Origin of the sequence: Bradyrhizobium sp. CCGUVB23, from assembly GCF_024199885.1 — a bacterium.
Taxonomy (GTDB): domain Bacteria; phylum Pseudomonadota; class Alphaproteobacteria; order Rhizobiales; family Xanthobacteraceae; genus Bradyrhizobium.
Window position 1 is genome coordinate 9635533 of the sequence record NZ_JANADQ010000001.1, and the last position, 55135, is coordinate 9690667.

The 55135-nt window shown below is 63.7% G+C and carries 57 protein-coding genes and 2 pseudogenes (2 of these 59 running past the window's edge); 23 read left to right on the forward strand and 36 right to left on the reverse strand.

The window, feature by feature from the left end:
- The 3 genes in view from NLN62_RS45310 to NLN62_RS45320 are tightly spaced (at most 38 nt apart) and all read left to right on the forward strand, a layout consistent with a single transcriptional unit that may run on beyond the window.
- On the forward strand, positions 1-295 hold the 3' end of the coding sequence (locus tag NLN62_RS45310) for a mandelate racemase/muconate lactonizing enzyme family protein (protein ID WP_254113046.1). Its footprint begins 905 nt before the window's first position; the window shows 295 of its 1200 coding nt (coding positions 906-1200); its start codon lies beyond the left edge, outside the window; its stop codon occupies positions 293-295.
- A gap of 10 nt (positions 296-305) precedes the next feature.
- A complete protein-coding gene (locus tag NLN62_RS45315; RefSeq protein ID WP_027527227.1) occupies positions 306-1073 on the forward strand; it encodes an SDR family oxidoreductase in 768 nt (255 codons plus the stop codon).
- A gap of 38 nt (positions 1074-1111) precedes the next feature.
- Positions 1112-2143 (forward strand): L-idonate 5-dehydrogenase, encoded by a 1032-nt coding sequence (locus tag NLN62_RS45320; RefSeq protein WP_254113047.1) that lies wholly within the window; start codon positions 1112-1114, stop codon positions 2141-2143.
- A 10-nt stretch (positions 2144-2153) separates the two neighbouring features.
- Here NLN62_RS45320 and NLN62_RS45325 read toward each other — a convergent pair whose 3' ends face one another.
- On the reverse strand, positions 2154-3041 hold the full coding sequence (locus NLN62_RS45325) for a DUF3280 domain-containing protein (RefSeq protein ID WP_254113048.1): 888 nt from the start codon (positions 3039-3041) through the stop codon (positions 2154-2156).
- 192 nt (positions 3042-3233) lie between these two features.
- Here NLN62_RS45325 and NLN62_RS45330 point away from each other — a divergent pair, with 192 nt between their 5' ends.
- Positions 3234-4628 (forward strand): sensor histidine kinase, encoded by a 1395-nt coding sequence (locus tag NLN62_RS45330; RefSeq protein ID WP_254113049.1) that lies wholly within the window; start codon positions 3234-3236, stop codon positions 4626-4628.
- On the forward strand, positions 4625-5287 hold the full coding sequence (locus tag NLN62_RS45335; RefSeq protein ID WP_027527223.1) for a response regulator transcription factor: 663 nt from the start codon (positions 4625-4627) through the stop codon (positions 5285-5287). Before NLN62_RS45330 ends, NLN62_RS45335 begins: the two co-directional genes overlap by 4 nt.
- A gap of 11 nt (positions 5288-5298) precedes the next feature.
- Here NLN62_RS45335 and NLN62_RS45340 read toward each other — a convergent pair whose 3' ends face one another.
- The 3 genes from NLN62_RS45340 to NLN62_RS45350 form a co-directional block, all read right to left on the reverse strand.
- Entirely contained in the window at positions 5299-6144 is an 846-nt protein-coding gene (locus tag NLN62_RS45340; protein ID WP_027527222.1) for a hypothetical protein, read from the reverse strand.
- A gap of 147 nt (positions 6145-6291) precedes the next feature.
- A complete protein-coding gene (locus tag NLN62_RS45345) occupies positions 6292-6780 on the reverse strand; it encodes an SRPBCC family protein (protein ID WP_027527221.1) in 489 nt (162 codons plus the stop codon).
- Positions 6780-7169, reverse strand: coding sequence for a helix-turn-helix transcriptional regulator (locus tag NLN62_RS45350; RefSeq protein ID WP_027527220.1), 390 nt, complete (start codon positions 7167-7169; stop codon positions 6780-6782). Before NLN62_RS45350 ends, NLN62_RS45345 begins: the two co-directional genes overlap by 1 nt.
- A gap of 281 nt (positions 7170-7450) precedes the next feature.
- Here NLN62_RS45350 and NLN62_RS45355 point away from each other — a divergent pair, with 281 nt between their 5' ends.
- A complete protein-coding gene (locus NLN62_RS45355; protein WP_254113865.1) occupies positions 7451-8506 on the forward strand; it encodes a serine hydrolase in 1056 nt (351 codons plus the stop codon).
- Positions 8507-8578: 72 nt separating this feature from the next.
- Here the strand turns inward: NLN62_RS45355 and NLN62_RS45360 are convergent, their stop codons facing one another.
- From NLN62_RS45360 to NLN62_RS45370, 3 genes are all read right to left on the reverse strand, one after another.
- Positions 8579-9394 carry an outer membrane protein gene (locus NLN62_RS45360; protein WP_027527219.1) on the reverse strand — a complete coding sequence of 272 codons (816 nt, stop codon included), beginning with the start codon at positions 9392-9394 and terminating at the stop codon, positions 8579-8581.
- A gap of 343 nt (positions 9395-9737) precedes the next feature.
- Complete coding sequence (locus NLN62_RS45365; RefSeq protein ID WP_254107950.1) at positions 9738-10697, reverse strand: IS5 family transposase; 960 nt, start codon at positions 10695-10697, stop codon at positions 9738-9740.
- Positions 10698-10807: 110 nt separating this feature from the next.
- Positions 10808-11512 (reverse strand): SDR family oxidoreductase, encoded by a 705-nt coding sequence (locus NLN62_RS45370; RefSeq protein WP_027527218.1) that lies wholly within the window; start codon positions 11510-11512, stop codon positions 10808-10810.
- A gap of 98 nt (positions 11513-11610) precedes the next feature.
- Here NLN62_RS45370 and NLN62_RS45375 point away from each other — a divergent pair, with 98 nt between their 5' ends.
- On the forward strand, positions 11611-12450 hold the full coding sequence (locus tag NLN62_RS45375; protein WP_254113050.1) for a GNAT family N-acetyltransferase: 840 nt from the start codon (positions 11611-11613) through the stop codon (positions 12448-12450).
- A 37-nt stretch (positions 12451-12487) separates the two neighbouring features.
- Here NLN62_RS45375 and NLN62_RS45380 read toward each other — a convergent pair whose 3' ends face one another.
- Complete coding sequence (locus tag NLN62_RS45380) at positions 12488-12928, reverse strand: hypothetical protein (protein WP_027527216.1); 441 nt, start codon at positions 12926-12928, stop codon at positions 12488-12490.
- Positions 12929-13565: 637 nt separating this feature from the next.
- On the opposite strand from NLN62_RS45380, the gene NLN62_RS45385 reads away from it, so the two are divergent.
- Positions 13566-14318 carry a Crp/Fnr family transcriptional regulator gene (locus tag NLN62_RS45385; RefSeq protein WP_245288245.1) on the forward strand — a complete coding sequence of 251 codons (753 nt, stop codon included), beginning with the start codon at positions 13566-13568 and terminating at the stop codon, positions 14316-14318.
- 112 nt (positions 14319-14430) lie between these two features.
- Here NLN62_RS45385 and NLN62_RS45390 read toward each other — a convergent pair whose 3' ends face one another.
- The 3 genes from NLN62_RS45390 to NLN62_RS45400 all read right to left on the reverse strand — a co-directional run bounded on the left by NLN62_RS45390 (position 14431) and on the right by NLN62_RS45400 (position 15517).
- Positions 14431-14622, reverse strand: coding sequence for a hypothetical protein (locus NLN62_RS45390; protein ID WP_027527215.1), 192 nt, complete (start codon positions 14620-14622; stop codon positions 14431-14433).
- 42 nt (positions 14623-14664) lie between these two features.
- Positions 14665-14871 (reverse strand): hypothetical protein, encoded by a 207-nt coding sequence (locus tag NLN62_RS45395; protein WP_027527214.1) that lies wholly within the window; start codon positions 14869-14871, stop codon positions 14665-14667.
- Positions 14872-15070: 199 nt separating this feature from the next.
- On the reverse strand, positions 15071-15517 hold the full coding sequence (locus tag NLN62_RS45400; protein ID WP_254113051.1) for a phasin family protein: 447 nt from the start codon (positions 15515-15517) through the stop codon (positions 15071-15073).
- A gap of 782 nt (positions 15518-16299) precedes the next feature.
- Between NLN62_RS45400 and NLN62_RS45405 the strand changes: the two genes are divergently transcribed.
- Positions 16300-18153: an alkaline phosphatase family protein gene (locus tag NLN62_RS45405; protein ID WP_254113052.1), complete on the forward strand. Its 1854-nt coding sequence runs from the start codon at positions 16300-16302 to the stop codon at positions 18151-18153.
- Positions 18154-18192: 39 nt separating this feature from the next.
- On the opposite strand, the gene NLN62_RS45410 is transcribed toward NLN62_RS45405, so the two are convergent.
- Positions 18193-18777 carry a hypothetical protein gene (locus NLN62_RS45410; protein WP_254113053.1) on the reverse strand — a complete coding sequence of 195 codons (585 nt, stop codon included), beginning with the start codon at positions 18775-18777 and terminating at the stop codon, positions 18193-18195.
- Positions 18778-19159: 382 nt separating this feature from the next.
- Here NLN62_RS45410 and NLN62_RS45415 point away from each other — a divergent pair, with 382 nt between their 5' ends.
- Entirely contained in the window at positions 19160-19819 is a 660-nt protein-coding gene (locus NLN62_RS45415; RefSeq protein ID WP_254113054.1) for a peroxiredoxin, read from the forward strand.
- 5 nt (positions 19820-19824) lie between these two features.
- Here NLN62_RS45415 and NLN62_RS45420 read toward each other — a convergent pair whose 3' ends face one another.
- A complete protein-coding gene (locus NLN62_RS45420; RefSeq protein ID WP_254113055.1) occupies positions 19825-20220 on the reverse strand; it encodes a DUF2177 family protein in 396 nt (131 codons plus the stop codon).
- 80 nt (positions 20221-20300) lie between these two features.
- Positions 20301-22037 carry a methyl-accepting chemotaxis protein gene (locus NLN62_RS45425; protein ID WP_254113056.1) on the reverse strand — a complete coding sequence of 579 codons (1737 nt, stop codon included), beginning with the start codon at positions 22035-22037 and terminating at the stop codon, positions 20301-20303.
- A 119-nt stretch (positions 22038-22156) separates the two neighbouring features.
- Here NLN62_RS45425 and NLN62_RS45430 point away from each other — a divergent pair, with 119 nt between their 5' ends.
- Positions 22157-23596: a deoxyribodipyrimidine photo-lyase gene (locus tag NLN62_RS45430; RefSeq protein ID WP_254113057.1), complete on the forward strand. Its 1440-nt coding sequence runs from the start codon at positions 22157-22159 to the stop codon at positions 23594-23596.
- A gap of 66 nt (positions 23597-23662) precedes the next feature.
- Positions 23663-23938, forward strand: a complete 276-nt coding sequence (locus tag NLN62_RS45435) for a hypothetical protein (RefSeq protein WP_027527209.1) — start codon at positions 23663-23665, stop codon at positions 23936-23938.
- Between the two features lie 90 nt (positions 23939-24028).
- Here the strand turns inward: NLN62_RS45435 and NLN62_RS45440 are convergent, their stop codons facing one another.
- Both NLN62_RS45440 and NLN62_RS45445 read right to left on the reverse strand, forming a co-directional pair.
- Positions 24029-24901, reverse strand: coding sequence for a DMT family transporter (locus NLN62_RS45440; RefSeq protein WP_254113058.1), 873 nt, complete (start codon positions 24899-24901; stop codon positions 24029-24031).
- 119 nt (positions 24902-25020) lie between these two features.
- Entirely contained in the window at positions 25021-25467 is a 447-nt protein-coding gene (locus NLN62_RS45445; RefSeq protein ID WP_027527207.1) for a hypothetical protein, read from the reverse strand.
- Positions 25468-25755: 288 nt separating this feature from the next.
- Here NLN62_RS45445 and NLN62_RS45450 point away from each other — a divergent pair, with 288 nt between their 5' ends.
- A complete protein-coding gene (locus NLN62_RS45450) occupies positions 25756-26019 on the forward strand; it encodes a hypothetical protein (RefSeq protein WP_027527206.1) in 264 nt (87 codons plus the stop codon).
- A gap of 32 nt (positions 26020-26051) precedes the next feature.
- Here NLN62_RS45450 and NLN62_RS45455 read toward each other — a convergent pair whose 3' ends face one another.
- Positions 26052-26513 (reverse strand): host attachment protein, encoded by a 462-nt coding sequence (locus tag NLN62_RS45455; protein WP_254113059.1) that lies wholly within the window; start codon positions 26511-26513, stop codon positions 26052-26054.
- Between the two features lie 70 nt (positions 26514-26583).
- Positions 26584-26994 carry a DUF3775 domain-containing protein gene (locus NLN62_RS45460; RefSeq protein ID WP_027527204.1) on the reverse strand — a complete coding sequence of 137 codons (411 nt, stop codon included), beginning with the start codon at positions 26992-26994 and terminating at the stop codon, positions 26584-26586.
- A 242-nt stretch (positions 26995-27236) separates the two neighbouring features.
- Between NLN62_RS45460 and NLN62_RS45465 the strand changes: the two genes are divergently transcribed.
- A complete protein-coding gene (locus NLN62_RS45465) occupies positions 27237-27497 on the forward strand; it encodes a hypothetical protein (protein WP_084801768.1) in 261 nt (86 codons plus the stop codon).
- Between the two features lie 349 nt (positions 27498-27846).
- On the opposite strand, the pseudogene NLN62_RS45470 reads toward NLN62_RS45465, so the two are convergent.
- From NLN62_RS45470 to NLN62_RS45480, 3 genes and pseudogenes are all read right to left on the reverse strand, one after another.
- Positions 27847-28609: pseudogene (locus tag NLN62_RS45470) on the reverse strand (IS5 family transposase).
- Between the two features lie 265 nt (positions 28610-28874).
- The gene (locus NLN62_RS45475) at positions 28875-29078 is read right to left on the reverse strand and encodes a GDCCVxC domain-containing (seleno)protein (protein WP_254113060.1); all 204 of its coding nucleotides are present in this window, start codon (positions 29076-29078) and stop codon (positions 28875-28877) included.
- A 27-nt stretch (positions 29079-29105) separates the two neighbouring features.
- Positions 29106-29352: pseudogene (locus NLN62_RS45480) on the reverse strand (cation transporter dimerization domain-containing protein); the annotation flags it as partial.
- Positions 29353-29494: 142 nt separating this feature from the next.
- Here NLN62_RS45480 and NLN62_RS45485 point away from each other — a divergent pair.
- Both NLN62_RS45485 and NLN62_RS45490 read left to right on the forward strand, forming a co-directional pair.
- Entirely contained in the window at positions 29495-30391 is an 897-nt protein-coding gene (locus NLN62_RS45485) for a hypothetical protein (protein ID WP_254113061.1), read from the forward strand.
- Positions 30392-30418: 27 nt separating this feature from the next.
- The gene (locus tag NLN62_RS45490) at positions 30419-30766 is read left to right on the forward strand and encodes a cupredoxin domain-containing protein (protein WP_256576101.1); all 348 of its coding nucleotides are present in this window, start codon (positions 30419-30421) and stop codon (positions 30764-30766) included.
- Positions 30767-30900: 134 nt separating this feature from the next.
- Here NLN62_RS45490 and NLN62_RS45495 read toward each other — a convergent pair whose 3' ends face one another.
- From NLN62_RS45495 to hutI, 4 genes are all read right to left on the reverse strand, one after another.
- Entirely contained in the window at positions 30901-32250 is a 1350-nt protein-coding gene (locus NLN62_RS45495; protein ID WP_254113062.1) for an IS701 family transposase, read from the reverse strand.
- Positions 32251-32311: 61 nt separating this feature from the next.
- Entirely contained in the window at positions 32312-33982 is a 1671-nt protein-coding gene (hutU, locus tag NLN62_RS45500) for a urocanate hydratase (RefSeq protein ID WP_254113063.1), read from the reverse strand.
- Positions 33979-35553, reverse strand: coding sequence for a histidine ammonia-lyase (gene hutH, locus NLN62_RS45505; protein WP_254113064.1), 1575 nt, complete (start codon positions 35551-35553; stop codon positions 33979-33981). The genes hutU and hutH overlap by 4 nt, the downstream gene beginning before the upstream one ends.
- The gene (gene hutI / locus NLN62_RS45510) at positions 35550-36764 is read right to left on the reverse strand and encodes an imidazolonepropionase (RefSeq protein ID WP_254113065.1); all 1215 of its coding nucleotides are present in this window, start codon (positions 36762-36764) and stop codon (positions 35550-35552) included. The genes hutH and hutI overlap by 4 nt, the downstream gene beginning before the upstream one ends.
- 84 nt (positions 36765-36848) lie before the next feature.
- Here hutI and NLN62_RS45515 point away from each other — a divergent pair, with 84 nt between their 5' ends.
- The 6 genes from NLN62_RS45515 (at position 36849) to NLN62_RS45540 (ending at position 42839) form a co-directional block, all read left to right on the forward strand.
- A complete protein-coding gene (locus NLN62_RS45515) occupies positions 36849-38207 on the forward strand; it encodes a formimidoylglutamate deiminase (RefSeq protein WP_254113066.1) in 1359 nt (452 codons plus the stop codon).
- Entirely contained in the window at positions 38204-38935 is a 732-nt protein-coding gene (hutC, locus tag NLN62_RS45520) for a histidine utilization repressor (protein ID WP_027525942.1), read from the forward strand. The genes NLN62_RS45515 and hutC overlap by 4 nt, the downstream gene beginning before the upstream one ends.
- A gap of 96 nt (positions 38936-39031) precedes the next feature.
- Positions 39032-39976, forward strand: a complete 945-nt coding sequence (locus tag NLN62_RS45525; RefSeq protein WP_254113067.1) for an ABC transporter substrate-binding protein — start codon at positions 39032-39034, stop codon at positions 39974-39976.
- An 82-nt stretch (positions 39977-40058) separates the two neighbouring features.
- Positions 40059-40832: an ABC transporter permease gene (locus NLN62_RS45530; protein ID WP_027525944.1), complete on the forward strand. Its 774-nt coding sequence runs from the start codon at positions 40059-40061 to the stop codon at positions 40830-40832.
- The gene (locus NLN62_RS45535) at positions 40829-41614 is read left to right on the forward strand and encodes an ABC transporter ATP-binding protein (RefSeq protein WP_254113068.1); all 786 of its coding nucleotides are present in this window, start codon (positions 40829-40831) and stop codon (positions 41612-41614) included. The genes NLN62_RS45530 and NLN62_RS45535 overlap by 4 nt, the downstream gene beginning before the upstream one ends.
- On the forward strand, positions 41607-42839 hold the full coding sequence (locus NLN62_RS45540; protein WP_254113069.1) for a Zn-dependent hydrolase: 1233 nt from the start codon (positions 41607-41609) through the stop codon (positions 42837-42839). Before NLN62_RS45535 ends, NLN62_RS45540 begins: the two co-directional genes overlap by 8 nt.
- Before the next feature lie 54 nt (positions 42840-42893).
- Here the strand turns inward: NLN62_RS45540 and NLN62_RS45545 are convergent, their stop codons facing one another.
- Together NLN62_RS45545 and NLN62_RS45550 are read right to left on the reverse strand one after the other, a co-directional pair.
- On the reverse strand, positions 42894-43307 hold the full coding sequence (locus tag NLN62_RS45545; RefSeq protein ID WP_254113070.1) for a TfoX/Sxy family protein: 414 nt from the start codon (positions 43305-43307) through the stop codon (positions 42894-42896).
- 34 nt (positions 43308-43341) lie between these two features.
- A complete protein-coding gene (locus NLN62_RS45550) occupies positions 43342-43896 on the reverse strand; it encodes a carboxymuconolactone decarboxylase family protein (RefSeq protein WP_254113071.1) in 555 nt (184 codons plus the stop codon).
- Between the two features lie 121 nt (positions 43897-44017).
- On the opposite strand from NLN62_RS45550, the gene NLN62_RS45555 reads away from it, so the two are divergent.
- Entirely contained in the window at positions 44018-44908 is an 891-nt protein-coding gene (locus NLN62_RS45555) for a transcriptional regulator GcvA (RefSeq protein WP_027525948.1), read from the forward strand.
- On the opposite strand, the gene NLN62_RS45560 is transcribed toward NLN62_RS45555, so the two are convergent.
- The 9 genes from NLN62_RS45560 to NLN62_RS45600 form a co-directional block, all read right to left on the reverse strand.
- The gene (locus tag NLN62_RS45560; RefSeq protein ID WP_051389993.1) at positions 44894-46564 is read right to left on the reverse strand and encodes a GMC family oxidoreductase; all 1671 of its coding nucleotides are present in this window, start codon (positions 46562-46564) and stop codon (positions 44894-44896) included. The two genes, NLN62_RS45555 and NLN62_RS45560, sit on opposite strands and share 15 nt — an antisense overlap.
- Entirely contained in the window at positions 46561-48078 is a 1518-nt protein-coding gene (locus NLN62_RS45565) for an FAD-dependent oxidoreductase (protein WP_254113072.1), read from the reverse strand. Before NLN62_RS45565 ends, NLN62_RS45560 begins: the two co-directional genes overlap by 4 nt.
- 20 nt (positions 48079-48098) lie before the next feature.
- Entirely contained in the window at positions 48099-49211 is a 1113-nt protein-coding gene (locus tag NLN62_RS45570) for an ABC transporter ATP-binding protein (protein WP_027525950.1), read from the reverse strand.
- A 4-nt stretch (positions 49212-49215) separates the two neighbouring features.
- Positions 49216-50163 carry a carbohydrate ABC transporter permease gene (locus NLN62_RS45575; protein WP_027525951.1) on the reverse strand — a complete coding sequence of 316 codons (948 nt, stop codon included), beginning with the start codon at positions 50161-50163 and terminating at the stop codon, positions 49216-49218.
- Positions 50160-51107: a carbohydrate ABC transporter permease gene (locus NLN62_RS45580; RefSeq protein WP_254113867.1), complete on the reverse strand. Its 948-nt coding sequence runs from the start codon at positions 51105-51107 to the stop codon at positions 50160-50162. Before NLN62_RS45580 ends, NLN62_RS45575 begins: the two co-directional genes overlap by 4 nt.
- Positions 51108-51249: 142 nt before the next feature.
- Positions 51250-52515 carry an ABC transporter substrate-binding protein gene (locus NLN62_RS45585; protein ID WP_027525953.1) on the reverse strand — a complete coding sequence of 422 codons (1266 nt, stop codon included), beginning with the start codon at positions 52513-52515 and terminating at the stop codon, positions 51250-51252.
- Between the two features lie 151 nt (positions 52516-52666).
- Positions 52667-53440, reverse strand: a complete 774-nt coding sequence (locus NLN62_RS45590; protein WP_027525954.1) for an enoyl-CoA hydratase/isomerase family protein — start codon at positions 53438-53440, stop codon at positions 52667-52669.
- On the reverse strand, positions 53437-55026 hold the full coding sequence (locus NLN62_RS45595; protein ID WP_027525955.1) for an acyl CoA:acetate/3-ketoacid CoA transferase: 1590 nt from the start codon (positions 55024-55026) through the stop codon (positions 53437-53439). The genes NLN62_RS45590 and NLN62_RS45595 overlap by 4 nt, the downstream gene beginning before the upstream one ends.
- A gap of 7 nt (positions 55027-55033) precedes the next feature.
- Positions 55034-55135, reverse strand: partial view of a Gfo/Idh/MocA family protein gene (locus NLN62_RS45600; protein WP_035663925.1) — the 3' portion only. The gene runs 894 nt beyond the window's last position; the window shows 102 of its 996 coding nt (coding positions 895-996); its start codon lies off the right edge, out of view; its stop codon occupies positions 55034-55036.

Here is a 55135-nt window from a genome sequence, read left to right on the forward strand (position 1 = left end):
GGGCCGCAAGATCGCCGCGATGGCGGAGACCTATCATCGCCCCTTTGCACCGCATGATTGCATCGGCCCGGTCGGCTTCATCGCCGCGATCCACATGTCGTTCAGCCAGCCGAACACACTGATCCAGGAATCGGTGCGCGCCTTTTACAAAGGCTGGTACAATGAACTCGTCACCACGATGCCCGTGATCAGGGACGGCTACGTCTTCCCGATGGAAGGTCCCGGCCTTGGCGTCGATCTGCTGCCTGCGGTATTCGACCGGTCCGATCTCACCGTGCGCCGCTCCAACGTTTGAGGATTCTTGGATGAGCTCCACCCTGTTCGATCTCTCCGGCCGGACCGCGCTCGTCACCGGCTCCTCCCGCGGGCTCGGCCGCGCGATTGCGGAAGGCCTGGCGAAGGCCGGCGCCAAGCTGATCATCAACGGCGTCGATCCCAAGCGGGTCGAACAGGCGGTCGGCGAGTTTCGCGCCGCCGGGCACAAGGCCGAAGGCGCCGCCTTCAACGTCACGGACGAACCTGCGATCGTCGCCAGCTTCGAGCGCTTCGATCGCGAGGGGCTCGCGGTCGACATCCTCGTCAACAATGCCGGCATCCAGCACCGCAAGCCGCTGGTCGAGTTCACCACTGACGAATGGCGCAAGGTGATCGAGACCGATCTGACCAGTGCCTTCGTGATCGGCCGCGAAGCCGCAAAGCGGATGATCCCGCGCAAGCGCGGCAAGATCATCAACATCGGATCGCTCGGCAGCGAGCTGGCGCGGCCGACGATCGCGCCCTACACCGCAGCCAAGGGCGGCATCAAGAATCTCACCCGCTCCATGGCGGTGGAATGGGCCCAGCATGGCATCCAGGCCAACGCGATCGGCCCGGGCTACATGCTGACCGACATGAACGAGGCGCTGGTCAACAATGCCGATTTCAACACTTGGCTGATGGGGCGTATCCCGTCAAAACGCTGGGGCAAGCCGGATGAGCTGGTGGGCGCCGCGATCTTCCTCGCCTCCGACGCCTCTACTTACGTCAACGGACAAATCATCTATGTCGATGGCGGCATGATCGCCGCGATGTGATCGCGCCCCGCCACAGAACGAGCTGAAGGAGTGAACCCATGCGCGCCGTCGTCATCCACGCGCCGAAGGATCTGCGGATCGACAGCTTTGCCGATCCCGCGCCCGGCCCCGGTGAAGTCCGTGTGAAGATCGCCAATGGCGGCATCTGCGGCTCCGACCTGCACTATTATCACCATGGCGGCTTCGGCACCGTGCGCATTCAGCAGCCGATGGCGCTTGGGCACGAGATCGCCGGCGTCGTTGCCGCAGTTGGTGAAGGCGTCTCGCGCGTGAAGCCGGGCACGCGTGTCGCGGTCAATCCCAGCAAGCCGTGCGGCCAGTGCCTGCACTGCCAGGAAGGCATGCGCAACCAGTGCCTCGACATGCGCTTCCTCGGCAGCGCCATGCGCTTTCCCCATGTGCAGGGCGGTTTTCGCGAGTTCATGACCGTCGATGCGACGCAGGCCGTGCCGATTGCCGAGAAACTGTCATTGGCCGAAGCCGCAGTCGCCGAGCCTCTCGCGGTGTGCCTGCACGCCGGCAAGCAGGCCGGCCCCCTCCTCGGCAAGCGCGTGCTGATCACCGGCTGCGGTCCGATCGGCGCGTTGATGATCCTGGTGTCGCGCTTCGGCGGCGCCGCCGAGATCGTGGTGACGGATGTTGCCGATGCGCCGCTTGCGATCGCAAAGCAACTCGGCGCCACGCACGCCATCAACGTCGCGTCGCACGCCGCGGCGCTTGATCCCTGGCGCGCCGGCAAGGGCGTGTTCGACACCCTCTTTGAAGCCTCGGGCAATCAGGCTGCGCTGCGCACCGCGCTAGACGTGCTGCGGCCAGGCGCGACCATCGTGCAGCTCGGTCTCGGCGGCGAGATGACGCTGCCCATCAATTCCATCGTCGCCAAGGAGCTGCAGCTCCGCGGCACCTTCCGCTTCGATCCAGAGTTCGAGCTGGCGGTGCGACTGATGGGCGAAGGCCTGATCGACGTGAAGCCGATGATCACGGCCACCATGCCGTTCGAGAACGCGGTCGCCGCCTTCGAGCTCGCCAGCGACCGGTCACAGTCGATGAAGGTGCAGCTCACGTTCTGAAACACCGCGCCTACTGGCCCTCGATCAGCTTGTCGCCGACCAGCCGCACCGCGCCGCGATCCCAGGAATAATCGGCGCCCATGCGTAGGCCGCTGTCGCCGCGCGCGAAGACCTGGCCGGTCTTGGTGTCGCGGACCTGGAATCCGATCGTATATTCGGTGCGGCTGACCCGCCGTACCACGCCGATCAGTGACTGGTCCGCCCCGAGCTTCCCGGCGATGTCCGCCTCGCAGCCGCCGCAGTCGCGCAGCGCATGGCGCGTTACCGCCTCCCCGCTCGCGCCGCTGACGTCGACCAGGCGGTAGCGGCCGGATTGCGCGAGGCGGTCGCGCACGCCGTTGGTGACCTCGGCCAGGTGCGCGGTATCGGACTCGCTCAGGCCCGCCATTGGGGCAGCCGTGGTGTCCTCGAGCTCGAAAGCGAACACCGCAAGCGCGATCGGCGCAGGTCGCGCAAGTGCTTCAATCACCTCGCGGGAGACGAAGGCCTCGGCGCGGTTCCAGGCTTCGTCGTTGTCGCCGCGGAAAGTGTAGAGCTTCTCGAACAGGACCTTGTTGGCGCCGACGTCGATCACCGCCACCCTCGCCCACTGCACCAGCGTGCTCGTCTTCTGGACGCCGCCGACGACCTTGAATTTTGCATCGGCTTGTCCAGCGGGGGTGAGCTGATAGCGCTTGTCCGCCTCGACATCCCGCCGCAGCGCGACCATGAACGCGTTGAGCCGCTTCTCGTGGGCGGCGGTCTGGTCGACCGGCTCGCCCGACGTATCGAGATAGCCGAAATCCTCGATTGTCACGCCGACCGGCGCTGCCGCGGCCGCCTCGGTGCCCGCACCTGCTGATCGGACATCCAGGAGCACAGCGACAAGAGCAGAGAGGATCAACCGGGAGAGGTGCATGAGCGGGCCTCGTGCGACGCAGCGGACACGCAATGCTAGGCCGGCGCCTCAGACCATGCAGCAGTGCCCGTCCCGGCCAATGCCGGGAAAATTTCACGACGTTGCATTGCGGTAACGCGTAGCGCTTTCCGCCGCTGGCGTTCTGCCGTTTAATGCGGACGCGACAATACCGTCCGCGCCAGGTGCCCGCCGATGTGGAACCGCCCGAGGTTCGATCTCAAGGTCCGTCTGACGTTGCGCGTGGCCGCCGTATCGGCCGCCTGCTTCGCCGCGATCTCCGCCTATTTCCTCGTCACGGCCGACCGCGCGGTGCATGCGCGCATCGACGGAATCGCCGCCATCGTGGCGAAGACGCTGGAGCTGCAACAGGGCAAGACCCAGTGGGTGAACAGCCCGCGCTCTGACTTTCCGAACCTTGACCCCGTCTCGGCCTTCGTGATGACGCCCGGCCTGTGCCTTGGATTCCGTGGAGCAAATGGCGAGATGCTTCAGCGGTTCTGTAGCGGCGCGCCGAATCCGGCGAGCGTGCCACCGCAAGCGTTCGCGGCTTTCTATCGCGGCCTGTTCGATCCCGGCCGCGAAGCGGTCCGGCCTGTGATCGCGCGCGGAACCAAGCTCGGCGACGCCGTGGTCTGGTTTGATCCGGCCGTGCAGACCGCGGAGGCCTGGCACGAGGCCGGCCGCCTGATGACCGTGCTTGCGATCACGCTGCCGCTGCTCTGCGCCCTGGTCTACGCAGCACTGGCGCGCGCACTGCGTCCGACCCAGGTCGTTCGCGCCGGCCTCGAACGCATTGCCGCCAATGACCTTACCGCACGGCTGCCGCCCTTCGACCTCGCGGAGCTGTCCGCCATCCGCGACGTCTTCAATCATCTCGCCGCGAGTCTTGACACAGCGCTGTCCGAGCGCAGCGAACTGACGCGCAGGCTGATCGCGCTCCAGGACGAGGAGCGCCGCCATCTCGCGCGCGAGCTCCACGACGAGTTCGGCCAGTCGCTCGCCGCAATCCGCGCGCTCGCCGCATCCGCCCACCAGACCGCAGCACAGGACTGCCCCGCGTTGCTGGGAGAATGCGACAGCATTGCGCGAACCGCGACCGGCATGATGGAGACGCTGCGCGGCGCGTTGTTCCGCCTTCGGCCGCCCGATGTCGACGAACTCGGCCTCGTCGCGAGCCTCGAAGGCCTGGTGGCGGGGTGGAACGGCCGCAGCCATGGCCAGACGCGCTTCGATATCCGCTTCGAGGGCACCTTCGAGAACCTGCCCGCTTCCATCAGCGCTAATCTCTACCGCATCGTGCAGGAGGCGCTCACCAACGCGGCCAAGCACGCCGGCGCTACGAAGGTCAGCCTGCATCTAGCGATGCGCGCGAACGAGATCGCGCTGGCGATCGACGACGACGGCCGGCCGAACGATGCCGCCGTCAAATCCGGCATGGGCCTGCTCGGCATGCGCGAGCGCGTCGCGGCGATGCGCGGCCGGCTCAGCTTCACGGCCGGACCGGACGGCGGCGGCTCCGCCTTGCGCGTCGTGATTCCGGTCAGCCCCGCCGACGGGCAGCTCGACGCTTTGGAGGATGCGGCATGAGCGAGGCGGGCTGGGCCATCATGCTGGTCGACGACCATGCCGTCGTCCGCGAGGGCTATCGCTCCGTCCTGCAGAAGCAGCCGGGACTGCGCGTCGTCGCCGAGGCCTCGGACGGCGCGGAAGCCTACCGGCTGTTCAAGGAGTGCGCGCCTGACCTGATCATCATGGATCTGAGCATGCCCGGCATCGGCGGTCTTGAAGCGATCCGGCGGATCAGGCAGTGGGACAAGGGCGCAAAAATCCTCGTCTTCACCATGCATCAGAACGCCGGCTTCGCCGTGCAGGCGATCCGCGCCGGCGCAAGGGGCTATGTCACCAAGACCAGCCCGCCGGAGACGCTGGTGCGCGCGGTGATGGACGTGCTTGCGGGGCGGGTCGCCATCAGCCCCGACATCGACCACGAGCTCGCGCTGAGCCGGCTCGCCGGCGAGAGCTCGGCGACCGACGTTCTCACGGCGCGCGAATTCGAGGTGCTAAGGCTCCTGCTTGCCGAACGCTCCACCGAGGAGATCGCCGAGACCCTCCACGTCAGTCCCAAGACGGTCGCGAACCTGCACTCCCTGATCAAGGGCAAGCTCGGCGTCGAGTCGGATATCGAGCTCGTCAGGCTCGCGCTGCGCCAGGGCATATTGACCCAGGTCGATCTCGGCGACGCCTGAAGGGCAGCAGCTCAAACGAGGTAGCGCGTCAGATAGCCTTCCATCGCATAGAGCGCGCACAGCGCGAGGCTCGACCACACCGCCGCGCTGAAATAGAGCGCCATCCAGGCAAGCTCCCCCTTCCAATGCGCGACGTCATGCGTCACGACCCAGCGCGTGGCGACGTCATGAAGACCTTCGAGCAGGCCGAGCAGCCTGCCGCCCTCGGGATGCCCTGCCCGCCATCGGCTCAGATACATCGGCACGTCGACGGTGACGAGGAAGGCGAGATAGCAGGCGATCCCGACGATGCCGGCAATGAGGGCCCAGCGCACCGGCCCCTGGAATTCGGGCAGCAACCGGCACAGCGCTATCCCGACCAGGAAGAAGACCACCGCCCACAGCGAATTCTCTATGGCGTTGTAGAGGTAGTTGGTGGTCAGGACCGCATACCAGGAAAAGCATTCGGCGATGATGATCACGGGCACGATCACGAGTGCGATGTTCGCGGTGGTCTGCGCCCCCGCCATGCCGCCGAGCTGGGCGAGGACGATCGCCCATTGCGCGGCGAAGCAGAGCTCAGCGGCGGTTGCGACCGAGCGGCCGACGAACACGCTCGACAGCCAGGTGTCGAACAGGCAGATCCGCTGCACGTCGGCGCGCGGCAGGAACGAGCGGAACGCACAGCCGAACACGTAGCCGGCGCAGAGTAGCAGCATGAGTCCGATTCCCGACACGCTGGCGAACCCACCCGTCGGGACCTGGTAGAATTCGCGGTACAGCATGAACCATACGAGGATGTTGACGTTGCTGACCAGCGTCAGCGAACCCCACCACCAGGCCAGGGGATTTGACCTCGCCTGCAACATCAACCGCATCGACCGCTCCGCGTGTAACCGAACCGACACCCAACCGTAGCAATTCTGTCACAAATAACCAGTCGGTCGCGACAAAAATGCGTGTGCCTGATTCGATTCGGGCCGGGCGCGAGCCCGGCCCGCGCGATCGGTGGATTGCGAGTGCGATCAACCCTTTAGGGCCGCTACATGGGCGGCAAGCTTGTCCAGCGTCTGGTAGCCGAGCTCGACGGCGCCGAAGCCGATCACGGTCTCGCGCTGCGCGGCCGTCGGGTGCAGTTGCCGCAGCGTCAGCACGGTCTTGTCGCCGTGGGCGTCGAAGGTGACCGTCATGCGGAACATGCCGGGATCCTCATCCTTGTCCGAGCCGTGATCGACCTCGATCAGCCGCGGCTTGTCGATGCGCAGGAAGCGCATGCGGTTCGGATAGACCGTGCCGTCAGGCCCGATCATGTCGAAGCGCCAGACCCCGCCGACGCGAACGTCGATCTCCTTGGTCTCGATCCGGAAGCCGGACGGCCCGAACCATTGCGGCAGATGCTTCGGGTCGGACCACGCCTCGAAGACCAGCTCGCGCGGCGCGTCGATCACGCGCGACAGCACGATCTCGCGATCGAGCGACCATTGCGACAAAGCGGGGTTGGCAGAACTCGTCATCACTCGGCACCTTTCCGTTTGGTTGTTCGGGACGGCCGCTTGGCAACCGCCCTCTCCTTCTCTTTCTTCAGCTTCATCACGTAAGCCTCGAACCGGTCGAGGCGCGCCTCCCAGATCGCCCGCTGCTGCTGGAGCCAATCCTCCGCGCCCGCCATCGCCTCCGGGCACAGCCGGCAGGTGCGCACGCGCCCGGATTTTTCGGACTCGACGAGGCCGCTCTCCTCGAGCACGCGGATGTGCTTCATGAAGCTCGGCAGCGCCATCGCGAAGGGATCGGCGAGCTCGCCGACCGACGCCTCGCCGGCGCACAGCCGCATCACGATCGCCCTGCGCGTCGGATCGGACAGCGCGCCGAAAACCTGGTCGAGTCGGGATTGTTGGTTAGCCATGTAGCTAACTATAGACGGGGCGCTGAGCGCCGTCAATGATTGTTAGCCGTCCAGCTTAGTTTCTTTCCTCCGCGGGCGGAACCGTCCCCGCGCAATCGTGAATTGGGACGCGCGACATTTGCCGATAAGTGTGAAACGGGGGCGATTCGAATTGATCATCAGACTGCGTGCACCCGCTTGTTCCCTCACCGCGCCCTGCCATCAGCCGGCGCTGCCTTGCCAAGGCCGCGCTGCTGCCGCTCGCACTTGGTTTCGCCCGTCCTGCTCACGCGGACTCCGACATGATCCCGATGTTGCGGGACATCGTGGCGACAGAGCTCGCGCCGACAGCAACGTCGGATTATCCCGGTGGCCTTGCCGCCGCGCTCTATGCGGGTCGTCACGTCGACTTCTTCAACTACGGCTTCGCCGACGACGCCACCAGGATTCCGGTCGCGTCGGACACGCTGTTCAACCTCGCCTCCTTGCGAAAGACCTTTGAGGCAACGCTAGTTGCGCTCGGGACACGCCGCGGCGAATTGCGGCTCGACGAGCGCGTGGCGGCGTACCTGCCCGAACTCGACGGCGACTACATCCGCCGCGTCACGATCGGCGAGCTCGTCACGCATACGTCCGGCCTGCTGCTGCCGACGGATCATCCGCCCTGGCCGAACGAGTCGTTCGACCTCACGCAGTTCCTCGACATGCTCAACGCCTTCGCGCCGCCACAGGGCGTCGAGCCCGGCAGGCAGCGCATCTACACCCATGCGGGCTATGTGCTGCTCCAGCTCGTGCTCGAGCGCCGCTATCGCACGCAGATCCGCGAGCTGATCACGAGCCGCATCCTGAAGCCGCTCGGCATGAGCTCGACATTCGTCCCGGAGCGCGCGCCTGACCACCGCGCAATGCTGAGTGATGCGCAGATGGCGCGCGCCGTGCAGGGCTATTCCGATGAGGGCACGCCGATCGGGCCGCCCGGCAATCAACAGAGCTATTTCGACTTTCGGGGCACCGGCCAGATGTTTTCGTCGGCGCGCGACCTGTCGATCTTCGTCGCGGCCTGCGCGGACGGCAGGTCGATCGAGCCCGAGCTGCGCGAGGCGATCCGGATGACGCAGCACGAGAGTTTTCGCGTCGACGAGAAGTTCGGCCAGGCCATGGCCTGGGAGACCGTGCATCTCGACGGCGTGACGGTGCTCGACAAGCCGGGCGGCCTCAACAACGCCTCGGGCTATATCGGCCTCGTGCCCGCGCGCCGGCTCGGCATCGTCCTGCTCGCCAATCGCGGCGAATATCCGCACGAGATCGCGCGCTACAGGATCCTGCCGGCGCTGGCGCGGTTGGTCGCGCAGCGATGACGCGACGCCGATCAAAATGAAAGCCCCGGCCGAGCCGGGGCTTTCGCGATCAGGCGCGGCAGCAGGATCAGATCAGCCGCCAAACTTGTAGTTCACACCGACGCGGACGATGTTCGATTTGAGATCGACCGAATGCGTGTACACACTGGAGGGGTACGAGCCAAAGGTTACACTTGTGAGATTCGTGCTGGTCGTCGCGGCGCGGCCGAGATCGACGTAAAGATATTCCGCTTTCAACGACCAGCCATTGCCGACCGCATACTCGCCGCCGACGCCGGCGGTCCAGCCGACACGGGTGTCGCGGATCGTCCCAGATTCGGCCGCACCACCGAAGTACGTATCGGTGAAAGTGAAATTGCCCTTCACGTCGGCGATCGCGGCGCCGCCAGTGGCATAGATCAGCCAACTCGGTGTAGCGAGGAAGCCGATGCGGCCGCGGATGGTGGCCAGCCAATCAGCCGAGACCGAGGAGTTGACTGTGAAGCTGCTAAAGGTGCAGCAGGGATACACCGCCGAGCCAGCCGCACTGCCCTTGAAACCAAAATAGTTGATGTCGCCTTCGAGGCCGAACACGGCGTTGCTGACCTGCCAGTTGTAGCCGGCGGTGAAACCGCCGGTCACGCTCGAGCTGTTGATGTGCTGGGCACCAACGGCCGCGATGGCAGTAACGCTGCTGGGGGCGAAGTAGCCGATCGGCGAGTAAATCGTCGAGGTGGTCGGATCCGCACTACCCCATTGGCCGCCCACATTGCCGCCAACGTAGAAGCCCGTCCAGTTGTAGGCGGGCGCCATCACGGGCGCCTTGGTGTAGCTCGGCCCGAGATCCGCCGCGAACGCGGACGCGGTGCCAAACAGAGCCAGCGAAACCGCCAGGGCAATTCTCTTCATTCCAATCTCCAACCCCTTCACGCGAGCGGCCTCGCGTCCCAAAGCATGCCGCCGACGTGTCCGGCGCAACATCGGGAATAATCTCCGCGCGCGTTGCCGTCTTGTTCTGCAGCGAACTTCGATTGGACTACAGCGAAGTCTGCGGACCATTGCGCAATGGTTGTTGCCGATTGAGCACACTCCAGTGCCGCCCACACCAATCGCACCAAGCCGGTAACGACAATCCGTCGCGCTCAGGGCCTGTTGCGTTACTGGCTTTTGAGGCCAAGACAGGTCAGGGAAGAAGCTAGTTGTCGGAGTAGCGGGCCGACGATGGAGCGGCTCATGCTCCTCGGCGGGCGGTTCACGCAGCGATTGCGGCCCACCGCCTCATGTTGAACGCGATGGAGGCGAGCAGAACCTGCCCGTTTGCCTTGATGAGGCCGACGTATCGGATGCAAGTCAATCGCATGCGGCGTTTGAGGGTGGCGAAGGTCGTCTCCACCTGCGCTCGCCGTCGTGCGATGAGAAGGTTGTAGCGTTTGAGCCGCGGCGGCAGCTGCGGGTGATGCCGGTTGGGGCGACGGGCGATACGAGGCTTCTTACCTTCCGCCTTCAGCCGAGCCCGTCTGGCATGGGTGTCATAGGCTGCATCGGCCCACACCACGGCTTCATCGCCGCGGATCAGATCGTCGGCCGGCGTGGTGTCGTTGACATTGGCGGGCGTGGTCAGCACCGACCGGATCAGGCCCGAGCCCTCATCGACACCCACGTGAGCCTTGTAACCAAAGGTCGAGCCACTTTTGCCTCGCCGCTTGGCAAACCGCGCATCGGGATCGTTCGACGGCTGTTCTTCCGTTGGAGGCGCTGACACCGCCTGGATCAATGTCGCATCCAGCATCGTGCCGCGCTTGAGGATAACACCAGCATTCTCAAGCTGACGATCGAGTTCACCAAACAGCTTCTCCAGCAGGCCTTGCTCAACAAGCTGGTTCCGGAACCGGTTCAGGACCGTGTGATCAGGCGTCGCATCCTCAAGACTGAGGCCCACGAAGCGCTTGAACGACAGGCGGTCCCCCAGTGCCTCCTCGAGCTCACGCTCCGAAAGACCGTAGAGCGACTGCAACAGCAGCGCGCGAAACAGCACCAGCACCGGATAGCCCGGTCGGCCAGGGCTTCCTTCATCCCGCAAATGCGCCATCAGCTTCTCGAACCGGTACCATTTGACCAAGCCCGACAACCGATTCAGCGCCGCATTGGCACCGGCTCCCTTCGGCAACCACGCCTCAATAAAACTCGGCTGCCCAGTCTGCTTCACTGCCATCGTTACCTCCAAGGCTTCTGCCCTAGAGAATCACAATCGCGGATTACGCAACAGGCCCGCTCAGCCAGACATCGCTTTCGGGTTCGAATTGGCTTGAGGCGCACTCAGCCTCACACCGACCGAGTCAGCCCGCCGTCGACGCGGATGTTCTGCCCGGTGATGTATGCGGCGCCATCGGAGGCCAGGAACGAGATCGTCGCGGCGATCTCCTCGACCTTGCCGTAGCGCTGCATCGGCACGCTGTCGCGGCGTGCGTCCGTCGCCGGCAGGCTGTCGATCCAGCCCGGCAGCACGTTGTTCATGCGGATGTTGTCGGGGGCATAGGTATCGGTGAAGATCTTCGTGAAGGCGGCAAGGCCGGCGCGGAATACCGCCGAGGTCGGAAACATCGCGCTCGGCTCGAACGCCCAGGCGGTCGAGATGTTGATGATCGCACCTTGCTTTTGCGCCTGCATGATCGGCGTGACCAGCCGCGTCGGGCGGATGACGTTCAAGAGGTAAGTGTCCATGCCGGTGTGCCACTGTTCGTCCGTGATCTCGACGATCGGCGCGCGCGGCCCGTGGCCGGCGCTGTTGACGAGCACGTCGATGCGACCCCACTTCGCCATGGCGCCATCGACCAGGCGCTTGAGATCGTCGTTGGACCTGTTCGAGCCGGTGATGCCGAGCCCGCCGAGTTCGTTGGCAAGCGCCTCGCCCTTGCCGGAGGAGGACAGGATCGCGACTCGAAACCCGTCGGCAGCAAGCCGCCGTGCGGCGCCCGCCCCCATGCCACTGCCGCCTGCGGTGACGAGTGCGACTTTCTCTGCTGCCATGTTGATCCCCGGCTGTTGTCACGATTTGGCGGCAGGTTTATGCGCCGCCCGACCGGACGTATAGTCCGATCACGAGGTCCTGCACACGATGATTGACCATGAGTGATCTGCAAATCCGCGCCATGCGCGGCGACGACATTGCGCTCGCCGTCGAGTGGGCGGCGGCCGAAGGCTGGAATCCGGGGCTTTCGGATGCCGCCTGCTTCGCCGTCGTCGACGCTGCCGGCTTTCTCATCGGCGAAATCGACCGCACACCGGTCGCCACCATCTCCTGCGTCAATTACGACGACCGCTTCGCCTTCCTCGGCTTCTACATCGTACGAAGCGATCTGCGCGGTCGCGGCTATGGCTTGCGCATCTGGAACGCGGCGATTGCGCATGCGGGCGCGCGCGTGATCGGGCTCGACGGCGTCGTCGCGCAGCAGGACAATTACAGAAAGTCCGGCTTTGCTCTCGCCTACGCCAATATCCGCTATGGCGGGATCGTCGCGGCGCCGGCGCAGCCCTCCGACATCGTCGCGCTCGATGGGATTCCGCTGGCACTGATCGAAGCGGATGACGCCACCGTCTTCCCGGCCTCGCGCAGCACCTTCCTGCGCGCCTGGATAGGCGCACCCGGCCATATCGGCCGCGCACTGATGCGTGAAGGAAAGCTCGCCGGGTGGGGCGTGATCCGCCCCTGCCGTCACGGCCACAAGATCGGGCCGCTGGTCGCCGACGACCGCGCCGGCGCGGAAATCATCATGCAGGCCCTGCTCGCCGCTGCCGGCGGCGGCGAGGTTTTTCTCGACGTCCCCAGCGTCAATCCGGAGGCGATTGCGCTGGCGGAAAGTTTTGGCCTTGCGCCGACCTTCGAGACGGCGCGCATGTACACCAGCCCGATCCCGCCGCTGCAGCTCGACCGGGTCTTCGGCGTGACCAGCTTTGAGCTCGGCTAGTGGTTGGCCCGCGCGTTCGGTGGCGAAGACGGCGCGCTCAGTAGCAGCGCATGATGTTGACAGTCTGCTCGCCGCCGCGGCCGGGCACTGTCACCGTCTCCGACGGGCAGCTCGGCACGTAGGGCCGATCCGACGGCGCGACGTTCGGCGGAAAACGATGTGCCCAGTCCCAAGGCACGTCATAGGTATATGTGTAGCGGACGTCATTGGAGAGTTGCGGCTGGGCCATCATCTCGGCGGCATAGGAGTCGCTCGTGGGAGGCTCGTAGTAGAAGCCGCCGCCGCCCGGCCAGGAAACAAACGAATTCCGGCGATGGAACCGCGCCAATGGTGCGATCCGCGGATGGACGGCGGCCGGTGCTCCGACCACGCCACGGGGCGCGGCGCCGCCCGATCTCGCAAAACTGTTGCTGGTGGCAAGAAGCAGCGCGGCTGCGCTCAGCGAGGCGAGTAACGCCCCATATGATCTATACGTCATGATACGCACCAACTCGTTTGGCCTGCGATGCTGCTCCCCGCCAGCACGCTAGGCCCTGCCGTCGCCCCCCCGCAAACGTATAATTAATTGTTGGTTAAGGCACGGGATTAACGGTTCCGCGCCCCCACCAGTGATCCTGACGGTGACGACTCGCACCCACGGGCCGATCATCGGTCGCACAAGTTTCGGAACGACTACACGACCGATATCAGGGTCGCCAGTTCCGTTGCACCTCTCAAGACGGGTTTCGCGGACGACGTTTCGTATTCCACGAATTTCAGATGGTGCCCATCATTTGCGGTCAACATGCGGGAACCCGGTCCGCGCACCACGCTCTCCCTACGGTGATACCCATTCCCGTTTTGCAATTTGTTTCTGACGACTTATCTGCTTCAACGTGTTTACACGTTAATTGCGAAAATGCTCCGAGCAGAAAAATCAGACTCGCGAGAGCAGTGTTGAGTCTTTGGTTTTATTGCGATGAAGGCGTTTGGATGAAGGCGTTTGGATGTGACTTGGAAGCCAACGTCCGTCGAGAGAGCAGATACGAACATGTGCTAGAGCCACCGTTCGAAACCGCTCGGAGGTGTGGCAGGCGCCTCACGGGGAGTCACTTGCAGTGACAATCCCTAGCGGAATGGACAACCGCCTTCTGAGAATATTGCCGCGAGCCGACTTTGATCTGCTCGCGCCCGAGCTCGAGAAGGTGGCGCTCAACCAGGACGCAGTCCTCTCGCAAGCGGGCGAGCGGATGGAGCATGTCTTCTTCCCTAATAGCGGCGCGATTTCCCTCATGATCGAGATGGCAAACGGACAGACCGTTGCCACCGCGTCAATCGGCCGCGAAGGTGCAATCGGCATACTCTCCGTGTTCGGAGCGTCGCTTTCGGTGATAACGGCCACCGTTCGTATGGCGGGAACCGCCTCGCGGATTCCGGCAGCGCGATTTCATGCGGCCTTTAGCCGGAGTCCCGCGATCCGGCAGGCGGTCCAGGTTCATATCACGTCGTTACTGACGCAGTTTCAACTTGGCGTAGCCTGCAATGCGCTGCATCCGGTCGGAGCCCGGATGGCCCGCTGGCTGCTGCAACTGCGCGACTGCACCGACAGCGACGTCCTCCCGCTCACTCAGGAGGCGCTGTCGCAGATGCTCGGTGTGCGACGAACCACAGTCACGCTCCTGATGCGCAATCTGCGCGAGTCCGGAGCGATTCGATCCGATCGACGGGGCAAAATCGAGGTTGATCGACCGCGGCTCGCCGCGGCCGCATGCGAATGCCACGCCAGCATGCGTCGCCAGATCGCAGAGATCTTCTCGGCGAGCGCGCCCCGGTCTCGCGCGTGGGCCATGCCGGCCAGCGTAAGGGATGACCGGGACAAGGCTGTTTGAGCGTTGTCCGGGCGACACGCTAAAGCGCGATGAGATCGGCATGAATTGTCATCGCGCCTTAGGTTGTTCCGGATCGTGCTTCAGCACCTCGATTCGGATTTCCCAGCGTCGACTATCTTGTGTCGGTCTGATGAGGCGCAAATTTGGATTGCGTCTCCAGCTTGCCGAGCTCGTGCAGGACCTTTGCCACCTCTCGCAATTCATTGCGCGCAGGGCCCGGCTTCAGCCGTCGCGCTTCGACGAGAAAATCCTTTGCTTGCAGCAGCAACGTGGACACTTCACCGGAAATCTTCTTCTTCGCCATCGTGGGCCCCTATCAAAATCATCGATGACAGCGTGATCAGGCCTAGAGACCCGTGCCGCGACGCCGCACACGGAGTGCCGGCTCGTCGACCCAAGCTTCCTGTGCGAACCAGGCGTGATCGACGGAGCAGATCGGACAGCGCGTGCGTCCGAAAAATACCGCGCTACACCGAAAGCGCTCGCGATCCGTTGCGATTCCGGTCGGAATCGCGCGTCCGGTTTGCGGGCATTTGACCATGAGCATACCCATCTCTTCCTCCTCCTCGGAATCGACCTCACTATTGTTGGAGCAGGAACCGGCCGGTTGGATTGCGCCTCTTATGTCGGTGCGTTGAGTTGGGGGGCATCGCGCACCTGGCCATCGTCTGATCGAGCATGGTGTGGGGCCATGCCAGTGGCGGGGCTTCTTCCAACCGGCCGTATTGCCCTCCTCTCCGAACGGCGGACGTTCAACCGGCCTTCTGGAAAACTTTGGCGACCTGCTGTCTGATCGGCTCGCCCGATTGCGTTGCAAGTCTCTGCGTAAGCTCCCACAATTGCCTGTTCTGGGCCGAGGCAGCATCAAAAGCCCTGCGCGCTTCCGCCGCCGACGTGGCGAAAACGTCGGTCATCGACTTGCTGCTCGCCATACGCGAAAAGTAATCGATCGCGGAGCTTGCGTTCGCATTCGAAATCTCGATGACCTTGAGCCCGTATTCGGTCGCAGTCTTGGCACTGTTCGAATAGGTCTCGCGAAGCGCTTCGGTCATCTCCTGCGAAACTGTCTTGATCTTCTCGCAACCCTCCTGCGTGCGGGCGGCTCGCTGCTCGGCAAGCTGCTCGAACAGGGGCCAACCGACGTTCGGAAGCCCGAACGCGGACAGTCCGAAACCATTTGAACCATTTGCTGCTTTCACTTCGGCTTTCGTTTCACTTTCACTCACAGCGCCTACCCTCTACTCAAGCGAAATCATTTCTCACGACGCATGAATTGCGCCGCAAGCGCCCACGGAAACGGGAGCGCCCGTTTTCCGTATCGATCAGCCATATTGATGAGCTTCACATCCAGCCCGCACGTCGAATATGCATGACGAAGGCGAGGCCGTCCGTTCGATTTGCGACTCTCGCTTGGATTTTTTTCACGAATGTCAATACAAACTCTAGTATGTCGGAGAGGTGACGCGGTGCAAAGTGGGGATATCGTGCGCGACGACTGGCGGAACTCGCGCGGTGCCCCCAACGAAGTCGAAACGGGTCGAGCCCGGAAAGACCGCAGCAACGTGGTATCGCGGTAGTTGGGTTTTGCGCCCGACCAGTTGGCCCAGCCCGACCCCTGGGCGCTGCCCAACGGACAAATCACGGCAGAGGCGGGCAATTCGCGCCACTCATATCGATTGACGAAATTCGGAATTATCGTATCTGCGCCCGCCTCCGTCATCGCGAGCGCAGCGAAACAATCCAGACTGTCAGCGCGGTGGGATTCTGGATTGCTTCATCGCAGGAGCTCCTCGCGACGACGGCGTTGAGACAGCCCGGGTGACTCGCCGGCTTGGCGATGGCGGGGGACGACACCGAGCGGCCCTTCCCCATCATCCTTGCACAAACACTCCCCTTGTAACAAAACCGTCACACAGCAAAACTAAACGAAGGCGGCGGCCGCGATCGGCCGCAAGCTGCCTCACCGCTGGGAGAGATTTCGATGCGCCGCTCAATCGTGTTGCTGTCCGCCGGACTGACCATGCTGTCCACCGGACTTGCGTCTGCGCAGAACAACACGCCCCGTAACCTGATCCTTTTCATCCCGGACGGCCTGCGCGCGCTGAAGGTCACCCCTGAGACCGCGCCGGCGATGGCCGCTGTCCGCGACAAGGGCGTCAATTTCAAGAACTCGCATTCGCTGTTCCCGACCTTCACCATGGCGAACGGCTCGGCGATGTCGACCGGACACTATCTCGGCGACACCGGCGTGTTCTCCAACACGATCTGGACCGGCTACACCTCCGCCCCCGCCGGCGACACCGTGGTCCCCTTCATCGAGAACGACGCCGTGCTCGGCGACATCGACGAGCACTTCAAGGGCGATTATCTGAACGAAGAGACCATTTTGAAGATGGCCCGCGACAAGGGGCTTTCCACCGCGGCGATCGGCAAGCTCGGCCCGACCTACCAGTTCGACCACACCGATCACCCGGAAAAGGCCGGCCAGCACTCGATCGTGATTGACGATGCGACCGGCGGCAAGGCTGGCGTGGCACTGTCAGACGAGATGAGGGAGGCGCTGACCAAGGCAGGCCTGCCCCTCACCGCCCCCTCGCGCGGCGACAATTCCAAGGCAGGCGACGCCAAGACGCCGGGCACAACGGTCGCCAACGTCGCGCAGCAGGCCTATTTCGCCGATGTCGCGGCCAAGATCGTGCTGCCGATGTTCAAGGCGCGCAACAAGCCGTTCGTCCTGGTGTTCTGGTCACGCGATCCCGACGGCAGCCAGCACAACACCGGCGACAGCCTGAACCAGATCATGCCGGGCATCAACGGGCCGACCTCGATGGCCGGCATCAAGAACGCCGACGACAATCTCGCCCAGTTGCGCAAGGCGCTGGACGAGCTCGGCCTTGCGGCAAACACCAACATCATCGTGTCCGCAGACCACGGCTTCTCCACGATCTCCAAGGAAAGCAAGACCAGCCCCTCGGCCAAGGTCAGCTATGACGACACGCCGAAGGACTTCCTGCCGATGGGCTTCCTGGCGCTCGACCTCGCCAAGGCGCTGGACCTGCCGTTGTTCGATCCGAACGACAAGAACGCCGCCATCACCGGCAACGCGCATCCAAAGGCCGGCAACGGCGTGCTCGGCAAGGATCCGGCCAAGCCCGATCTCGTCGTCGCGACCAATGGCGGATCGGACCTGATCTACCTGCCGAACAAGGACAAGAAGCTGGCGGCAAAGACGATCAAGGCGCTGCTCGATCAGGACTACGTCTCCGGCCTGTTCGTCGACGACTCCCTCGGCCGCTTCCCCGGCACGCTGCCGCTCTCGCTCATCAACCTGCGCGGCAAGGCGGCGACGCCGACGCCGGCGATCGTCGTCAACTTCCGCTCCTATGCCAGCAATTGCGGCGAGGCGCCGACCAACTGCTCGGTGCAGGTCGCCGACACCGTGCTGCGCCAGGGCCAGGGCATGCACGGCAGCTTCAGCCGAGGCGACACCATGAACTTCATGGCGGCGATCGGTCCTGACTTCAAGACGGGCTATGTGGACGAGCTGCCCGTCAGCAATGCCGACGTCGGAGTGACAGCGGCCAAGATCATGGGGCTGCGTACCTCACAGAACGGTGGCCTCATCGGCCGTGTGATGTCGGAAGCCTTGCCGAACGGCATCGTGCCGAAGGGATATGTCGGCGACGTCAAGTCGAAGCCGGCCGAGAACGGCCTGCGCACCGTCCTCAACTTCCAGCGCGTCGAGAGCCAGCGCTATTTCGACGCGGCCGGCTTCCCGGGCCGCACGCTCGGCCTCGAGCCCGAGAGTGGCAAACAAAAAACGGCGGGGAAATAATCCCGCCGTCCCGAAAGGCGCATCATGAGATGCGCGAAGTCACATGCCAATGTCGAACACGTTCGGCAATTGGCCCGCCAGCGGCAGCGCGGTGGCACCCAGGAAGGTTGCCACCATCGCCATCAGGCGACGGTTGCCCTGGCGCTTGCCGCGCATCTGGCCGGCAATCCATTCCAGCATGTCGCGGTTGACGCGCGAGGCGTAGCCAGGCGCCCAGCTCTCGATCTCCGTCTCGGGCGACAGCGCGACGCTGCGCGGCGGCACCGGCAGGCCGGAGGCGCTCGCGGCGTGATGCGCGACGGCTTTCGCCAGGAGGTCGTCGAACCGGCCAGCATCGGTACGCTCGGTCGCGGCCTCGTTGATCTCGAACAGCGCCTCGGCTTCGGCGCGGCTGACGGGCTGGTCGTTGACGGCGCCAGCCGTCAGGATGCGCGCGCACCAGGCGGCGTCATCGGCATCGAGCGAGCGGGAGAAATGTACCCGGCCCTTGGTGGTGGGGCCTTCGCCGGTGATCACGCCGTCGCGCACGATGCTGAGTGCATGGGCCGCGGTATCACGGCAGGACGGTTCGAGGGACGGCGACTCAAGGGATTTGGGCTCAACAGACTTGGCAGCGGCAGACATAGTTCACTTCCAGAATTCTTCCGATCGACCAGCATTTCCATGCTGGGCCTGAACGAGTGGTTAACGATTCGATATGGGGATCGCGACTTTTCTAAATGGTTGCCGATTGGTCGCCGTCAGGACCATTTCGGTTCTATCCGACGTCGGGCGGCGTGGTGCGGGTCATAAAAGGCAATATCGCGGCAATCCAGCCCTTTCCCGCCGGTGGGGATATTTCGCCGCAGCGGCGCGTGCGGCAAGAAGGTGCTAGAAGATCGACGTCTTGAGAGAATGATTTCACATTTTACTTGAACGGGTTCACTTCGGACCTTCCCCGACTTATACTCTATCGAACGCCTACAGAGCGAATTCATCATTAACTTCAATAAGATGAGGTAGAACCATGCCACTTCCGATCGGCGCCACCGCCCCCGACTTCGAAGCCGAGACCACCGAGGGGAAAATTAAATTCCACGACTGGATCGGCAACAGCTGGGCCCTCCTGTTCTCGCATCCCAAGGATTTTACCCCGGTCTGCACCACCGAGCTCGGCGCCCTCGCCAAGCTGAAGCCCGAATTCGACAAGCGCGGCGTCAAGCTGATCGGCCTGTCGGTCGATCCGATCGACCGCCATTCCAAATGGGCCGAGGACATCAAGGAAACGCAGGGTGCCGCCCCGAACTATCCGCTGATCGGCGACACCGACTTCAACGTCTCAAAACTCTACGAGATGCTGCCGGCCTCGACCTCGGGTGACCCCCTCACCCGGACCCCGGCCGACAACCAGACCGTCCGCAACGTCTTCGTCATCGGCCCGGACAAGAAGATCAAGCTGGTGCTGGTCTATCCGATGACCACGGGGCGGAACTTCCAGGAAATCCTGCGCGCGATCGACTCGCTGCAGCTCACTGCCAAGCATCGCGTTGCCACGCCGGCTGACTGGAAGCACGGCGAAGACGTCATCATCGCGGGCTCGGTCTCCAACGATGAGGCCAAGACGATCTATCCGCAGGGTTGGAAGGAACCGAAGCCCTACATCCGGATCGTGCCGCAGCCGAAATAACGGCCCTACCCGGTCGTACGGTCCGCCACCAAGAGACCCGCGGTCGATGAGACCGCGGTCACCGCTGCACCCCAGCCGATGTCGACCAGCGCGACCGGCCAGCTCCAGGCCTTAAGCAGCGCCAGCGCCGTCAAGTCGAAGGTCGCGTAGCAGAACAGCCCGAACAGGGCGCCATAGAGCAGCGTCGATCGCCAGGTCGCATCCTTCGATCCGCTGACGAACACCAGCACGCCGACGACATAGAGAAGGTAGAACAGCGCCGCCGGCACAGGCTTCAGCTCGCCCAGCATCTCGCCGACCTCTGCGACGAAGAAGCCCTTCGCGATCAGGCCCAGGAACAGGAAACCCAGGCCCATAAGGACAACCAACGTCGCAAGATACAGCACAATCGCGCGGTTCACGTCAGCCTCCCCGTCCGGACGCCACATGATGCCGCAAGCTACGACGTGGCAGGCCGGATGGTTTCAGCCCGCCGCGCCGATCAGGCCGCGCGCACGCGGTCAAGAAATCTCTCGACCTCTGCCTTCAGATTGAGGCTCTCGCCCGACAGCGCCTGAGCCGAGGCGAACATCCGGCTCGAGGTCTCGCCGGTCTCGTTCGCGCCCTTGGCCGCGTGACGGACATTGGCCGCAACGTCAGCCGTGCCGCTCGCCGCGGCCCGGACGCTGCCGGCGATGTTGTGGGTGGCGCTCCTCTGCTGCTCGACCGCCGCAGAGATTGACGTGGCGATGCCGCTGATGCGCTCGATGGTCTGGCCGATCGCCTTGATGGCGACGACCGACTCTTCGGTCGCGAGCTGCATGCTGGCGATCTGGCTGGAGATCTCGTCGGTTGCCTTGGCGGTCTGTCCGGCGAGCGTCTTGACCTCCTGGGCCACCACCGCAAAGCCGCGTCCCGCATCGCCTGCGCGCGCTGCCTCGATGGTGGCATTGAGCGCCAGCAGATTGGTCTGTTCGGCGATCGATGTGATCAGCTTGACCACGTCGCCGATGCGGGCGCCGGCTTCCGAAAGCTGCGCGATGCGCTGGTCGGTAGCCTCCGCCTGCCGCACCGCCTCGGCGGAGATCTCGTTCGACTCCTGCACCCTGCGGGTGATCTCGGTGATCGACTTGGAGAGCTCGTCGGAGGCCGCAGCCGCCGACTTCACGTGGTCGGAGGCGGTCTCGGAAGCGCCCGCGGACTGCGCCGACAGCTGGGCGGTCGAACGCGCGGCATCGGTCAGCTGCCGGGCCACGCGCTCGAATTCGCCCGAGGAGTCCAGCACGTTATTGAGGATGCCGCCGACACTGCCGCGGAACTCGTCGACGAAGTTACGCAGCTCGGACTTGCGCTGCTCGGCAGCAGCCGCCGTCGTCGCGGCCTGCTCGCTGCGCAGGCGCGCCCGCTCCAGCGAATTGCTCTTGAACACCGCGACCGTGCGCGCGATCTCACCGATCTCGTCCGCCCGGTCCTCGCAATCGATGGTGATGTCGTCCCGGCCATTTGCCAGCGCCGTCAGCGAGTTCGTCACCGAGCTCAGCGGCCTGGTCACGCGGCGCACGACCAGCATGGTCAGAGCGAGCACCAGCAGCGCGGCGATGCCGGCGGCAATCGCCATGTTGCGGATCGTCTCCGCCATCATGCTCTCGAACTGCGCCATGGGGATGCCGACATAGAGAATGCCGACGACCTTGCCGGCCGTATCCGAGACCGGGAAATAGGCGGTCATGAAGGACTTGCCGAACAGCGTGGCCGGGCCCTTGTAGGCTTCGCCCTTGCGCAAGGGGCCTTGGCCGGGGTGATCGGCGGCAAGCTGGGTGCCGACGGCGCGGTCGCCATTCTCCTTCTTCACGTTGGTCGAGCGGCGGACGAACTGCCCGCTGGCCTCGTCGAACACGAACAACGTGGCATTGCCGCCGACATAGGACACGGCGCGATCGACGATCGCGTGGTCCTTGAAGTCGGGCATCTTGGGGATCTCGGCGCGGACGACCATGCCGTCCCTCATCGTGATCCTGGCGTCGGGAACGATCTCGGCGAAAGCGAGCGCCAGCGTGCGCAGATTGACCTCGATGTCGCGCAGCGCGCGATCGTTGAACTCGGACGTGAGAGACCAATAGCCCGCACCGACCACGAGTGCCGTATTCACCGCAATCAGGAGCACCGCGCACAGCATTGACTTGGTGCCGAGCTTGAACCTGAACTGCGGCAGGACCTTCCTAGTCGATGGATCGGACATGCAACTCCCCCAATAAGACGCCGTATACTTGAAGGGGGCGGCTTACGATCGCATTAACGGCGGTTCGCAACTACGGCCGGCGGCTTGTTTTCCAAAGGTAACGGGGATCATTTCCGACCATGCCGGGCCCACCGCCTATCATCGTTTGGTTCCGCGATGACCTGCGACTCTCAGACCACCTGGCCCTCCACGCCGCCGCACGGACTGGCGCGCCGGTGATCTGCCTCTACGTCCTCGACGACACCGTGGGACGGCCGCTCGGTGGCGCAGCGCGCTGGTGGCTGGCGCAGTCGCTGCGGTCACTTGCCGCAGGCCTCGCCGCGATCGGCGGCGCGCTCACGCTACGCAGAGGACCGGCGGCCAAGGTGATCCCCGAGGTGGCACGCGAAAGCGATGCAGCCGCACTCTACTGGAACGAGATCGCGCAGGCGCCGCATCAAGCGCTTGAGACAAAACTCAAGGGGAGCCTCGCAAAGCTCGGCGTGGCCTCACGAAGCTTCCCGGGTGACCTCCTGGTTTCGCCAGGCACGATCCGCAACAAGGATGGCCGCGGCCTGCGCGTATTCACGCCATTCTGGCGGCGCGTGCTGGCGCTGGGCGATCCGCCCAAGCCGCTGCCGGCGCCGAAAGCACTGCGCCCAGGTCCGGAGCTTGCGAGCGATGCCCTCGAAAGTTTCGGGCTCGAACCTGCGCGGCCCGATTGGGCCGGCGGCTTGCGCGAGAGCTGGCAGCCCGGCGAGACCCACGCCCACGGCCGGCTGCGCAATTTCCTCAAGACCACCGCGCGCGACTATGCCAGCGACCGCGACCGGCCTGACCTGCCGGGCTCCTCACGGCTGTCGCCGCACCTGCGCTTCGGCGAGATCAGCCCGCGCCAGCTCTGGCACGCCGCGCGCTTTGCCGCCGCCGAGGACCCGGCCCTTGCGAGCGGTGTCGAGAAATTCCTCAGCGAGCTCGGCTGGCGCGAGTTCTGCCGTCACCTCCTGTTCGACCATCCCGATCTCGCGACGGAGAACCTGCAACCCGGCTTCGATGGGTTCCCGTGGAAGCACGACGCGAAGGCGCTCGCCGCCTGGCAGCGCGGCCGGACCGGCTATCCCATAGTCGATGCCGGCCTGCGCGAGCTCTGGCACAGCGGCGTGATGCACAACCGGGTGCGGATGGTCGTGGCCTCCTTCCTGGTCAAGCATCTCCTGATCGACTGGCGACAGGGCGAAGAGTGGTTCTGGGACACGCTGGTCGATGCCGACCCCGGCAGCAACCCCGCCAATTGGCAATGGGTGGCCGGCTGCGGCGCCGATGCCGCGCCCTATTTCCGAGTCTTCAATCCGGTGCTCCAGGGCGAGAAGTTCGATCCTGATGGCACCTATGTGCGGCGCTGGGTGCCCGAACTTAGGCATCTGCCGGCGAAGCTGGTCCATCAACCCTGGCAGGCGACACCGATCGAGCTTGCGAGCGCAGGCGTCGAACTCGGCCACAACTACCCGCGTCCGCTGGTCGATCATGCTAAGGGGCGTGAGCGCGCGCTCGCAGCTTACGCGAAGATCCGCAGAGGTTGAGCGTTGCTTTGACAGGTTGTCGAATCCCGCTATCGTCATCGCTCCGTTCAAACCTTGGGGGACGACATGAACGACGACACACCCGTCATTGAGCCTGCGATCGAAGCGACGCCCGTCGCCGAGCCACCGAAAGAGGCTGCCAAGCCCGCGCCGAAGAAGGCCCGGAAAGCCGCCAAGAAGGTCGCAAAGAAAGTAGCGACGAAGAAGAAGACGGCGAAGAAGGCCAAGAAGGCCTCCAAGAAGAAGGCCTCCAAGAAGAAAGCCGCGAAGAAGGCTCCCAAGAAGGCCGCCAAGAAGACTGCAAAGAAAGCCGCCAAGAAAAAGAAAAAAGCCAAGCGCTGATCGCGGACCTGAGACCAGGCCTCCGGGTGCCCAGCGTCCGGCGGCTCTGCACACGCTTCTCGCCCGGCCGCGGCGAAGTCCGCCGCGCGGCTAGGCGCGCTTGTTGACCAGGAATACCGCCGCCGCGCAGATCGCCATCCCGGCAACGGCCACCGCATCGAGCCTTTCACCGAACAGCAGGTAGGCCATCAGCGCCGTGACCGCCGGGACGAGATAGAACAGACTCGCAACCGCGGTCGCGGCCGAATGCCGGATCAGCCAGTACAACAGGCCGATTGACCCAATCGAGAGCACCACCGCGAGCCAGGCAAGCCCCAGCACGAACTCCCGTGTCCAATGCACCACGCGGTCCTCGAAGGCGAAGGCGCCTGTCGCAAAGAACAGCGTCACTGCGACATATTGCACGAGATTGCCGGCACGCCAGTCGATGTGGTTGCAGTAGCGGCGCTGGTAGAGCGTGCCGAGAGTGATGCTGATCAGCGAGACGACCGAGGCGAGCCATCCGAGACCGGCCTCTCCGGTCATGGGACGATTGTGCAGGATCAGCACCACACCACCGAGACCGAGCAAGAGCCCGCCCCATTGCAGCGGCGTCACCCGCTCGCCGAGCCAACGATTGGCGATGGTCGAGGTCAGGATCGGCTGGAGGCCCGGGATGAGCGCGGAGAGACCGGCGGGAATCGAATGCGCGATCGCAATCGCGGTGCCGCCGAGATAGAAGCCGTGGACGAGAATGCCAGCGACCGCGCTGTGGGCGATGCCGGTCCCGTCCGGCCATTTGGGACGTGCAATTGCCACGATGATCGCCATCAACCCGACCACGATCGCCATGCGGATGGCGAGGTAGGTCAAGGGATCGGCGTTGTTGACGACGGATTTGGTGGCGATGAACCCGGTGCTCCACAGCAGGACGAAGAGGACCGGCGCCGCGCGTGCGGCCCAATTTTCTTGATTATGATTCATTGCCGTTCTCATTGCCCGACCAAGGGCGGGGCGGCAATTGCGAATTTGGCGGGTCTGATGCTGCGCTGGACGAGGGACGTGTCGGCTGCGTCGAGGACGACCTCAGCTGGCTCGGCCGCTCACCACTCGTCGGGACAGGGATCGACGATCTTCCAGAGATCGACGCCGTTCTTGATCTTCTTCATCTCGGTGGTGAGCCCACCATTGCGCTGGATCCAGTCCTTCACCGCGCCCGGGTAGTAGGACATCAGGTCGGACGTGCCCTCGGCGCTGGTCACCTTGATGCCGAAGGTGAACGCCTTGTCGTAATAGGCCTGATGGAAGCCGAGGCTGGCGCGCGGCGTCACGCAGATCTTGTTCATGGGCACGATGCCCAGGACCAGGGTGCAGGCCGAATTGCAGATGCCGTCGATGATGACCCGCTCGCCCTTGTCACGGACACGCTTGTACTTGGCCTTGTATTCCTCGACGTAACCGCCGTGGTCGCGCGTGATGTGCAAATCCGCGCGCGCAGGTGCCGCGGCGACGCAGGACAGCAACAGCAGGCTGATGGGCGTGATGCGCATTGCGGAGTAACGGCTGAAGCCTGGTTTGAAGGGAGCCGACCTCAAAGAGACCCCCAAGGGGCCGGCCACCGGATGCTAACGAACTCTTGGCCAAACTGTGTTGGGAATTCGTTAAGCATCCGGAAAAGGCCAAAAATGGGCAGGCTTTCGGACTCGGCGGCAGTCCCGGCCGCATCAAGGCGCTAATCTGTGGAATTTCACCCCGTTTACCGCCGCAAAGCGGGTGCCCTATGGGTCGCAAATCGCTATAAGATCGTTGTCGGTTAGGTCGGCTTCCGGAGAATCAAGATGAGCAAGTTGAAGTGCCTTGCGGCGGTCGCCGCCCTGTCGGTGGTGACGCTCGCCCCGAGCCTGTCCGAGGCGCGGGTCCATCACCGGTACCACCACTACCACGTCAATCCGCTGCCCTACCCGATCAGCTACATCCACAATTACGGTCCAGGGGTCACGCCCGGCAGCTTCGCCTATTACGACGGACCGTCGACCATTCAGTGTTACCAGAGCTCAGCCGCCTATATCGGCCAGGATAGGCGCCGGCACCCCTGCTACTGAAGGGATGCGCCGGCGCACTGCCGGCGGCAACCCTATCGTGGCGCGCCGGACGCCAGGAGCTGTTTCTCGATCTCATAGATCGGCAGCTTGACGAGGTCCTTGCCGACCTCGCCATGCAATGCCTTGCGCACGGCGTCCGAGTAATCGGCCCGGATCATGCCGAGCGCGCGGGGAGAGGCGACCATGGTCAGCGCAGCGGTCTCGCCCGATGTGACCGCGCTATCGAGCCGGCCAGCCAGGCTCTTCAGGAAGGCACGCTCGGCCTCATCATGCCAGTCGGTCTGCTCGACCGAGCTGCGCGCACCGCCGAGCGCGGCGTGCAAGGTGCCCGGCGCGTCGGTGCCTTGGGCGCTGGTCGACGGGTTCGGCTGCTCGTGCACCTCTCTCGTATGCAGGTTCGGAAACATCTCGTCGCCGATGTTCTCCAGGATGAGCGCCTTGCGCCCGTCGCACACGACGAGCCATTCGCCCTTGTCGATCCTCATCTTGGTCATTGCAGCACTCCAGGAATGGCGTGGGCGCAACGAGAGGCTACCCCGCGCAAAAGCTATGCAAGCCGGCCGGTCAGAGATGACCTTCGAACTCCTCGAAGGACTTGCCGAACTGCGTCATCGCCTCCTCCAGATAGTCCGCGAGCATCGGCGTCGCGATCAGATAGGAGGCGGTACGATTGTTGTGGGCCTGGGCGGCCTGGGCCTGCAGCTCGCGCCATGTGGAAAGGTCGCCGTCGCCGCGGCCGAGCCAAGTCAACGCCACGAGATCAATCTGCTCGTCGACATTGAGGTCGCGGATGAAGCCAGCCAGCTCCGCGCGGTCGGTCGCCTCTCCGCGGCCGCCGCGGCCATAGCTCATGTCGTCGTCGCCGCTGTCCAGGATGACACCGCCCCCGTCCGCCCCGCTGTCGGACTGGCGCGCCTTCGCGATGATGAAGAAGACCTTCTCTGGCGAGATCGACAGGCTGGGAATGGTCCGCATGGTGGGTCACCTTCTTGAGGGACCGGCGCATCGCCGCTCCCACGAGACGCAGACTAGAGGCGCCGGCGCGCGCGCGAATTGCGCAAGATCAAGTATCAAAGCGGCGCCGCGCGGGAGCCAATGTCCCGGCTTCGTAACCGCCTGGCTGAAGATTGGTTCATCAGCATTACATTTCGGTTCCGCCACAATTTGATCAGAACCAATTCGATATCTTGGCGCCGGTAAGCAAAGGAAGACACATCATGAAGTTTAGAATTGGCCTCGCTGCTGCGTCGTTACTCGCTGCGGTCACAGCATCGCCGGCCGCGTCGGCCATGCCAGTTGCGCCTGCTCCGCAGGTGTCGTCAGATGCCGAGCAAGTCCGCTTGGTCTGCGACGCTTGGGGGCGCTGCTGGCGGCAGCCGAGCTACTATAATCGTTACCTCTATGCACCCGATTACGGACCCAGATATTATGGTCCGCGCTATTACGGCCCGCGCTATTACGGCTGGCGCCGTTGGTGATCTTAAGGGGGCCCTTCGGGCCCCCTTCGCATTTGCGAGAGGATGCCGCAGAGCTGGGACGATTCTAAAACTGATCCAGATCAAGGACGACAGAGTCGGCTTGGTCATTCTGTCTCTATGGCCGATTTGATCGTTTTTCGTTGCCCCCAGACGGGCATGAATGTGCAAACTCATTTGGAAAAGCAGCAGGGCGTAGAGGGGCGGAGTTTTGAGGCCTTCACCTGCCCTGCTTGCGCGCGCGTCCATTTCATCGATCTGGTATCCGGACAGCCGATGAGCCGGAATCGCTGAGCAGCTCCACGCTCAACGTCTGGCACTCCGAAGGCCGCGAACTAGGTCGTGTGGACACTTATCGCAGCCAAAGCACGGTGGCTGCGATGGTGACGATGGCAAGGTAGTTTCGGGCAGTCTTTTCGAAGCGGGTTGCGACACGGCGGAACTGCTTGAGCTTGCTGAAGCAGCATTCGACGAGATGGCGCTGGGCATAGAAATGCTTGTCGAGCGGATGCTTGAGCGCACGTGACGGGTTGTTTGGGATGACGGCGAGCGCGCCCTTGGCTGCGATGGCCTGGCGCAAGTGATCCGCGTCATAGGCCGTATCGGCCATGACGACCTCGGCGGGCAATCCCTCGATCAATGTGGCGGCTTGCGGTGCATCGCCCTTCTGGCCTGCGGTAAGCGTGAACCGCACGGGACATCCCAAACCTCGAACGGCCATATGTATCTTGGTGCTTAAGCCACCGCGCGAGCGCCCGATCGCTTGATCTTCAGACCCCCTTTTTTCGCGCCGGCGGCGTGCTGATGCGCCCGGACGATGGTGGAATCGACGATCAGATATTCGAAGTCCGGATCATCAGACATCGCCTCGAAGATCCGCCACCAGACACCCTTACGGCTCCAGCGACTGAAGCGCCGGAACACGCTGTTCCAATCCCCGAACGCCTCCGGAAGATCACGCCAGGGAGAGCCCGTACGAACGATCCAAAGTACCCTTCCACGAACATCCGGTTGTCGCGTCCGGTCGAACCTTTCTGGTCAGGTCGACCTATGATGAGCGGTGCCATGCGCTCCCAGGCCGCGTCGCTCAGCACCAAACGATCCATCACACCCAAGGCCGGCTCCCAAAAAGAAGCCTTGAATCTGATTTGCTCTCAAAAGGGAATCCTTAGAGTCCACACCACCTAGGGCGCGTACTTATAAATCTTCGTCGATGTCCGGTTCGCCCCGACACCGACCACCTTTGTGCAACCGCAGCAAATGTCGCGATGGGCCACAAGGAGACCTTGCCGTTTGCTCGTGTCCCGTCGGGCGGCAAATGCGGTTGACGGCTTGGACCGGGGATTTTGAGCGAAACAAGAACGCCCAAGTGCGGCGGCCTTACTTGCAACAGCTAGCGCCCATCTGAATCGGCGGGCATTGGACCGTCCCGAATGAACAAAAGACACAGCAGTCCCCGGCCTTCGGCTTAAGCCTGGTTCCACAGGCCTTGCAGTCATAGAAGAACTGGCAGGCATCGAGTGCTATCACCTCGACAGCTTGGTGGTGGCAAACGGGACAGGTAATGGTTGATCGAAGTTCCATTTGCGCTCAGGTGTATGGCGGTGAACCTCAAAGGACGAGAACGCCTGAATGTTTGGCCTTATTTTTGGGCTCAACGTGAATCGTGACCCAGCTGTGCACATCGTCACCGCAGCTTCAATCCTATCACAGATGTCATGCGCCCGATTGACGGACATCTCGCCGGGGACGACGAGGTGGAACTCGATAAATGTTAATCTACCAGCATGCCTTGTCCGTGGGCCTCTAACGCTCCCTCGGCATGTTCGCTGATGATCTGTCGAATTCGTGCAAGTGTGGACTCTGGCATCGAAGCGGCGGCGCATGCGCCTTTCTGATGAAAAACTTAGAATTACTCTAGTTTAGAAGGAGTCTTTTTGCGGGCCTGCCGGACATAGATTAGGGGCATCAAGCTCGGATCATTGACGGAGGTGCAATCGATGCCGGCGGGAAATGCCTCTGGGTGGCGTCATGCCGCTGCCTTCGGTCTATTCGCATTATTCTGCCTTGGCGGCATCGCGCGCGCCGACGACGCCGACAGTTGGCGCGAAATCGAAACGAAATACATTTTCGGCTTCACGACCGGTTCCGGCATTGGCATCGAAGGCGAAAAGGAATTCACGACCGACACCATCGGCCGGTTTGGCAAGCGCGACGGCCGCTATAGTGCGACCGAGACCAAGTATGAGTACGAATTCACCCCGTCTCAATTCGTGCAGATCGAGTTTGGTGCGCTCGGATCGACCCACAACATCCGGAACGTAACTGATCTCGACGATCGTCGCCAGGCGGCGTTCAGCGGCGGGTTTGGCGAATTCCGCTACCTCGCCCTCGAGCGGACGTCGAACAATCCGCTGTCGGTGACGCTGGCATTCGAGCCGACGGTGCGGCTCGTCGATGAGACAAGCGGCGAGCGGGTTCACAACTATGAATTCGAGACCACGCTCAATGCCGACCTCGAGCTCGTGAGAAACCGGCTGTTTGCTGGGTTCAACTTGCTATACGAGCCCGAATATACCCACACGTTGCTGGACGAGACGATCCGGGAAACCAAGCTCGGCGGCTCCGCGGCGCTGTCGTTCCGCGTCACGCCGAATGTCGTCATCGGAGGCGAAGTCTGGTATCTGCGCCATTACGACGACTTCGCGCTCTCGGCCTTTACCGGCGATGCCGTGATGCTCGGTCCGACGCTTTATGTCCGATTCACGCCGAAGATGTTCATGACCGCGGCTTGGAACACGCAGGTATGGGGTCGCGAAGTAGGAACCCCGTTCTCGCTCAATCTCGCTGAGTTCCAGCGCAACCGCGCCAAACTCAAATTCGCCGTCGAGTTTTGATCTGTCTCAAGTCCGGAAGGTCCAGTGATGTATGCTTTGACCACGATCAAGAAGTTCGCTTCCGCGGCGATCTTCGCGACGATGCTGCCGTTGTCGACAGCATCGGCCCAGCAGGCGACGGAAATTCAGATCAGTTACTCCAACGGGCAGTTTCAGCCGCATGAGGTACGTGCGCCGGCGGACAAGCCGATCGTGTTCCGGATCAGGAATCTCGACGGAAAGGCGATGGAGTTCGAAAGCACCTCGCTCAGGGTGGAAAAGGTCGTGGCCGCCAAGAGCCAGGGTGTGATCAACGTCCGCGCTCTCAAGGCAGGCCGCTATGAGTTCTATGATGACTTCAACGAGAAAGCGCGCGGCGCCCTGGTCGTCGAATAGGGCGGCCGACGCGCTGTGACAAGCTTGCTGCCAGCTACTGCCTTCGTTCAACTCGCGTCATCAGGCTATGGCTGCGCCTTAATGAGTCCGCATCCTAGCACTACTTTGGCAGAATCTATTTGCGCCAGTGTTTTTCAAGGATTTGTTTTCGGCAGTATGGGCACCGCTGAGACGGCGGCCGAAGGATGAGATCGACGATGGCGTGACGTACGGCGGGCATGGTTGGCTGAGGCGGAGGTCCGTTGATTCTTTTTTTTCCGCCCCGCGTGTGCGAGGCGACGATGCTGCAGGAAGGCGTAGGCAATCATTGTCATCAGGGCGTGGCGATGAAGACCCTGCCATGATCGCCCCTCGAAGTGATCAAGTCCGAGCTCCTCCTTCAACTGCTGATGCGCCTGCTCACAAATCCATCTGGCCTTGATGGTGGCGGCCAGTGTGCGCAGATCCGTCGCCGCAGGGAGATTGGCAAGATAGTATTTCTTCTCCCCTGAGGCACGTTGCTCGCCAATGAGCCAAGCTTCGTCGCCCGGGAGATGCTGCTGACCCTTATCCCAAATCCGCTGAGGAGGGCCGTCGGCGGTGCGGACCCGGAGAGCAGCAAATCGGGCTTTCAGCCGACCTTTGGTCCCGCTGCGCCAGCTCACGGCTTTCCATTTGGCGCTGGCCAGCATTTGTTCTGCCGCAATCGATAAGATATCGGGCACGTGGTGCTTTCGTGGTTTCCCGCGGACTTTGGTAATCGGCCAAATAAGCTTCACATCAACCGGATACACCTTCAGGTGTCGAGGGATGCCGACCGCCCAGGCCAGCCCGCGCTCCGTTAGCCCTTGTCGAAACGGTGCGCTAAGCCCGTATCCTGCATCGGCCAGCACACATCCAAAGTGCACGTTGGCTGCCATCGCGCGGTCGATCTCGGCTAAAGCAATTTCCGGCTTGGACCGTGGCGTTCGGTGTTCGACTGGCACGCGAGCGCGCTTCAAACGAGACACGTCGCTTGCCCAACTGTCAGGCAGAAAGAGACGTAACGCGACCATCACTGGCACTTCGCCGCGCGCGAGCGTCAAAGACACCAGCGTTTGGCAATTTGCCGTTTTGCCGAGAGCCGACGCGTATTGAGCCGCAACACCAACCGAGCGTTCGCCCTTCTTCGGCAGTGAGGTGTCGTCAATAACGAGCACCGCATCGCTACCGCCGACAAGTCGGTCCGCCCGGTGGAGCAGCTCCGTCTCCAGCGGCGTCGCGTCCCAGACACCGTCCGCAATGAAATGGTGCAGCTGGTCGTAGTTGCCCGTGGCAAGGCGCTCCGCCATCGGCTGAACGCTCTTGCGATCGCCAGGACCGATCAATCCCGCAACATACAGAGGACACATGCGCTGCCGAGTCTTATGACCCAGCCGGTCCAAGAACGGCATCAGCCAGCGTTCAAGTTCGTCTTCCCATCCCGTCATGGTCAGCCCTCCAAGAGCCGACCACCCATGAATCATTGAAAAATTGATTCGGGAATCCTATAAAGCACGGCAAAACCGACAATCTGCCAAAGTAGTGCTAGCCTGCCAGGCTCGGCAGATCGAGTCCGTTTGCGCGGGCGCAGTCGATCGCTGTCTCGTAGCCTGCATCGGCGTGACGCATGACGCCGCTCGCCGGATCATTCCACAGCACGCGTTCGAGGCGGCGGGCGGCCTCCGCCGTGCCGTCAGCGACGATCACCATGCCGGCGTGCTGCGAATAGCCGATGCCAACGCCGCCGCCGTGATGCAGCGATACCCAGGTGGCCCCGCTGGCGCAATTCAAGAGCGCATTGAGCAGCGGCCAGTCCGACACCGCGTCCGATCCGTCGCGCATCGCCTCGGTCTCGCGGTTCGGGCTTGCCACCGAGCCGCTGTCGAGATGATCGCGGCCGATCACGATCGGCGCCTTCACTTCGCCGCGCGCCACCATCTCGTTGAAGGCCAGGCCAAGCCGATGCCGGTCGCCGAGACCGACCCAGCAGATCCGCGCCGGCAATCCCTGGAACTTGATGCGCGCCTTCGCCATGTCGAGCCAGTTATGCAGGTGCTTGTCGTGCGGCATCAGCTCCTTCACGCGAGCATCGGTGCGGAAGATATCCTCGGGATCGCCAGACAGCGCCGCCCAGCGGAACGGCCCAACGCCGCGGCAGAACAGCGGGCGGATATAGGCCGGCACGAAGCCCGGGAAATCGAACGCGTTGTTCAGCCCCATGTCCTTCGCCATCTGACGGATGTTGTTGCCGTAGTCGAGCGTCGGAATGCCCTGCGCGTGGAAATCCAGCATCGCCTTGACGTGGTCGACCATGGAGGATTTTGCCGCGAGCTCCACAGCCTTGGGATCGTCCTTTCGCCTGGCTTCCCACTCCGCAAGCGTCCATCCCTTCGGCAAATAACCGTTGATCGGATCGTGAGCGCTGGTCTGGTCGGTCACGATGTCAGGTTTGACGCCGCGGCGGACGAGCTCGGGGAAGATGTCGGCGGCGTTGCCGAGCAAGCCGACCGAGACCGGCTTTTTGGCTTGCGCGGCCTCCGCCATGATCGCGAGCGCTTCATCCAGCGAGCTCGCCTGACGATCGAGGTAGCCGGTGCGAAGGCGCATCTCGATGCGGCTCGGCTGGCACTCGATGGCAAGCAGCGAAGCACCGGCCATCGTCGCCGCCAGCGGCTGCGCGCCGCCCATGCCGCCGAGGCCCGCCGTTAAAATCCATTTGCCTGCAAGGCTACCGCCGTAATGGCGCCGCCCGACCTCGACGAAGGTCTCGTAGGTCCCCTGCACGATGCCCTGGCTGCCAATATAGATCCACGAGCCTGCCGTCATCTGGCCGAACATCATCAGGCCGGCCTTGTCGAGCGCGTTGAAGTGATCGAGCGTCGCCCAGTGCGGCACGAGATTGGAGTTCGCGATCAGCACCCGCGGCGCATCCGCATGGGTGCGGAAGATGCCGACCGGCTTGCCGGACTGCACGAGCAGCGTCTGATCGCCTTCGAGCTTGCGCAGCGAAGTAACTATCCGGTCAAAACTCTCCCAGTCGCGCGCCGCGCGACCGATCCCGCCATAGACGACGAGCTCGCCGGGCCGCTCGGCGACATCAGGATCGAGATTGTTCATGAGCATGCGGAGCGGCGCTTCCGTCAGCCAGCTCCTGGCGCTGATGTCGGAGCCGTGAGGCGCGCGGATCGTGCGTTCATTGTCCAGTCGGCGGTTCATGGGGCGACCTCTGAGGCAAGCGATGGAAACGGATCTTTCGCGAGCGCCGCGCTCGCAATGCGCGGCAGCGCGCCGGCCTCGACCAGCGCCTTGGCTTTGACGAGGTCGTCGGCCATGTAGCGGTCGGGCCCGAGCGCCGGCACCTCCTCGCGCAACGCGGCGATGACGGCCGCAAGCGCAGGGCTGGTCAGGTGTGGCAGGCGCAACGTGATGCCTTGCGCAGCGACCAACAGCTCGATGCCGAGAATGGAGGCGAGATTATCCGCCATATCGGAGAGCCGCCGTGCGGCGTGCGCGGCCATCGACACGTGGTCTTCCTGGTTGGCGCTGGTCGGCGTTGAATCGATCGAGCATGGCGCGGCGCGCTGCTTGTTCTCGGCGTAGAGCGCCGCCGCGGTGACTTCGGCGATCATGAAGCCGGAGTTGAGGCCTGGATCCGGTGTCAGGAATGGCGGCAGGCCGAAATTCAGCGCGGGATCGACCAGCGTTGCGATACGCCGCTCGCTGATCGCGCCGATCTCCGACAGCGCGAGCGCGATTCCGTCGGCGGAAAAGGCAACCGGCTCGGCGTGGAAATTGCCGCCCGATACGATCTCGCCGGTCTCGACCAGCACCAGCGGGTTGTCCGTGACTGAATTGGCCTCGATCATCAACGTGCGCGCGGCCTGCGCCAGCACGTCGAGCGCGGCGCCCGCGACTTGCGGCTGGCAGCGCAGGCAATAGGGATCCTGCACCCGCTCGTCGCCTTCAAGGTGCGACTGGCGAATGTCGCTGCCGTCGAGCAAGGCCATCAGCGTCGCGCCGGCGGCGATCTGTCCGGGATGGCCGCGCAACGCGTGGATCTCGGAGCGAAACGGCACCGTCGAGGCCATCGCCGCATCGACCGACAGAGCGCCCGTCACCAGCGACGCGCAGGCCAGCGCCTGCGCCCGCAACAGGCCGGAGATCGCATAGGCCGTGGAAAATTGCGTGCCGTTGATGAGCGCGAGGCCTTCCTTGGGACCAAGCGTCAATGGCGCGAGACCAGCGCAGGCCAGGCCCTCACGGCCCGGCATGATCGTTCCGCCAACCAGCGCCTGCCCCTCGCCGATCATGACCGCGGCCATGTGCGCGAGCGGCGCCAGGTCGCCGGAGGCGCCGACCGACCCCTGCTGCGGCACCAGCGGGCAGATGCCGCGCGCCAGCATCGCTTCGAGCTGCGCGATGACCTCGCGCCGCACCCCTGATGCGCCGCGCCCCAGCGAGATGATCTTCAGCGCCATCATCAAGCGCACCACCGGCTCCGGCGTCGGCGGTCCCACGCCGCAGCAATGCGACACGATCAGATTGTGCTGAAGCGTCGCCGTCTGGTCCGGCGAGATGCGCTTCGAGGCCAGCTTTCCGAACCCGGTGTTGATGCCATAGGCCGGTGCAGGCGCTTGCGCGGCCGCGATCACGATCGCCGAGGCAGCATCGACCGCAGGCCAGAACGAGGGATCGAGCACCACGGTCGCGCCCGCCAGCACCTGCGCGAGATCGCCGAGACTGACGCGGCCGGGTGTGACCACGATCGGTGTCGCCGCGCCGCTCACTGGCCTCTCCAGATACGGCGATGCAGCGGATTGAACCCGATCCGGTAGACAAGCTCGGCCGGCCGCTTGACATCCCAGATCGCGAGGTCGCACCATTTGCCGGCCTCCAACGTGCCGGTCTCGGAAAGCATGCCAAGCGCGCGCGCCCCTTCGCGCGTCACGCCGGCGAGGCATTCGACGACCGTCATCCGGAACAGCGTCGCGCCCATGTTCATCGTGAGCAGAAGCGAGGTGAGCGGCGAGCTGCCGGGATTGCAGTCGGTTGCCAATGCGATCCTGACGCCATGCTTGCGGAACAGCTCGAGGGGCGGCTTCTGCGTTTCGTGGATGAAATAGAAGGCGCCGGGCAGCAGCACCGCCACCGTTCCCGCCTGCGCCATCGCTGCGACCCCGGCCTCATCGGTGTGCTCGAGATGATCGGCGGAAAGCGCCGAGAATTTTGCGGCGAGCGCTGCGCCGCCGAGATTGGAGAGTTGGTCGGCGTGCAGCTTCACCGGCAAGCCGAGCGCCCTCGCCGCCGCGAACACGCGCGCCGTCTGCTCGGCCGAAAACGCAATGCCTTCCATGAAGGCATCGACGGCGTCGGCAAACCCGGACTGCGCCACCGCCGGCAGCATCTCGCGGCAGACCAGGTCAATGTAGCGATCCTTGTCGTCGCCGGCTTCAACTGGAAGCGCGTGCGCGCCGAGGAAGCTGGTGCGGATCGCAACCGGCCGGACGCGCGCGAGCGCACGCGCGGCACCGAGTTGCCGCAGCTCGGTGTCCGTATCGAGCCCATAGCCGGACTTGATCTCCAGCGTCGTCACGCCCTCGCCGATCAGCGCGTCGAGCCTCGGCAGCGCACTCGCAACGAGCTCCGCCTCGCTCGCGGCCCGCGTTGCTGCAACCGTCGAGACGATGCCACCGCCGGCGCGCGCGATCTCTTCGTAGCTGGCGCCCTTGAGCCGCAGCTCGAATTCGTGCGCGCGGTTGCCGCCGTAAACCAGATGCGTGTGGCAGTCGACGAGGCCGGGCGTGATCCACCGCCCTGCGCAATCGATCCACTCCACCACATCGGCATCCGCCGGAAAATCGGAGTGTGCGCCTGCAAAGACGATGCGGCCATCGCGCGCCGCGATCACGCCATGCGGGATCTCGCCGAGATCGGGCAGATCATCCCGCATCGTGGCGAGGCGGGCATTGTGCCAGATCCGATCGAAGCGCTCTGCCATGCAGGTAATCCTTCGCTGCCGGACGCTTGACTTATATGTCTAGACATATAATCGTGGCGCGGTTCTGTCCAGCCGGCAGGAAACATGACACGACTGCATTTCGCATCCGCGCTGCTGCCCTCGGGCTGGGCCGACGACGTGCAGGTCGTCGTCACCGACGGCGCCATCGCCGAGGTGACAGCCGGCGTCGCGCCGGCAGCCGGAGCCGAGCGCCATCAACTCGCCATTCCCGGACTAGCGAGCCTGCACAGCCACGCGTTCCAGCGCGGTATGGCCGGGCTCGCCGAGACGCGCGGCAACACGGCCGATACATTCTGGACCTGGCGCGAGACGATGTATCGTTTTGCGCTCACGATGACGCCCGACGACGTCGAGAGCGTCGCCACCTTGCTCTATGTCGAGATGCTGGAGCAGGGTTTTACCCGCGTCGGCGAGTTTCATTATCTGCATCACGATCATGATGGCGCGCCCTACGCCAACCCGGCGGAGATGGCGATGCGCATCGCGCAGGCCGCCGAGACTGCTGGCATCGGTCTCACGTTGCTGCCGAGCTTTTATGCGCACGGCACGTTCGGCGGCGCCGCGCCGCATGCCGGCCAGCGCCGTTTCATCTGCTCGGTCGATCAGTTTGCAAAATTACTTGCTGCTTCGCGCGAGGCCGTCACCAAGCTACCCGGCGCCAATATCGGCATCGCGCCGCACAGCCTGCGCGCCGTGACGCCGGACCAGCTGGCCGCGATCGTTCCGCTTGCCGACGGCGGTCCGATTCATATCCACGCTGCGGAACAAACCAAAGAAGTCGAGGATTGCCTCGCCTGGTCCGGCAGGCGCCCCGTGGAATGGCTGCTCGAACACGCGCCTGTCGATCAGCGCTGGTGCCTGATTCACGCGACCCACACGACGCCGATGGAAGTCGCTTCGCTCGCGAAGACAGGCGCTGTCGCGGGCCTCTGCCCCGTCACCGAAGCAAGCCTCGGCGACGGCATTTTTCCCGCGCGTGAATTCCTCGATGCCGGCGGCCGCTTCGGCATCGGCACCGACTGCAATGTGCTGGTCGGCATTGCGGACGAGTTGCGCCAGCTCGAATATGGTCAGCGGCTCAAGCACCGCGAGCGCAACGTGTTGTCGAACGGGCCCGGTGTCTCGACCGGACGCGCCCTGCTCGACGGCGCATTGGCCGGTGGCGGCCAGGCGCTCGCGCAACCCGTCGTGGGCCTCAAGGCCGGCGCGCGCGCCGACATCGTCACCCTCGACACCACCCATCCCTCGCTCGCCGGCCGCAGTGGCGACGCCGTTCTCGACGGCTGGATCTTTGCGGCGGGCACGAGCGCGATCGATTGCGTCTGGGCCGGCGGCAGGAAGGTCGTCGAGGGCGGGCAACATATGCTTCGCCGCTCAGCGCGGGAACGCTTCAACACGACGGTGCGGAGGCTCATCGCATGAGCCTCGCAACCGACAAGCTCGACGACAAGCCGACGCTGTACAAGCAGATCCGGCGCGATATCGAGACCAGGATCTTGACGGGCGAGTGGCCACCGGGCCATCGCATCCCGTTCGAGCATCAATTGATGGCGTGCTATCGCTGCTCGCGCATGACGGTGAACAAGGCGCTGTCGGAGCTTGCGCAGGCCGACCTGATCGAGCGGCGCCGGCGCGCCGGCTCGTTCGTCCGCCGTCCGCAGCATCTGTCCGCGGTGCTCAAGATCGCCGACATTCGCGCGGAGATTACCGCGCTTGGCCGCAGCTACGGATATCAGCTCGTTCAATGCGCACGCCGCGCCGCAAGTGCCGCGGATCGCGCCCGCCTCGGAGTGCGAAAGGCCGGCAAGGTGATCGCGATCACCTGCCGCCACAGCGCCGACAACGTGCCGTTCGCGCTCGAGGACAGGCTGATCGATCTCGAGGCGGTGCCGGAAGCGGCACACGCCGACTTTGCGGCCGAGCCGCCCGGCTCGTGGCTGCTTCATCATGTCCCGTGGACAGAAGCCGAGCATACGATCAGCGCCGTCGTTGCGGATGATCGCACCGCGGACGCGCTCGGCATCGCCGTCGGCGCGCCCTGCCTGGTGATCGACCGCTACACCTGGCGCAGCGCGCGGACGCTGACCGCGGTGCGGCTGCACTATCCCGGCGAGTCCCACCGTCTCGTCGCCCGCTTCAAGGGAGGTTGAGCGGCGATGTCGCAAGCGGCGCAATTCATGCAGCAAGAGACCAATGTGAAGAGATCACTCGGGTTCAATTCATCGATCGGCAAGAGGACAACAAACATGCGTAATACAAAAGCATTCGCAGCCATCATTGCGCTCGCAGTGGCAACGCCGGCGCTCGCCGATGACGTCAAGGTCGGCATCGGCATCTCCGGATGGACCGGCTTTGCGCCGCTGACGCTCGCCAAGGAGGCTGGCATCTTCAAGAAGAACGGCCTCGACGTCACGATCAAGAAGATCCCGCAGAAGGATCGCCACCTCGCCATCGCCTCCGGCGACGTCCAGTGCGCCGCAACGACGGTCGAGACCTGGATCTCCTGGAACGCCAACGGCGTCGCGACCAAGCAGATCTTCCAGCTCGACAAGAGCTACGGCGCTGACGGCATGGCCGTGCGCAACGATCTCGCGGCGATCAAGGACCTGAAGGGCAAGACGGTCGCGGCTTCCGCGCCGGGCACCTCGCCCTACTTCGCGCTCGCATGGATGCTCAAGAAGAACGGCCTGTCGGTGAAGGACGTCACGGTCGTGAACCTGGAGCCGGCCGCGGCCGCGCAGGCCTTCGTCTCCGGCCAGAACGATGCCGCGATGACCTACGAGCCCTACCTCTCGACGGTGCGCGCCGCGCCCGACAAGGGCAAGATCATCGCCACCACGCTCGACTATCCGATGGTGATGGACACGTTCGGCTGCACGCCGAAATTCCTGAGCGAGAATCCCAAGGCCGCCCAGGCGCTGGCAGACAGCTATTTCGAGGCGCTCGACATGATCGCGAAGGATCAGGCCAAGGCCTACGAGATCATGGGCGCCGACGTGAAGCAGACCGGCGAGCAGTTCGGCAACTCGGCAAAGTACCTGCGCTGGCAGGACAAGGCCGCGAACCAGAAGTTCTTCGGCGGCGAGTTCCTGGCGTTCAACAAGGACGCCGCGGACTTGCTGCTCGAGATCGGCATCATCAAGGCGGCGCCGAAGGTCGAGGATCTCTTCGACGCGAGCTTCATCAAGTAGCCGCGGCTAACGCTTGGTCGGTCCGCTTCGCGCGAAGCGGACCGACCCTGGATCTCGTTCTCGTCTGGAAACCTCGCCCGTGATGCGTCCCCTCGATCCCGTGACTGCGAAGCAACGTACAGCTTACGGCCTCGCGTTCTTCGTGCTGTTCGTTGCCTTGTGGTCCTGGGCGACCTTCGGCGGCCATGTATCGAAAACCTTCCTCGCGAACCCGCTGACCATGGTGCAGGAAGGCTTTGAGCTCCTGACCCGACACGGCTTCCTGTTCGACATCGGGATGACGGTCTGGCGCGTGGTCGGCGGTTTTGCGCTTGCCGCCGTCATTGCCGTGCCGCTCGGCGTGCTGATGGGCGCCTACAAGCCGATCGAAGCTTTCCTTGAGCCCTTCGTGTCCTTCGCGCGATACCTGCCGGCCTCCGCCTTCATTCCGCTCCTCATCCTGTGGGCCGGCATCGGCGAGTTGCAAAAGCTGCTCGTCATCTTCATCGGCTCGGTGTTTCAGGTCATCCTGATGGTGGCCGTGACCGTCGGCGCCACACGGCGCGACCTGGTCGAGGCGGCCTATACGTTAGGGGCCAGCGACCGCGGCATCATTCGCCGCGTGCTGCTGCCCTCCTCCGCCCCCGAGATCGCCGAAATCCTGCGGCTGGTGCTGGGTTGGGCGTGGACCTACGTCATCGTCGCCGAGCTGATCGGTTCATCGTCAGGCATCGGCCACATGATCACCGACAGCCAGGCTCTGCTCAACACCGGGCAGATCATCTTCGGCATCATCGTCATCGGCTTGATCGGCCTCGTCTCCGACTTCCTGTTCAAGGCGTTCAATGCGTGGCTGTTTCCGTGGAAACTCGCATGACCAAGCTCAGGATCGATCAGGTATCGCGAACCTTTCCTGCGCGGGCCGGCCATGCGCCGACCAAGGCGCTCGAGCCGACCAGCCTGGACGTCGGCGACAACGACTTCGTCACCATCCTCGGTCCGTCCGGCTGCGGCAAATCCACCCTGCTCCGCATCGTCGCCGGTCTTGACCGGCCGACCAGCGGCCGCGTCCTGCTCGACGGGCGCGAGGTGGGCGGTCCCGGCGCGGATCGCGGCATGGTGTTTCAGTCCTACACGCTGTTCCCCTGGCTCACCGTGCGCGAGAACATCGCCTTCGGCCTGCGCGAGCGCGGAGTTTCGCAAGCTGAGTGCGGCAAGATCGCGGACGCCTTCATCCGCCAGGTGGGACTGTCCGGCTTTGAAAACCACTGGCCGAAGCAATTGTCCGGCGGCATGCAGCAGCGCACCGCGATCGCGCGCGCGCTCGCCAATGATCCAAAGATCCTGCTGCTCGACGAGCCCTTCGGCGCGCTCGATAACCAGACCCGCGCCTTGATGCAGGAGATGCTGCTCGGGATCTGGGAGCGCGATCAGAAGACGGTGCTGTTCGTGACCCACGACATCGAGGAAGCGATCTTTCTCGGCAGCCGCGTCATCGTCATGAGCGCACGGCCCGGCCGCATCAAGGCCGAGATTGCCGTCGACCTGCCGCATCCGCGCTCCTACAAGATCAAGACCACGCCAGAGTTCGTCCGTCTCAAGGAGCGCCTCGTCGAGGAGATCCGCACCGAGGCGTTGAAGGTGGCTGAACATGTCTGACAATCGTTCTGTCGCCAACGGCGAGCGCGTGCTCGCCGATCTCAATGCGCTCCGCGCCATCGGCGCCTACAAGACCGGCGTGCACAAGCCTACGTTTTCAAAGCCGCACAGGCAGTCGCTTGAATGGCTGGTCGAAACACTTCCCGAGGCGGGCCTCACCGGCGCGATCGACGGTATCGGCAACATCCTCGGCACGAGCACACGGGCGGGACCGAAACTGCTGGCCGGATCGCATCTCGAAAGCCAGAACTATGCCGGCTGGCTCGATGGTCCGCTTGGGGTGGTCTATGCGCTGGAGGCCGCGCGCGTCATCAATTCCGATCCGTCGCTGCGCGGCGCCGTCGAAGTCGCGGCTTGGTGCGACGAGGAAGGGCATTTCGGTCACTTCCTGGGCTCGCGGTCCTATGTCGGCGGCGTGAGCGAAGCCGACATCGACGCAGCGCGCGACCGCACCACCGGGCAGAGCATGCGCGAGGCGTTATCCGATGCGGGCCTTGCCGGCCGCCCTCGCATCGCGGCTGAACCGGGACGTCACATCGGATATCTGGAGGCCCATATCGAGCAAGGCGATGCGCTCGAAACGAGCGGCCTTGCGATCGGCGTGGTCACCTCGATCGTGGGGATCTGGCAGTACCGCATCAATTTCGTCGGCGAGCAGAACCACGCGGGCACGACCCGCATGGCTTCGCGCAAGGACGCGGGCCTAGCGCTGGCCAAATTCTGCGTGGCGATCGACGCACGGTTTCCCGCCCTGGCCGGGCCACGCACGGTCTGGACGACGGGCCGCATCACGCTCGATCCGGGCGCACCGAGCATCATTCCCGGCGGCGCCGAGATGCTGTTCCAGATCCGCGACGACGATCCGGCCGTGATCGCCCGGCTGGAGGGCCTCCTGCGAACGATGATCGATGAGGCCAACGCGCACGGCCCCTGTCAGGTCACCCTGGAGCGGCTACGCACCGGCGTGCCCGCCAAAATGCATCCGCCCTTCCAGGCGGCCATTGAAGCTGCGAGCAAGGCCTTTGCGAACGGACGCTCCGTCCGCATGCCCAGCGGCGCCGGCCACGACGCCCAGGTTCTCGCAACCATCATGCCCGCGGCGATGCTGTTCGTGCCCTCGATCGGCGGCATCAGCCATCACTGGACCGAGAACACGGCTGACGCTGATATCGTCACCGGCGCCCAAGTATTCGTGGATGCCTGCCGGCGCATTCTCGCGGGATGAGCGTGGCACCGCTTTTCGGTTAGATGATTTGCCTGAAGGCGAATTTGCGACAATCTACGATCTTACGCTGCGCCTCTTCTGCTTTCCCGGCTCCCGAGGGGAGCGATGGCGCCTTCGCACCGTCTGTTCTCTTTTTGCAGCGACCCGCCGCGCCGCCGCCACCGCCAGTCGCGCCCACGTGAGAAGCTCGTCGGGTTCGTCGAACAACCGTTCCGGCGCGCGCCAAAAGGAGAGATCGATGGTTTCGCCTCTCTTCTCGTAGTTGAGAGGTGGAAAGGTTTCGGCTTCCTTGAAGGTCGCCCGGTTATGCTCATCCACCCGAAAGTAGAGCGTGTTGTCTCTCACCATGCCGAGCATGAACCCGTCGCAGAACACACCCGTTTTTCCGAACATGCGGCGCATTGTGATGCGTCCGAGAGATGCGAGCTGCTCGCGCAGAAACTCCGTAAAGCTTTCGCTGGCAACCATGCTCGATCTCACGCAGTCCAGCTAGAGGCCTCAATCATCGCGTCCAGAACCCTTGCGAGGGAATACGGAACGCGTGATTGAAGCGCGAGGACGCGTTTTGCCACGCGATGATCATCGTAAGCTCTGCAATGGTGTCGTCGTCGTAATGCCGTTGGAGGCGCGCGAACAGCTCGTCGTCAACGTCGCAGCGCGTCTCCGTAATCGCGTCAGCGTACTCGAGCGCCACCCTTTCCGCTTCGCTGAAAAGCGGGCTCTTCGCGTAGTCGTTGAGAGCGTCGATCTTGTCTGTCGAGACACCCAGCCTGCTGGCTTTTGCCGCATGAGCGTCCTGACAGTACTCGCAGCCGTTCGACCAGGCGACGCGTCGGTTCACCAGCGCTCGAAGCGTATCGGGCACGCGCGCTGCTTCTTCCTGAAGGGCCGCCCACATCTTCTTGGCGGCGCGGAGGTAAGGCGGGTGGCGCGCGTAGAAGAGATAGGGATAGAGCGGTGCGCCCCAAAGCTTGCGTTGCTCCTCGAGCGTTTCGCGCAGGTCGTCCGGACAGGTCTCAACGTCGACCGGCGGAATGCGTGTTTTTCCGTCCTGCATGGCCACCTCCTTTGCGCGGTCTGCCCGCCATACCTTGAGGCAAAATCGGCTCAATCGTCATTGATCGCAAACGATAAATCGGCTTCAATATGTGATCATTTCTCACAAGTCGGCCGTGACCATGCCGCGCCCCCTTCCGCCCCTCAATGCGCTGCCGAGTTTTGAGGCCGCGGCGCGCCACCTGAGTTTTTCCAGAGCAGCCGACGAGTTGCGCGTTACCCACGGGGCCGTGAGTCGAGCAGTCCGCAATCTCGAGGATCATCTTGGCGTGCAACTGATGATACGGGCGACCCGCTCGGTGCGGCTCACCCCAATTGGCGCATCCTATGCAGCCGAAATTCGCAGCGCCCTGGAGCACCTCGCGTCGGCGACCTCGGCCGCCGCCGGAAAATCCTCTGGAATAGTCAGCGTCAGCACTATCGACTCATTCGCTGCCAGATGGCTCATGCCCAGGATGTTTCGTTTCCGGCAGATCCACGGCGATATCGACGTGCGAGTGGCGACGTCGGAACGGCTCGCTGATTTTGTCACCGACGGAATCGACATCGCCATTCGCTGTGGCGGCGGCCAATATCCGGGTCTGACAACCGAACTGTTGATGAAGGAAGATCATTTTCCGGTCTGCAGCCCGAAACTGCTCAAAGGCCGGTGTCCGTTGCGCAGCCCGGCCGACCTCGCTCGTCACACACTCCTCCATGACGTCTTCACCGTCGACTGGGCCATCTGGCTGCATAGTGGCGGAATCGACAATGTCGATCCGCATCGAGGCCCGAGGTTTCTGTCGTCCGACCACGCGATCCAAGCCGCAATTCGGGGCGAGGGAGTCGTGCTTGGCCGCAGCGCCCTGGTCGGGGATGACCTTGCAGCAGGCCGGTTGGTGCGGCCGTTCGACCTGAGTCTGCCGGCAGGCTTCGCCTACTACGTCGTCTGTCCGCCGCGTGCCTTGCAACGGCCCAACGTGAAGGCGTTCCGCGACTGGCTCATAGCTGAGGCACGCTCAAACAAGCCCTGAATGGGCGGCCGCGATCAAGGTCGTCTCATCTTCTGTGTTCGCCAAGTGTGGTGCAGAGGGCGCCGTCTTCCCGAGAATCAGATCTGCCGCTTTTTCCGCGATCATGATGGTCGGCGCGTTCGTGTTGGATGAGGTGATGCGCGGCATCACGGAAGCGTCGCAAATCCGCAGGCCATCGAGTCCACGAAGTCTCAGCGACGGATCGACCACCGCTAGCTGGTCGACACCCATCCGGCAGGTACCCACGGGATGGTGGTCGGTTTTGCAGGACCTGAATGCGTAGTCGGCGAGAGCATCTTCGCTCGTTGCCGCGATGCCAGGCATTCGCTCGACCATGACAAACGGCTCGAGCGCGGGTTGCCGGAGAATCTCGCGGGCCATCTTCAGCCCCTCGATTGCTGCCGAGCGATCACGCGCATCAGACCAGTAGTTCGGATCAATCATAGGCATCGCGGAAGGATCGCCGCTTGCGAGCCGCACGGTGCCACGCGAGGTGGGCCGCAGGAATGCCGAATTGAGCGTGACGCCTGCATGCTTGAGCTTCTCCACGCCCGCCTCGATTCCCGAGCCGAGCCCGAGATGGAATTGCACGTCCGGCCATTCCAGCGCTCTTGCCGCCGGGTCGGCGTACCAGAAGCCCCCGGTCTCAAACAGGGTGGACGCGACCGGTCCACGCTTGAACAGCAGATATTCCAGCCCCGCCCAGATCGTGCGGTGCAGCTTCGCATAGCTGTCGTAGGTAAAGTCGCCCTTGCACTCCGCAATCGCATAGAGGTCGAGATGGTCCTGAAGATTCTCGCCCACACCAGGCAAATCGTGGATCGGCCTGACACCGACTGAATTCAGATGATCGGCCGGACCGATCCCCGATAGCAGCAGAAGACGAGGCGATCCGATGGCGCCGGACGCAAGGATGATCTCCCGCTCGGCCCGAACGATCTCCCGCTCCCCTCCGCGCACCGACTCGATTCCGACAGCACGCCCGTTCTCGACCACGATCCGCGTGCTGTAGGCGCCGGTCAGGACGGTGAGGTTCGGTCGGCCGCGGATCGGCTTCAGATAGGCGGTGGCGGTCGAGCAGCGCCGCGCATCCCGCACCGTCACCTGATAGTGCCCAACGCCCTCCTGCCGCGCACCGTTGAAATCGGGATTGTAGGGCATTCCGTATTCCTGCCCGGCTCGCAGAAAAGCTTCGCTGATCGGCAAAGGGTTGACGGGCACCGAGACGCCCAGCGGACCACCGCGCGCATGGTAGGCGTCGACGAAGCGCTGGTTGTCTTCGGCGCGCTTGAAGTAAGGCAAGACATCCGCGTAGCCCCAACCTGTCGCACCATCCGCCGCCCAGCCATCATAGTCGCGGACATTTCCACGGGTGTAGACCTGCGCGTTGATGCTGGAGCCACCCCCGAGCACCTTCGCCTGGGTATAGCGCAGCACCCGACCGCTCAGGTGGCGCTGGGGCACCGTCGAGTATCCCCAGGAGGCGATGCCCTTGGTCATCTTGGCAAAACCCGCCGGCATGCTGAACAGCGGGTTGTTGTCGCTGCCGCCGGCCTCGAGCAGGAGCACCCTGATCGACGCATCGACGCTCAGGCGGCTCGCGAGCACGCAGCCGGCGGAGCCGGCGCCGACGATGATGTAATCGTAAGCCGTCATCTCATGTCCCCATGAGTTCGAAGATCGGTCCTCGCGACATGATCCGCGACGCGCAACGCCTGGGCGGCGATCGTCAGTGACGGGTTCACCGCCGCCGACGTCGGCAGGAACGACGCATCGACAACGAACAGATTGAGGTGATCAAAGGCGCGGCAGAACGGATCGAGCGGTGATGTCGCGGGATCGAGGCCGATGCGCACCGTCCCGCACTGATGCGAGGGCGTGCGTCGGTCGAACGCCTTTGACAGCACGATCGGATAGCCCGCAGCACGCAGCCGTTCCTTCAATGCCGCCACAAGCGCCAGATGGGTCGTCCAGTTCGAACGCTGCCAATCGAGCCGGATGTTCGCACCGTCGACCGTCACACGGCTCTCGGCGCTCGGCAGATCCTCGCTCATCGCGTACCAGTCGACCGCATGCCGGCTCATGAGCCCAAGCGCCAATTCCGGTGCGAGCGGCATGCTGGCTTTCAGAATCGGCGCTGTGACACGTCCAAGCAACTGGACGTTGCCGAGCGGCGGTCCGCCGTGCCCATCATCGAGATAGAAATCGTTGATGCCGATCGTCTTCTGGTAGATCGAGTCGTTGACGACACGCGGGTCGATCGCCAGCACGGCCGAGGAATTGTGGTTCATGAAATAACGGCCAACTGCATCGGAACGGTTCGCAATGCCGGCCTGTGACGAGCGCAGCAGCAGCGCGGCCGAATTGACGGCTCCCGCCGCGAGCACAACGATCTCGGCACAGATCATCCTCCGCTCACCAGCCTGGATGACCTCGACGCCGGCAATGCGTTTGCCGTCCGGCTCGGCGACAAGCCGCTCGACCTGTGCATCTTCACGCAGTTCGACATTGTCGTGAGCGAGCGCACACGCAAGCCCGCAGGACTCGGCATCCATCTTGCCGTGCCCGGCGTCCGGGAATGCATCCCAGGGCGTCCTGGCGCGCTTGAGCCATGTCTCGATGTCGATGCCGAGGGGCAGTGAAAACGGGTTGAGCCCGGTCTTCTTGAGCCGCTGTCGTACCGCGGCGATCGCCGGCTCATCCGGCACCGGGCCGAACGGATAAGGCGCGGAGTGAAAAGGCTCCGAGGAATCGTCGCCGAGCGCGCCGCGCACGTTGTAGAGCTGCTCCGCGCGGGTATACCACGGCTCCAGTTCGCCATAGCTGAACGGCCAGCCCGGCGTCGTTCCGTCGCGGTGCGCGACAGGCGCGAAGTCCTCCGCGCGGTAGCGGATCAGCACCGCCCCGTAAAGCTTAGTATTGCCGCCGACATAGTAGTAATTGCCGGGGTTGAAGGCCTTCCCTGTCCCATCGAGCCAGGACTCCTGCGGCCGGAACACCCCGCGCTGAAAGATCGCCCTCGCATCCCGCGCAGCCTCACAGTCGCGCAAACGCTGGCCGCGCTCGAGGATCACGATCCTTGCGCCTGTAGGCGCCAGGCCCGCGGCAAAGGTCGCACCGCCCATGCCCGATCCGATGACGAGGACATCGGCTGTCTCCGTGATCTTCATGCAGCTCTCGCAGCGCTCGATCAGATGCGGCGCGTGGTCGCTGGGTCGAACAGCACCGCCTTGTCGAGATTGAACGCGAAGGTGTGCGGTTGTCCGAGCCGGACGTCAGCATCGGCGCGCATGCGGGCGGTCACCTCCTTGCCCGCGACCCGGATGACGACATAGGTGTCCGATCCAGCGGGCTCGATGATCTCCACGCTCGCATCGAACCGGATAACCGATCTGGCGTTGCGGTCCATGCTCTCGTCATCGTTCACGGCCTCGGGACGAATGCCGAAGATCACCTTGGCACCGTCCTTCAACCCGGCAGGATCGGCACTCGCCGGCACTGGCAACATGATCGATGACCCATCCTTGCGCGCGAGCGCGATCCGCTGCTGGCCATCTGCCTGCACGACCGTGCCCTCGAGCAGGTTCATCGCCGGTGATCCCATGAAGTCCGCGACGAACATGTTGGCGGGACGATTATAGATCTCGCTCGGACTTCCCACCTGCTGCAGTTCGCCATTCTTCAGTACGGCGATCTTCGTCGCCAGCGTCATGGCCTCGATCTGATCGTGCGTGACATAAACGATCGTCGTGCCGGTCGTCTGGTGCAGACGCTTGATCTCTACCCGCATGTCGACACGCAGCTTGGCATCGAGGTTCGACAACGGCTCGTCGAACAGAAAGACACTGGGTCGTCTGACGAGCGCCCGTCCCATGGCGACCCGCTGTCTTTGTCCGCCGGAGAGCTGGCTCGGCCGGCGCGACAAGAGATGTTCGATCTGCAAGGTCTTTGCGACCGAAGCGACCGCCTGGTCGCGCTCCGCTCTCGGAACACCCCGCATCTCCATGCCGAACCCGATGTTCTCGGCGACCGACATGTTCGGGTAGAGCGCATAAGACTGGAACACCATTGCGATGTCCCGCTTCGACGGGTGCAGATCATTGACGACAGCGCCGCCGATGCGGATCTCGCCCGAAGAGATCCCCTCCAGGCCCGCAATGGTGTTGAGCAGGGTCGACTTGCCGCAGCCGGACGGACCGACCAGCACCAGAAAGCCGCCCTTCTCGAGCGTGATATCGATCCCCTTCAGAACCTCGATCGTCCCGAAGCGCTTGCGAAGCGAGTTGATCTCGAGCGTGGCCATCTCATCATCCCTTTACGGCGCCAGCCATCAGGCCGCGGACAAAATATCGACCGGCAATGACATAGACGAGCAGCGTCGGCGCGGCGGCAATGATCGCGGCCGCCATGTTGACGTTGTATTCGACCACACCCGTCGAGGTGTTGACGAGATTGTTGAGCGCGACCGTCATCGGCGCGGTATCGCCGGCCGCAAAGGTCGAACCGAACAGGAAATCGTTCCAGATATTCGTGAACTGATAAATCACGGTGACGATGATGATCGGCGTGGAGTTCGGCAGCAGTATGCGGCGGAAGATCTGGAAGAAGCTCGCACCGTCGATCATGGCGGCCTTGATGAGCTCGGACGGAAACGCCGCGTAATAGTTGCGGAAAAACAGGGTCGTGAATCCCAGTCCATAAATGACGTGCACGATCACCAGATTGACCGTCGCGTTGCCGAGACCGAACGACCAGCCGGTCAAGTCAGCGAGGTTGACTCCGATGCGGCCGAGCATACCGAGGATCACGGCCATCGGAATGATGACCGACTGGAAAGGGATGAAGCAGGCAAACAGCATCATCCCGAACACGAGCTTGTGGCCGGGAAAGCTCCACTTGGTCAGGACGTAGCCGTTCAATGCACCGAGCAAAGTCGAGATCAGCACTGCCGGAACGACCATCTTCACCGAGTTGAAGAAATAGCCGCTGATCCCGCGCGTCTCCGACACGCCGATGCGCGCCTCGCCCCACGCCATGGACCATGGCGCGAATGTCAGGTGCCGCGGGAGAGCGAACATGTTGCCGCCGGTGACCTCATCCAGCGGCTTGAGCGACGTCATCACCATGACCAGGAGCGGCACGAGATAGACGAGCGCGAACAGAAACAACAGGCCATAGATGACGATCCGTGTCGTCCGAGAGTGGCCCGGACCGCGGCGCGACGGCGTTGACGTGACCAGGTCGGCGGCGCTCATCGGTTCTGCTCCCTGGTTTCGGAGTAGATGTAGGGAACCATGATCGCCGCGATCGTCATCAGCATGATCACTGCGCTGGCCGATCCAACCGCCATCTGGTTGCGGGTGAACGTATAGGAGTACATGAACGTCGACGGCAGCTCCGCCGCCCCGCCAGGGTTCTTGCCGGTCACCGACAGCACGAGGTCATAGGACTTGATCGCCATGTGGGCCAGCACGATCAGCGCCGAGAAGAAGACCGGGCGTATGATCGGAATGACGATGCGGCGGTAGGTCTGGTAGGTCGAGGCGCCGTCGATCTGTGCCGCCTTGAGGATTTCGCCGTCGACACCGCGAAGCCCGGCGAGAAACATCGCCATGACGAAGCCCGAACTCTGCCAGATGCCGGCGATCGCGACGCAATAGATCATCATCTGCGGATCGACGACCCAATCGAAATGGAAGCTGGTCCATCCCCAATCGTGCAAGGCGTTTTCGAGCCCGATGCGCGGATCGAGAAACAGCTTCCAGGCTGTGCCCGTCACGATGAATGACAGCGCCAACGGATAGAGATAGATCGGCCGCAAAATGCCTTCGCCGCGAATCTTCTGATCAAGCAGGATCGCCAGCAGCAAGCCGAGGAAAAGGCAGAAGAAGATGTAGAGGCCGCCGAATAGCCCCATGTTGACGAGCGCGGTGTACCAGTTCGACGGCGGATCGGTCTCGAAGGTCCAGTTCCACAGCCTCACGTAGTTGGTAAAGCCGACGAGGTTTGTGGTCGGAAACGCCTTCGAACTCGTGAACGACAGAAACAGGGTCCAGAGATTGAAGCCGTAGACGAAGACCAGCACGAGCAGGAATGACGGCGCCAGCACAAGCCGTGGCAGCCAGTCCTGGAACCACCCGCGTAAAGACGGGCCGAGCTTCCGCCGGGCCATTGCGGTTGCCGCCTCGCGTTCGGTCATCGCGGTCATGATGATCCTCCGAAAGCCACGCTCCGTCGCCGCGACGAGCCCTGGAGGGCGAGGCAGGCGTAGCAATGACTTCGATTTCGATAGCCTCTCCCGTTTACAGAGCAGCGCAAACGGGAGAGGAGCCGTCGAGCCACTACTTGGCGGCGTTGATTGCCTTCACCAGCTCTGTCACAGCGATATCCGACGTCTTGATCCCGCCGTGCATGAACTTCGTCACGACATCGTAGTACGCCGTGGCGATGGCCGGCGGCTGAGCGTAGTTCTGGGCGAGCGAGCCGAAGAACGTTCCCTTTGCGTTGGCCGTCTTGACGTCGGCGATGCCCTTCTTGCCGCAGATGTCGAAGGCAGCGTCGGAAACGTCCGTTCTCGCCGGGACGGAGCCCTTGATGACGTTGAACGCCGACTGGACGTCGGGGTTCATCGTCACCTGCGCGAGTGCAAGCTGCGCCGCCTGGCGATCCGCCGGCACCTTGAAGAAGGCGAACATGTCGGAGTTGTAGAACACTGACCCGTCCGTGCCCGGGAAGCGGTAGCAAAGGTAGTCCTTCCCAGCCTCTTTGTGCGCTGCCGCGAACTCGCCCTTGGCCCAGTCGCCCATCACCTGCACGAGCGCGTCACCCTTGATCACCATGGCGGTCGCGAGATTCCAATCGCGTCCGGTGTAGTTTGGGTCGACATAGTCACGCAGCTTGGCGAGGTTGTCGAACGCCTTCTTCATCGTGTCGGACTTGAGCGCGCCCTCGTCGAGGTCCACGAAAGCTTTCTTGTAGAACTCGGTGCCGCCGGTCGAGGCGACGATCGAATCGAACATCGTCGCTTCCTGCCAGGGCTGACCGCCGAGCGCGAGCGGAATAACGCCGCCCTTCTTTGCCTTGTCGAGCAGCGCGACAAACTCGTCGAAGTTCTTCGGCTCCGTACCGCCGATCTTCTCCATCACGGCCTTATTTAGCCAGATCCAGTTGACGGAATGAATGTTGATCGGAACGGCCCCCCACTTGCCGTTGGTCTTGGCAAACTTCTGCAGTGCGACGGGTACGACCTTGTCCCAGCCGTCCTTGTCCGCAAGCGACGAAATGTCGGCGAGCGAGCCCTGTTCGGCGTACTCGAGCGCGTAGTAGCCGAGGATCTGCGATGCCGTCGGCGGATTACCCGCGGCGACATTGGCCTTCAGCGTGGTCATTGCCGCGCCACCACCGCCGCCGGCGACCGGCACGTCCTTCCAGGCATATCCCTGCTTGGCGACGGCCTGCTTGATGACGTCGAGCGCAGCCGCTTCGCCACCCGACGTCCACCAATGCAGCATCTGCACTTCCTTGATGTCCGCCGCGTGCCCCAGCGTCCCATAGCTGATGGTGACGGCAGTCAAAGCCGTCGAGATCAGAAATGCGCGGAACTTCATGCGCGTGTCCCTTCCCTTTTTTGGTCGTTTCCTGCCGGAAGCGGTCCGGCACCGTTTCGAGAGGCCTGTTCGGCTCTTGAATTTCATTATCGTTGTCGTCCGCGGTTGCCGCCGAACCCACTCGAAGCGGCCCGCCTTCAACGCTCCTTTCCTAATGTCCAACAAAACGAGGGGCGCGCTTGCCTTTGAAGGCAGCAACACCCTCGGCGAGATCATCGGTCGTAGCGGTGAGCGCGCCGGCAAGCCCTTCGATGGGGGCGTCACTGTCCTCCCCTTCGGCCGCATTGATCATGGCCTTGACGATCTGCACGGCGAGCGGACCGCGCGCGGCAACGTCGGACGCCAGGCTTTCGGCGCGGGTCAGTGCCTGGCCGCCGTCGGTTACCTCGTCGACGAGCCCGAGCTCGCAGCCTTCTTCGGCGGTGAACAGCCGGCCCGTGAGCGCCATGCGGCGCACCACGGAGGCGCCGAAGCGGCGAACCAGGCGCTGCGTTCCCGACCAGCCCGGCGCCATGCCCAATCCCGTCTCCGGAAGTCCGAGCTTGATGCCGCGCTCGGCGATGCGCACGTCCGCCACCGCGGCGAGCTCCAGTCCGCCGCCGAATGCGTGGCCGGTGAGCGCCGCAATGAGCGGCACGCGCAGGCGCGCCAGCGCCTCGAACGCGCGATGGCCCGCACGCGTCCAATCGCGCCACATGTCGAGCGCCGGCAAGCCGCCCCAGGCCGCAATATCGCCGCCGGCGCAAAATGCCTTGCCTTCGCCGAACAGGATCGCCACGCGGGTCTCGCGCGAGGCCTCGATGGCCCGCGCCGCCTCACCGAGCGCCTCGACCATGTCGCGATCGAGCGCATTGAGCTTGTCGGGGCGCTTGAGGCCGAGACGGGCGATCGATCCCTGGAAGGTCAATTCGACAAACGGGCTCAAGCTGCCCTCCGCAATTCGAGGCCAATCGGTTCGGGGCGGAACAGCACGGCCGGCATCAACTTGAGATTGCCCGCCACTCGCAATGGGAATTCGGATTGTGCAAGCACGTCGCGCTGCAAGTCAACACCGGGCGCGATCTCGACGACGGTGACGCCCTCGGGCTCGAGCCTCAGGACGCAGCGTTCGGTGACGTAGACGATCTCCTGCCCCTGCGCGACCGCCCGCCTTCCCGAGAAGGACACCTGCTCGACCTCGTTGACGAGTTTCCTGACCTTGCCTTCCCTGGCAATCCGCAATGAGCCGTCGGCGATCTCGAGGCCTGCGCCCGCGGTGAAGTAACCGGAGAACACGATGCGCTTGGCTCGCGCCGTGATGTCGACAAAGCCGCCAGCCCCGGCCGTCACATGGGGACGGAGGCCGAGCTTCGAAACGTTGACCGAGCCCGAGCGGTCGATCTGCAGAAACGAGAGCAGCGACATGTCGAAGCCACCGCCCTGGAAATAGGTGAATTGATGCGGCGACTGAACGATGGCCTCGGCATTGGCGGCGCAGCCGAACTGGAAATCGAGCAGCGGAACGCCGCCGATGGCGCCCTGCTCGATCACCCAGGTGACCGCACCGTGCCGGCCTTCCTCGATCAGAATACGCGGGACGTTGGCCGAAATGCCGAATCCGATGTTGACGGCGTCGCCGTCGCGAAGCTCCATCGCGACGCGACGCGCGATGGCTTTGCCGACGTCGAATTTTGGCGTCTCGAACGAGGCGATTGGTCGAAAGATCTCACCGGAAATCGCGGGCTCATACGGTGTGTTCGTGGTCTGGAGCTGGTCCGGGGCCACGACGATCGCGTCGACGAGCACGCCGGGCACGACGACGTCATGAGGACGCAAGGTGCCGGCAGCCGCGAGGCGCTTGACCTGCGCGATCACGAGGCCGCCATTGTTGCGCACGCTCAGCGCCTGATCGAGCGGCCCGAGAATGCCGCCCTCGTGCTCATAGGAGAGGTTGCCGCGCTCGTCCGCGGTGGTAGCGCGAATAATCGCGACCTGCGGAACGATGCTCGGGAAGAACAGCCAGTCCTCGCCGGCGAAGTTCACGCGACTGACGATCGGCTCGGCAGCAGCCTTGCCGTTCATCGCACAGCCTTCACGCATCGGGTCGACGAAGGTGTCCATGCCGACCTTGGTCAGCACACCCGGGCGCTTCGCGGCGGCTTCACGATGCATGTCGAACAGGATTCCCGACGGCACATTGTAGGCGGGAATGGTGTCCCCCGAGATCATCTCCCAGATCGCAGGGGGAGCGGCGGAAGAAGGGCCGGATGGATAAGAGCCGGCCAGGACCTTCCTGAGGCATCCAGGCTTTGCGATGTGATCGATGCCCTTGACACCCCACATGTCGCCGGCAGCGATCGGATGCAGCGTCGTCAGGTTGCGCGGGTGGCCTTCCGCATCAAATCTTGCGCCGATGGCGGCGAGCACGACATCCGGGCAGCCCAGCCCGGACGACGAAGAGACCGTCACGACGGCGCCGTCGGGTATCAGATGGGCCGCCTCCGAAGCACTCAAGACCTTCGTTCGTGCCATATCCGCCTCAGGTCGTCAGATCGATGGGCGTCTCGTGCCCCGTTTGCGCCGCTTCGCGCGTCGACAACGCGACGCTCAACGACTTGATTCCGTCCTCGCCCGTAGCCGA

Excerpts from the sequence above, each read along its gene's own strand:
- NLN62_RS45550 (WP_254113071.1), bottom strand. The coding sequence starts at position 43,896 with ATGCAGGACGGAAAAACACGCATTCCGCCGGTCGACGTTGAGACCTGT.
- NLN62_RS45490 (WP_256576101.1), top strand. The coding sequence starts at position 30,419 with ATGTATGCTTTGACCACGATCAAGAAGTTCGCTTCCGCGGCGATCTTC.
- NLN62_RS45390 (WP_027527215.1), bottom strand. The coding sequence starts at position 14,622 with ATGGCGAAGAAGAAGATTTCCGGTGAAGTGTCCACGTTGCTGCTGCAA.
- NLN62_RS45475 (WP_254113060.1), bottom strand. The coding sequence starts at position 29,078 with ATGGAACTTCGATCAACCATTACCTGTCCCGTTTGCCACCACCAAGCT.
- NLN62_RS45315 (WP_027527227.1), top strand. The coding sequence starts at position 306 with ATGAGCTCCACCCTGTTCGATCTCTCCGGCCGGACCGCGCTCGTCACC.
- NLN62_RS45450 (WP_027527206.1), top strand. The coding sequence starts at position 25,756 with ATGAGCAAGTTGAAGTGCCTTGCGGCGGTCGCCGCCCTGTCGGTGGTG.
- NLN62_RS45335 (WP_027527223.1), top strand. The coding sequence starts at position 4,625 with ATGAGCGAGGCGGGCTGGGCCATCATGCTGGTCGACGACCATGCCGTC.
- NLN62_RS45395 (WP_027527214.1), bottom strand. The coding sequence starts at position 14,871 with ATGGGTATGCTCATGGTCAAATGCCCGCAAACCGGACGCGCGATTCCG.
- NLN62_RS45345 (WP_027527221.1), bottom strand. The coding sequence starts at position 6,780 with ATGACGAGTTCTGCCAACCCCGCTTTGTCGCAATGGTCGCTCGATCGC.
- NLN62_RS45565 (WP_254113072.1), bottom strand. The coding sequence starts at position 48,078 with ATGAAGATCACGGAGACAGCCGATGTCCTCGTCATCGGATCGGGCATG.
- NLN62_RS45380 (WP_027527216.1), bottom strand. The coding sequence starts at position 12,928 with ATGACGTATAGATCATATGGGGCGTTACTCGCCTCGCTGAGCGCAGCC.
- hutI (WP_254113065.1), bottom strand. The coding sequence starts at position 36,764 with ATGGCAGAGCGCTTCGATCGGATCTGGCACAATGCCCGCCTCGCCACG.
- NLN62_RS45330 (WP_254113049.1), top strand. The coding sequence starts at position 3,234 with ATGTGGAACCGCCCGAGGTTCGATCTCAAGGTCCGTCTGACGTTGCGC.
- NLN62_RS45460 (WP_027527204.1), bottom strand. The coding sequence starts at position 26,994 with ATGCGGACCATTCCCAGCCTGTCGATCTCGCCAGAGAAGGTCTTCTTC.
- NLN62_RS45355 (WP_254113865.1), top strand. The coding sequence starts at position 7,451 with ATGATCCCGATGTTGCGGGACATCGTGGCGACAGAGCTCGCGCCGACA.
- hutC (WP_027525942.1), top strand. The coding sequence starts at position 38,204 with ATGAGCCTCGCAACCGACAAGCTCGACGACAAGCCGACGCTGTACAAG.
- NLN62_RS45495 (WP_254113062.1), bottom strand. The coding sequence starts at position 32,250 with ATGATTCATGGGTGGTCGGCTCTTGGAGGGCTGACCATGACGGGATGG.
- hutU (WP_254113063.1), bottom strand. The coding sequence starts at position 33,982 with ATGAACCGCCGACTGGACAATGAACGCACGATCCGCGCGCCTCACGGC.
- NLN62_RS45385 (WP_245288245.1), top strand. The coding sequence starts at position 13,566 with ATGGACAACCGCCTTCTGAGAATATTGCCGCGAGCCGACTTTGATCTG.
- NLN62_RS45415 (WP_254113054.1), top strand. The coding sequence starts at position 19,160 with ATGCCACTTCCGATCGGCGCCACCGCCCCCGACTTCGAAGCCGAGACC.
- NLN62_RS45455 (WP_254113059.1), bottom strand. The coding sequence starts at position 26,513 with ATGACCAAGATGAGGATCGACAAGGGCGAATGGCTCGTCGTGTGCGAC.
- NLN62_RS45445 (WP_027527207.1), bottom strand. The coding sequence starts at position 25,467 with ATGCGCATCACGCCCATCAGCCTGCTGTTGCTGTCCTGCGTCGCCGCG.
- NLN62_RS45560 (WP_051389993.1), bottom strand. The coding sequence starts at position 46,564 with ATGACGGCTTACGATTACATCATCGTCGGCGCCGGCTCCGCCGGCTGC.
- NLN62_RS45425 (WP_254113056.1), bottom strand. The coding sequence starts at position 22,037 with ATGTCCGATCCATCGACTAGGAAGGTCCTGCCGCAGTTCAGGTTCAAG.
- NLN62_RS45435 (WP_027527209.1), top strand. The coding sequence starts at position 23,663 with ATGAACGACGACACACCCGTCATTGAGCCTGCGATCGAAGCGACGCCC.
- NLN62_RS45535 (WP_254113068.1), top strand. The coding sequence starts at position 40,829 with ATGACCAAGCTCAGGATCGATCAGGTATCGCGAACCTTTCCTGCGCGG.
- NLN62_RS45485 (WP_254113061.1), top strand. The coding sequence starts at position 29,495 with ATGCCGGCGGGAAATGCCTCTGGGTGGCGTCATGCCGCTGCCTTCGGT.
- NLN62_RS45530 (WP_027525944.1), top strand. The coding sequence starts at position 40,059 with ATGCGTCCCCTCGATCCCGTGACTGCGAAGCAACGTACAGCTTACGGC.
- NLN62_RS45465 (WP_084801768.1), top strand. The coding sequence starts at position 27,237 with ATGAAGTTTAGAATTGGCCTCGCTGCTGCGTCGTTACTCGCTGCGGTC.
- NLN62_RS45515 (WP_254113066.1), top strand. The coding sequence starts at position 36,849 with ATGACACGACTGCATTTCGCATCCGCGCTGCTGCCCTCGGGCTGGGCC.
- NLN62_RS45440 (WP_254113058.1), bottom strand. The coding sequence starts at position 24,901 with ATGAATCATAATCAAGAAAATTGGGCCGCACGCGCGGCGCCGGTCCTC.
- NLN62_RS45575 (WP_027525951.1), bottom strand. The coding sequence starts at position 50,163 with ATGAGCGCCGCCGACCTGGTCACGTCAACGCCGTCGCGCCGCGGTCCG.
- NLN62_RS45365 (WP_254107950.1), bottom strand. The coding sequence starts at position 10,697 with ATGGCAGTGAAGCAGACTGGGCAGCCGAGTTTTATTGAGGCGTGGTTG.
- NLN62_RS45340 (WP_027527222.1), bottom strand. The coding sequence starts at position 6,144 with ATGCGGTTGATGTTGCAGGCGAGGTCAAATCCCCTGGCCTGGTGGTGG.
- NLN62_RS45525 (WP_254113067.1), top strand. The coding sequence starts at position 39,032 with ATGCGTAATACAAAAGCATTCGCAGCCATCATTGCGCTCGCAGTGGCA.
- NLN62_RS45375 (WP_254113050.1), top strand. The coding sequence starts at position 11,611 with ATGAGTGATCTGCAAATCCGCGCCATGCGCGGCGACGACATTGCGCTC.
- NLN62_RS45410 (WP_254113053.1), bottom strand. The coding sequence starts at position 18,777 with ATGTCTGCCGCTGCCAAGTCTGTTGAGCCCAAATCCCTTGAGTCGCCG.
- NLN62_RS45580 (WP_254113867.1), bottom strand. The coding sequence starts at position 51,107 with ATGACCGAACGCGAGGCGGCAACCGCAATGGCCCGGCGGAAGCTCGGC.
- NLN62_RS45430 (WP_254113057.1), top strand. The coding sequence starts at position 22,157 with ATGCCGGGCCCACCGCCTATCATCGTTTGGTTCCGCGATGACCTGCGA.
- NLN62_RS45570 (WP_027525950.1), bottom strand. The coding sequence starts at position 49,211 with ATGGCCACGCTCGAGATCAACTCGCTTCGCAAGCGCTTCGGGACGATC.
- NLN62_RS45350 (WP_027527220.1), bottom strand. The coding sequence starts at position 7,169 with ATGGCTAACCAACAATCCCGACTCGACCAGGTTTTCGGCGCGCTGTCC.
- NLN62_RS45360 (WP_027527219.1), bottom strand. The coding sequence starts at position 9,394 with ATGAAGAGAATTGCCCTGGCGGTTTCGCTGGCTCTGTTTGGCACCGCG.
- NLN62_RS45555 (WP_027525948.1), top strand. The coding sequence starts at position 44,018 with ATGCCGCGCCCCCTTCCGCCCCTCAATGCGCTGCCGAGTTTTGAGGCC.
- NLN62_RS45325 (WP_254113048.1), bottom strand. The coding sequence starts at position 3,041 with ATGCACCTCTCCCGGTTGATCCTCTCTGCTCTTGTCGCTGTGCTCCTG.
- NLN62_RS45595 (WP_027525955.1), bottom strand. The coding sequence starts at position 55,026 with ATGGCACGAACGAAGGTCTTGAGTGCTTCGGAGGCGGCCCATCTGATA.
- NLN62_RS45585 (WP_027525953.1), bottom strand. The coding sequence starts at position 52,515 with ATGAAGTTCCGCGCATTTCTGATCTCGACGGCTTTGACTGCCGTCACC.
- NLN62_RS45320 (WP_254113047.1), top strand. The coding sequence starts at position 1,112 with ATGCGCGCCGTCGTCATCCACGCGCCGAAGGATCTGCGGATCGACAGC.
- NLN62_RS45545 (WP_254113070.1), bottom strand. The coding sequence starts at position 43,307 with ATGGTTGCCAGCGAAAGCTTTACGGAGTTTCTGCGCGAGCAGCTCGCA.
- NLN62_RS45370 (WP_027527218.1), bottom strand. The coding sequence starts at position 11,512 with ATGGCAGCAGAGAAAGTCGCACTCGTCACCGCAGGCGGCAGTGGCATG.
- NLN62_RS45540 (WP_254113069.1), top strand. The coding sequence starts at position 41,607 with ATGTCTGACAATCGTTCTGTCGCCAACGGCGAGCGCGTGCTCGCCGAT.
- NLN62_RS45405 (WP_254113052.1), top strand. The coding sequence starts at position 16,300 with ATGCGCCGCTCAATCGTGTTGCTGTCCGCCGGACTGACCATGCTGTCC.